At 47.3% G+C, this 57,671-nt stretch carries 40 protein-coding genes, 9 tRNA genes, 3 rRNA genes, 1 riboswitch and 1 other annotated feature (2 of these 54 only partly in view); of the genes, 37 read left to right on the top strand and 15 right to left on the bottom strand.

Going from position 1 to position 57,671, the window contains the following annotated elements; translation table 11 throughout:
• On the bottom strand, positions 1-1,253 hold the 5' portion of the coding sequence (locus tag KZE55_RS07255) for an IS4 family transposase (RefSeq protein WP_222257956.1). Its footprint begins 97 nt before the window's first position; 1,253 of the gene's 1,350 nt are visible here — the first part of the coding sequence; the start codon lies at positions 1,251-1,253; the stop codon falls past the left edge of the window.
• Between the two features lie 881 nt (positions 1,254-2,134).
• Here KZE55_RS07255 and KZE55_RS07250 point away from each other — a divergent pair.
• Both KZE55_RS07250 and KZE55_RS07245 read left to right on the top strand, forming a co-directional pair.
• Complete coding sequence (locus KZE55_RS07250; protein WP_261313219.1) at positions 2,135-5,614, top strand: M23 family metallopeptidase; 3,480 nt, start codon at positions 2,135-2,137, stop codon at positions 5,612-5,614.
• A gap of 112 nt (positions 5,615-5,726) precedes the next feature.
• The gene (locus KZE55_RS07245; protein ID WP_222257955.1) at positions 5,727-8,171 is read left to right on the top strand and encodes an SEC10/PgrA surface exclusion domain-containing protein; all 2,445 of its coding nucleotides are present in this window, start codon (positions 5,727-5,729) and stop codon (positions 8,169-8,171) included.
• Between the two features lie 66 nt (positions 8,172-8,237).
• On the opposite strand, the gene KZE55_RS07240 is transcribed toward KZE55_RS07245, so the two are convergent.
• Positions 8,238-8,786, bottom strand: coding sequence for a hypothetical protein (locus KZE55_RS07240; RefSeq protein ID WP_222257954.1), 549 nt, complete (start codon positions 8,784-8,786; stop codon positions 8,238-8,240).
• Between the two features lie 302 nt (positions 8,787-9,088).
• Between KZE55_RS07240 and KZE55_RS07235 the strand changes: the two genes are divergently transcribed.
• Entirely contained in the window at positions 9,089-10,204 is a 1,116-nt protein-coding gene (locus KZE55_RS07235; RefSeq protein ID WP_047768053.1) for an AI-2E family transporter, read from the top strand.
• 51 nt (positions 10,205-10,255) lie between these two features.
• Here the strand turns inward: KZE55_RS07235 and KZE55_RS07230 are convergent, their stop codons facing one another.
• Positions 10,256-10,969, bottom strand: coding sequence for a MucBP domain-containing protein (locus KZE55_RS07230; protein ID WP_222257953.1), 714 nt, complete (start codon positions 10,967-10,969; stop codon positions 10,256-10,258).
• A 138-nt stretch (positions 10,970-11,107) separates the two neighbouring features.
• On the opposite strand from KZE55_RS07230, the gene KZE55_RS07225 reads away from it, so the two are divergent.
• Positions 11,108-11,707, top strand: coding sequence for an ECF transporter S component (locus KZE55_RS07225; RefSeq protein ID WP_222257952.1), 600 nt, complete (start codon positions 11,108-11,110; stop codon positions 11,705-11,707).
• A gap of 52 nt (positions 11,708-11,759) precedes the next feature.
• Here KZE55_RS07225 and KZE55_RS07220 read toward each other — a convergent pair whose 3' ends face one another.
• Entirely contained in the window at positions 11,760-13,979 is a 2,220-nt protein-coding gene (locus KZE55_RS07220) for an ATP-dependent Clp protease ATP-binding subunit (RefSeq protein WP_222257951.1), read from the bottom strand.
• Between the two features lie 226 nt (positions 13,980-14,205).
• Here KZE55_RS07220 and KZE55_RS07215 point away from each other — a divergent pair, with 226 nt between their 5' ends.
• From KZE55_RS07215 to ltrA, 21 genes are all read left to right on the top strand, one after another.
• Complete coding sequence (locus KZE55_RS07215) at positions 14,206-14,391, top strand: hypothetical protein (RefSeq protein ID WP_047768046.1); 186 nt, start codon at positions 14,206-14,208, stop codon at positions 14,389-14,391.
• A gap of 120 nt (positions 14,392-14,511) precedes the next feature.
• The gene (locus KZE55_RS07210) at positions 14,512-14,778 is read left to right on the top strand and encodes a phosphocarrier protein HPr (RefSeq protein WP_047768045.1); all 267 of its coding nucleotides are present in this window, start codon (positions 14,512-14,514) and stop codon (positions 14,776-14,778) included.
• Positions 14,778-16,511 (top strand): phosphoenolpyruvate--protein phosphotransferase, encoded by a 1,734-nt coding sequence (ptsP, locus tag KZE55_RS07205; RefSeq protein WP_222257950.1) that lies wholly within the window; start codon positions 14,778-14,780, stop codon positions 16,509-16,511. Before KZE55_RS07210 ends, ptsP begins: the two co-directional genes overlap by 1 nt.
• Positions 16,512-16,717: 206 nt before the next feature.
• The gene (locus KZE55_RS07200) at positions 16,718-17,932 is read left to right on the top strand and encodes a glycosyltransferase family 4 protein (RefSeq protein ID WP_191980294.1); all 1,215 of its coding nucleotides are present in this window, start codon (positions 16,718-16,720) and stop codon (positions 17,930-17,932) included.
• 2 nt (positions 17,933-17,934) lie between these two features.
• Complete coding sequence (locus KZE55_RS07195) at positions 17,935-18,969, top strand: glycosyltransferase family 4 protein (RefSeq protein WP_222257949.1); 1,035 nt, start codon at positions 17,935-17,937, stop codon at positions 18,967-18,969.
• Positions 18,962-19,990 (top strand): lysylphosphatidylglycerol synthase transmembrane domain-containing protein, encoded by a 1,029-nt coding sequence (locus KZE55_RS07190; RefSeq protein ID WP_222257948.1) that lies wholly within the window; start codon positions 18,962-18,964, stop codon positions 19,988-19,990. Before KZE55_RS07195 ends, KZE55_RS07190 begins: the two co-directional genes overlap by 8 nt.
• A gap of 149 nt (positions 19,991-20,139) precedes the next feature.
• Complete coding sequence (locus KZE55_RS10300) at positions 20,140-20,283, top strand: YkuJ family protein (protein ID WP_261313218.1); 144 nt, start codon at positions 20,140-20,142, stop codon at positions 20,281-20,283.
• 387 nt (positions 20,284-20,670) lie between these two features.
• Positions 20,671-22,246, top strand: a 16S ribosomal RNA gene (locus KZE55_RS07180).
• A 207-nt stretch (positions 22,247-22,453) separates the two neighbouring features.
• Positions 22,454-25,377 (top strand): 23S ribosomal RNA (locus KZE55_RS07175).
• 81 nt (positions 25,378-25,458) lie between these two features.
• A 5S ribosomal RNA gene (gene rrf / locus KZE55_RS07170) occupies positions 25,459-25,575 on the top strand.
• Together the 16S, 23S and 5S rRNA genes with 9 tRNA genes alongside form the textbook arrangement of a ribosomal RNA operon.
• 6 nt (positions 25,576-25,581) lie before the next feature.
• Positions 25,582-25,673, top strand: a tRNA-Ser gene (locus KZE55_RS07165).
• A 7-nt stretch (positions 25,674-25,680) separates the two neighbouring features.
• A tRNA-Glu gene (locus tag KZE55_RS07160) sits at positions 25,681-25,752 on the top strand.
• A 5-nt stretch (positions 25,753-25,757) separates the two neighbouring features.
• A tRNA-Val gene (locus KZE55_RS07155) sits at positions 25,758-25,830 on the top strand.
• 37 nt (positions 25,831-25,867) lie between these two features.
• Positions 25,868-25,940, top strand: a tRNA-Phe gene (locus KZE55_RS07150).
• A 6-nt stretch (positions 25,941-25,946) separates the two neighbouring features.
• Positions 25,947-26,029, top strand: a tRNA-Tyr gene (locus tag KZE55_RS07145).
• A gap of 6 nt (positions 26,030-26,035) precedes the next feature.
• Positions 26,036-26,106: transfer RNA gene (locus KZE55_RS07140), tRNA-Trp, on the top strand.
• 17 nt (positions 26,107-26,123) lie between these two features.
• Positions 26,124-26,198, top strand: a tRNA-His gene (locus KZE55_RS07135).
• A gap of 44 nt (positions 26,199-26,242) precedes the next feature.
• Positions 26,243-26,313 (top strand) — tRNA-Cys (locus KZE55_RS07130).
• Between the two features lie 14 nt (positions 26,314-26,327).
• Positions 26,328-26,412: transfer RNA gene (locus KZE55_RS07125), tRNA-Leu, on the top strand.
• A gap of 296 nt (positions 26,413-26,708) precedes the next feature.
• Entirely contained in the window at positions 26,709-28,319 is a 1,611-nt protein-coding gene (locus KZE55_RS07120) for an IS1182 family transposase (RefSeq protein ID WP_222257689.1), read from the top strand.
• A gap of 519 nt (positions 28,320-28,838) precedes the next feature.
• Positions 28,839-30,221, top strand: a complete 1,383-nt coding sequence (gene ltrA, locus KZE55_RS07115; protein ID WP_222257731.1) for a group II intron reverse transcriptase/maturase — start codon at positions 28,839-28,841, stop codon at positions 30,219-30,221.
• A 75-nt stretch (positions 30,222-30,296) separates the two neighbouring features.
• Here ltrA and tnpC read toward each other — a convergent pair whose 3' ends face one another.
• From tnpC to KZE55_RS07100, 3 genes are all read right to left on the bottom strand, one after another.
• Positions 30,297-31,844: an IS66 family transposase gene (tnpC, locus tag KZE55_RS07110; protein WP_222257947.1), complete on the bottom strand. Its 1,548-nt coding sequence runs from the start codon at positions 31,842-31,844 to the stop codon at positions 30,297-30,299.
• A gap of 71 nt (positions 31,845-31,915) precedes the next feature.
• Entirely contained in the window at positions 31,916-32,272 is a 357-nt protein-coding gene (tnpB, locus tag KZE55_RS07105) for an IS66 family insertion sequence element accessory protein TnpB (protein ID WP_222257946.1), read from the bottom strand.
• Positions 32,262-32,450 carry a hypothetical protein gene (locus KZE55_RS07100; RefSeq protein WP_047770499.1) on the bottom strand — a complete coding sequence of 63 codons (189 nt, stop codon included), beginning with the start codon at positions 32,448-32,450 and terminating at the stop codon, positions 32,262-32,264. Before KZE55_RS07100 ends, tnpB begins: the two co-directional genes overlap by 11 nt.
• 670 nt (positions 32,451-33,120) lie before the next feature.
• Here KZE55_RS07100 and nrdD point away from each other — a divergent pair.
• The 5 genes from nrdD (at position 33,121) to apf (ending at position 42,968) form a co-directional block, all read left to right on the top strand.
• Positions 33,121-35,358 (top strand): anaerobic ribonucleoside-triphosphate reductase, encoded by a 2,238-nt coding sequence (gene nrdD / locus KZE55_RS07095; RefSeq protein WP_222257945.1) that lies wholly within the window; start codon positions 33,121-33,123, stop codon positions 35,356-35,358.
• A gap of 12 nt (positions 35,359-35,370) precedes the next feature.
• Complete coding sequence (gene nrdG / locus KZE55_RS07090) at positions 35,371-35,958, top strand: anaerobic ribonucleoside-triphosphate reductase activating protein (protein WP_047769687.1); 588 nt, start codon at positions 35,371-35,373, stop codon at positions 35,956-35,958.
• Positions 35,959-35,972: 14 nt separating this feature from the next.
• Positions 35,973-36,863: a SufD family Fe-S cluster assembly protein gene (locus KZE55_RS07085; protein ID WP_222257944.1), complete on the top strand. Its 891-nt coding sequence runs from the start codon at positions 35,973-35,975 to the stop codon at positions 36,861-36,863.
• Between the two features lie 167 nt (positions 36,864-37,030).
• Entirely contained in the window at positions 37,031-41,806 is a 4,776-nt protein-coding gene (locus KZE55_RS10295) for a glycoside hydrolase family 70 protein (protein WP_261313217.1), read from the top strand.
• Between the two features lie 349 nt (positions 41,807-42,155).
• Positions 42,156-42,968 carry an aggregation-promoting factor gene (gene apf, locus KZE55_RS07070; RefSeq protein WP_222257943.1) on the top strand — a complete coding sequence of 271 codons (813 nt, stop codon included), beginning with the start codon at positions 42,156-42,158 and terminating at the stop codon, positions 42,966-42,968.
• A 116-nt stretch (positions 42,969-43,084) separates the two neighbouring features.
• Here apf and KZE55_RS07065 read toward each other — a convergent pair whose 3' ends face one another.
• Complete coding sequence (locus KZE55_RS07065; RefSeq protein WP_222257942.1) at positions 43,085-44,779, bottom strand: phosphoenolpyruvate carboxykinase (ATP); 1,695 nt, start codon at positions 44,777-44,779, stop codon at positions 43,085-43,087.
• A gap of 125 nt (positions 44,780-44,904) precedes the next feature.
• Between KZE55_RS07065 and KZE55_RS07060 the strand changes: the two genes are divergently transcribed.
• On the top strand, positions 44,905-45,414 hold the full coding sequence (locus KZE55_RS07060) for an acyl-CoA thioesterase (RefSeq protein WP_047767065.1): 510 nt from the start codon (positions 44,905-44,907) through the stop codon (positions 45,412-45,414).
• A gap of 53 nt (positions 45,415-45,467) precedes the next feature.
• Here KZE55_RS07060 and KZE55_RS07055 read toward each other — a convergent pair whose 3' ends face one another.
• Positions 45,468-46,316 carry an aldo/keto reductase gene (locus KZE55_RS07055; protein ID WP_222257941.1) on the bottom strand — a complete coding sequence of 283 codons (849 nt, stop codon included), beginning with the start codon at positions 46,314-46,316 and terminating at the stop codon, positions 45,468-45,470.
• Positions 46,317-46,330: 14 nt separating this feature from the next.
• The gene (locus KZE55_RS07050; RefSeq protein ID WP_222257940.1) at positions 46,331-46,894 is read right to left on the bottom strand and encodes a L,D-transpeptidase; all 564 of its coding nucleotides are present in this window, start codon (positions 46,892-46,894) and stop codon (positions 46,331-46,333) included.
• A gap of 280 nt (positions 46,895-47,174) precedes the next feature.
• Between KZE55_RS07050 and KZE55_RS07045 the strand changes: the two genes are divergently transcribed.
• Positions 47,175-47,606, top strand: coding sequence for an Hsp20/alpha crystallin family protein (locus KZE55_RS07045; RefSeq protein WP_047767071.1), 432 nt, complete (start codon positions 47,175-47,177; stop codon positions 47,604-47,606).
• A gap of 99 nt (positions 47,607-47,705) precedes the next feature.
• Here KZE55_RS07045 and KZE55_RS07040 read toward each other — a convergent pair whose 3' ends face one another.
• The 4 genes from KZE55_RS07040 to KZE55_RS07025 all read right to left on the bottom strand — a co-directional run bounded on the left by KZE55_RS07040 (position 47,706) and on the right by KZE55_RS07025 (position 50,865).
• Complete coding sequence (locus KZE55_RS07040; protein ID WP_222257689.1) at positions 47,706-49,316, bottom strand: IS1182 family transposase; 1,611 nt, start codon at positions 49,314-49,316, stop codon at positions 47,706-47,708.
• Between the two features lie 314 nt (positions 49,317-49,630).
• Complete coding sequence (locus KZE55_RS07035) at positions 49,631-50,155, bottom strand: HdeD family acid-resistance protein (RefSeq protein WP_222257939.1); 525 nt, start codon at positions 50,153-50,155, stop codon at positions 49,631-49,633.
• Between the two features lie 87 nt (positions 50,156-50,242).
• Positions 50,243-50,413, bottom strand: coding sequence for a hypothetical protein (locus KZE55_RS07030; protein ID WP_169746074.1), 171 nt, complete (start codon positions 50,411-50,413; stop codon positions 50,243-50,245).
• Positions 50,414-50,436: 23 nt separating this feature from the next.
• Positions 50,437-50,865, bottom strand: coding sequence for a VanZ family protein (locus tag KZE55_RS07025; protein WP_156410650.1), 429 nt, complete (start codon positions 50,863-50,865; stop codon positions 50,437-50,439).
• 244 nt (positions 50,866-51,109) lie between these two features.
• On the opposite strand from KZE55_RS07025, the gene KZE55_RS07020 reads away from it, so the two are divergent.
• On the top strand, positions 51,110-52,459 hold the full coding sequence (locus KZE55_RS07020; protein ID WP_222257938.1) for an amino acid permease: 1,350 nt from the start codon (positions 51,110-51,112) through the stop codon (positions 52,457-52,459).
• Between the two features lie 24 nt (positions 52,460-52,483).
• Here KZE55_RS07020 and KZE55_RS07015 read toward each other — a convergent pair whose 3' ends face one another.
• Complete coding sequence (locus KZE55_RS07015) at positions 52,484-52,939, bottom strand: Fur family transcriptional regulator (RefSeq protein WP_222257937.1); 456 nt, start codon at positions 52,937-52,939, stop codon at positions 52,484-52,486.
• Between the two features lie 129 nt (positions 52,940-53,068).
• Between KZE55_RS07015 and KZE55_RS07010 the strand changes: the two genes are divergently transcribed.
• From KZE55_RS07010 to leuS, 4 genes are all read left to right on the top strand, one after another.
• Positions 53,069-54,505: an MFS transporter gene (locus KZE55_RS07010; RefSeq protein WP_222257936.1), complete on the top strand. Its 1,437-nt coding sequence runs from the start codon at positions 53,069-53,071 to the stop codon at positions 54,503-54,505.
• A gap of 84 nt (positions 54,506-54,589) precedes the next feature.
• Entirely contained in the window at positions 54,590-55,126 is a 537-nt protein-coding gene (locus KZE55_RS07005) for a DNA-3-methyladenine glycosylase I (RefSeq protein ID WP_222259961.1), read from the top strand.
• Between the two features lie 49 nt (positions 55,127-55,175).
• A riboswitch (SMK box riboswitch) is annotated at positions 55,176-55,290 on the top strand.
• Positions 55,288-56,475: a methionine adenosyltransferase gene (gene metK / locus KZE55_RS07000; RefSeq protein WP_222257935.1), complete on the top strand. Its 1,188-nt coding sequence runs from the start codon at positions 55,288-55,290 to the stop codon at positions 56,473-56,475. It overlaps the preceding riboswitch by 3 nt.
• Positions 56,476-56,521: 46 nt before the next feature.
• Positions 56,522-56,732: a binding site (T-box leader), on the top strand.
• Between the two features lie 74 nt (positions 56,733-56,806).
• On the top strand, positions 56,807-57,671 hold the 5' end (the start) of the coding sequence (gene leuS / locus KZE55_RS06995) for a leucine--tRNA ligase (protein ID WP_222257934.1). Its footprint extends 1,556 nt past the window's final position; the window shows 865 of its 2,421 coding nt (coding positions 1-865); its start codon is at positions 56,807-56,809; the stop codon falls past the right edge of the window.

The raw sequence follows: 57,671 nt of genomic DNA, 5'->3' as shown, positions 1-57,671 counted from the left end.
GCTCGACCCAGTTCATGAAATAAGTAGACCAATGCGTCCATAAAACGAATATCTGGCAGTGCTTGATTCATAATGTAAAAGAGTCCACCAATTGTGCGATCATCAGTATTAAGTCGTTCTTGCCAAGCCAATAAGTCATAAGTAATCATGGTGACGGCAATATAACCACATTGACCGTCGTAACTTTGAATTTGTGATCGATTAAGAGCTAAATACTGCTTAGCAGCTTTGAAATAGGTCTCAATTTGCCAGCGGCGTCCGTACAATTGAATGATTTCTTCTGGCCGCATAGCTAAGTTAGTGGTCGCTAAAACTAGGTAGTCCTGACGGTGCCCCTTTTTGGATACAAAAACCACTTTTAGCGGAAACTGATGGCCATGATATTGGGCTTGAATGACACTGCTGTAAAGATAGTGATGCCGACAATTCATTTTAGAAGCTGCTAAACGTTGATAAAGACCCTTAATGCTATAGTGACGACCACGATATCGATAATAGACTTTTGCGCTGCGTTTGAGCATACCCACACCAAAAAGCTGAAGCTGAGCGAGTTGCCAAAACATCTTCGGCGAACTGTACCAAGAATCAAAAAGGACGTATTTAGCTGACACGCCTAGTGTTTGCGCTTGTCTAATCAATTCTAGAGCCACTTGGTTCATTGGGCGTTGAGCTTGAGCCCTTCTTTGACCGGCAATTTGACGTTGGTCAGTAATCTGCGCTAAGCATCCAATCAGATTAGCAGGCTGGTGAGTTGACATTAAAGCAAAATTAATAGGCAAAAAAGTATTACCATCACTCCAACCGAGAGTTAAGCCACGGTAACCATTTACATACTCGTGCTTATCGTGGTCATAGGTCTTGGCTAATAATTCAGTCTTTTGGGACCAACGACGTGCTAACAGAGTATCATCAAGCACTAATGCCAAACGACGTCGACCATCAATAAACGGGGTTAAGATGCGAATTAATTGAATCGCTACTAAACAGACTAATTTCTGCCAGTTAATACGGCCATCATTCAAAACATTCCGTGCCGTTCTTGGGGTAAAATGGCAATCTGGATGAGCACGATTGATCGAAAGACGCTCAAAATGAGCTGTCATTAACCAAGCTACGATCATTTTCAATGAACATAATGAGTGACGCTTAAAATTCACCCTGTGAGTTAGCTTAGCTAGACCAATTAGGCTTAAGAAGTGAGAAATAATGTTTTGAGAATCGTTTTCAGTACTGAAATGGTTTATAATTTGCATAGCGCAAGACTCTTTTCTACTTTGATTTTGACACTTAAAGTATAGCGTAAGAGTTCTTGCGTTTTTTATTTTTTTCGTCCAAAAGCCCTGAACCACAATGATTTCATTGCAATTCAGGGCTTTCAAGTTTCAGATCTTTTATATTAAACAAGTCAAAAAGGATAGACTATTAAAGCCGTATGTAATTACTTCATTTTTGACTTTAATAATATGGGGAACCTATTCAATCCTTTTTGATATCTTTAACATTACACATTCTGAAGGCCTTTCAAAACTATTTGTCTTTCCGAAAGAAGGATTATTTACTCCTGATACCATTTACTCGAAAAGATGTCTATTATCTTTTATTGTTTATGTTATTTTCATTGCTCTACTGCTTTTTAACTATAGTTATAAGATGAAACTAGATAATTACTTTATCTTATTAGCATCTTTCTTTGGGGCATTGTTATCACGAGTGGCGTTAGGCTTTTCCGCTACTAATTATGTTTCTGCAACACGAACCTTCTCTGTGATGGCAACTGTATTGGTTATTATGGTTCTATTCATGTTACGAAAAATAGTTGAAAGTCGGAAGTATAAGTATATAAATATGCTGATAATCAGCATGGCAGTAATCAATGTATTTGTAATGTATTGGCAAATAACAAATGGTAATTTAAGACTTGTCCCATTATGGATTAGTATTTTGGGTAGTTAGTGTATATTTGTAGAGGGCAGAATTAAAATGTAGGAGAACGCCGGTTTACAATTGGCAGTTTCCCTACATTTTTTACCTATTGTTATAGGCCATATAAATAAACTAAAAAAAACAAATTCATTTATTACCCGAATGGTATAATAAGAAACCGAGAATCTATATATTTGAGGGAGAATCCATAATGGAACAGTATTTGCATTTGAACCGTGCAAAGCGTCTTGCAATGGCGGGCTTGACCCTGACCGTTTGCGGGACCGTATTGGCACTGTACCAGCAGGCTGCGCACGCCGATGCCACTCAGCCAACTTCAACCGCTGACCAGGCAACCGCCGTCTCAGCTGCTCACCAAACGACGGCAACAGCTAACCAGGCCCCAGCTTCGGCCACCACGCAACAGGCCTTCGCCGCCCAGGAAAACAACGTTACTCCTGTTCAGACGACCAACGCCGACCGCGGCAACTACGCCAGCCTTGATTCAGCTACCATCAGCAATGGCCAGCTCAACATCAGTGGCTGGAACGCCAACGGCAGCGCCCAGAACCATACTTACCACACGATCATCGTTCTTGATCACACCACTAACCACGAGCTGGGTCGCCAAACCGTTCAACCAGTCCAGCGTCCCGACGTTGCCCAGACCTATCCGAACGTGGCTGGTGCCGGCAACTCTGGTTGGTCCGCATCCTTTAAGATCAATTCTGCTGACTGGGTCAACCACTCGCTTCAAATTGTCAGCCGCTACAGTGGGGACCAGGCCGCTAACGATGGCGCTGATTACTGGTACGCACCAATTACCTTTGACCAAAACAACGAAGGGCACCTAGACGGCTGGTCCTTTGCCAACGGCCACTTCCAGGCCAGTGGTTGGAACGCTACCAACGCCAGTTACCAGGACCAAAGCCACTGGATCATCATCTACGACCAAACCCAGCACACCGAACTTTACCGGCAAAAGGTAAATACCACTGCCCGTCCCGACGTTGCCCGGGCCTACGGTAATATTTACAACTCCGCCAACTCTGGCTGGTCCTTTGACCACGACTTTGGCAACGATAGCCGCTGGCTCAACGACCAGCTGCAGGTTATTTCCCGCTACAGCTCCGATGACAAGGGTGGGGAAGGGAACCACGTCGACTTCTGGTTTACACCGGTTCAAGCGGACCACACCAACCGCGCCAACCTAGATTCGGCATCAATCGCCAACGGTAAGTTGAACCTTGCCGGCTGGCACGCCACCTCTGGTGAAGAGGGCCGTCCATACCACACCATCATTGTCTTGGATGACCAGGGGCACGAAATCGCCCGGCAACAGGTCACCAACATTGCCCGTCCTGATGTTGCCCTGTCCTTTGAGAACCTGTACGACGCCACCAACTCCGGCTGGTCCCTTTCCATGCCGTTAAAGGCGGGCATGGTTGAGGGCCAGATCCGGGTCATTTCCCGTTACAGCGCCACCAAGGACGCCAACGAGAACTACACCGACTACTGGTTCGCACCAATTAGCTTCAACGCCAACATGGCCGGTATTACCAGCATCAAGAACGAGAACGGTCAGCTCACCATCAACGGTTACCACGCGGCCGATGCGGCTTATGGTGAGACCAACCACTACATCATCCTCTTTGACACGACGGCCATCCGTCAAGTGGCCGCGGCAAAGACGCAGTCGGCAGCCACTCCCGCAATTGCCCGGGGATTGGCTGCATACAACGCCGCCGACTCTGGTTTTACCGCCACTCTGCCGGTAAGTAATAATATCGTCAGCGGCCACCAGTACGCCATTGTCCTTCGTTACTCGACTAGTGCCAACGGTAATGGTGGGGACGGTCGCTACACTGACAAGTGGTTGCCACTGACGACCTCTAACCAGGGGAGCCTGGACTCCTTTAACATCAGCAATGGTCACCTGTCCGTTACCGGCTGGAACGCCAACGACTTTGCGGTGGCGGCGCCTTACCACTTCCTGATTGTATTTGATAATACAACCCGGACCCAAGTGGCCGCCCAGCGGGTTACTAGTTCGGTCAGCCGTGACGACGTTGCCAAGGTCTACCCCCAGGTTGTTACCGCCGACGAATCCGGCTTCCAAGCCGATTTGGGTCAGGTTAACCTGACCCCTGGTCACTCCTACTCGATTGTCAGCCGCTACTCGAACTCCGCCCAGGGGAATGGTGGCAGTGGTGCTTGCCAAGACATGTGGCTTGGCCCGGTAACTCTGAACCAGTCCGCCTCCGCAGTCGATTCCATCAGTCAGAACGGTAATACCCTCCACGTGACCGGCTGGCTGGCCAGTGACCAACGGCTGAGCCAACCAAACGGCTTTGTCATCGCCCTGTACAACGGGAAAGAGGTCGGTCGGAGCAGGATCAACTTTGCCAGTCGTAATGATGTGGCGGCTAAGTATCCACAGATTTACCAGAGTGCTAATAGTGGCTTTGCCGTTGATATCCCCGTCCCCGCCAACCAACTGACGAACGGTCAATTGAGCTTCATCCTCCGGCTGGCCGCTTCCGCCGATGGCAATAGCAACTACACGGACATCCGGACCCGCGATTATGCAACCAACGCCGGGGCCGCAACCGTCAGCTACAACAGCAGTGCCAACACCATCAGCATCAATGGTTGGCACGCCGCCATGGCTACGGCCAACCGTCCTTACCAGTACCTGATCGTCATTGGGGCCGATGGGCACGAATTCTACCGCCGGGCCCTGAACAACACCAATTCAAACCAGTCATCAGGTGCGGGCGCCAGCCAGGCCCCGTGGATCGGTAATGCCGGCCAGTCTGGCTTCGCCGCCACGCTCCCGGTTAGCGCGGCCATGAACCACTGGGGAATCAAAGTTATCCACCGCTACACCGACGATGCCGCCGGTAACGGTAACGCCGTTGATTTCGTTTCCCCAATGGTCAGTATCAACTCCGGTTTCCAGCACCTCAACGGCGGGACGGTCTACTACGACCCTGACCGGGGACAGGTGGCAACCGGCTGGCGGACGATCAACAACAACCGCTACTACTTCTCCGATGGTTACGAAAACCAACCGAACCCCGATGACCTCTGGGTTTACAACGACCAGCTTCACGGTCAGATGTACACCGGGATCAACTATGTCGATGGTCACTGCTACGACTTCGGCACTAACGGGATTGCCCGGGCCCTGCCACAAAACGATGGCTGGTCCTGGCCATTCCCTGCCGATGGGGAAGGTTACTTTGCCTCAGGTCAGGCCTTTGGTTACTCCTCCTACCCACGGAAGAATGGCTTCCACGACGGCCTGGACTTCGGGGCCTATGACCATCCTGGCTCCGCAGTTCACGCCGTTCACGGTGGAAAGGTCTTAGACGTCAACACCTGCCGTGACGACAAGGGACAGATCATGTGGTGGTACGCCATCGTCTACGATGGTCGCTACCTCTACGTCTACCAAGAGGCCTTCAGCAACCGGAACCAGATCACCGTTAACCGGAACCAGATCATCTATCCGGGACAGGTCATCGGTTACCGGAACACTGACCACCTTCACCTCGGCATCAACACCAGTCCCAACTACGGTGTTGACCTGGCCCACTCCTTCCAGCCAAGTTGGACCGACCCGAACCAGGCCACGGGTAGTGGAACCTGGCTCAACCCGCAGACGGTCATCCGCAACCGGGGTTAAGTTACGAAATATTGCTAACAGATTAAAGGACCATGACATTTGTGCGTGTCACGGTCCTTTTTTGCGGATTGGGGTTAAAATATAGTTTATGAAAATGAGGAGGAATTAATGCATGAAAGCAAGTATTGCGCATGTTACAGCACTGGCAGCGATCACAACCGTTGCCGGTTTGGTGATTGCCGGACAAAACGTCAAGGCCGATACCACGACCGCCACGATGACGCCGGCGACTACGCAGACAAGTACGGCCACCACGCCGAATTATGTTCAGCTCTATTCAGATAACTTAAGTCAGGTCCAGGCGACCCAGAACATTAACATCCCCGCTGGCTACACCCTGGATGCCGTCCGCAACGTCAATAGTTCCGCCGCCGCTCAGGCCCTGGGAAAGCAGGCCCAGCAGGGATTGTACAGCAACGACTACCAGTCGGATTCCACCGCGGCCCAGGAGAAGGTCGACGTTAACAACCTGACGTCCGACCAGGTTGCCGAGATGAACCAGTATGGCCTCAGTCTGGTGAACAAGGTCCGGTCAGAGTTTGGTCAAGAACCGTTCGTCCAAAACGAGGGGACCATCAATGAGACCCGTAACGTTGCCCTCCAGTACCAGGCCAAGAACGAGTCCCTGCTCAACGGGGGCTGGCACGACTTTGCCATTCTAAACGGTCGGTCGGAAAACATTGCGGCCCAGCAGATCTACATTGATAACGTTTCGGGCTTACGGGCCCGACCGTTTGCGGAGGCCAAAGGGCGCGATTTTGTGGACAATAGCGCCGTGCCGCTCTTTACCATCACAACCATGGATGATCTCCGGGCGTCAATCTTCTACGGGGTGATGGGGATGCTCTTTAACGACGCGGCCGATAATTTCGGTCATGCCCAAAACTTCCTGACCGTCAACCAGCCGGTGACGGCCATGGCCCTGTACCCATCACTGACCTATGGTACCGGGACCGGGCGGTATGCCAACGGGATAACTTTCAAGTTCCAGCTGGAAAACATCGACATGCACTACGTTTGGACATCCGGGACCGATTTCAACGCCAATAACTACAGCAATGCCGGCACGGTGGTCGGGAACTGGGACCAAAACGACAACGGCAATTACGCCTACATTGATGGGGCTCATCTGACAACGGATGGGGCGATTATTGCGACGGGTTGGCACGCTACCAACGCCAGTCAGGGGCGGGCCTACCACTACATTATCGCCCTCGACCAGAATGGCCACGAGCTCGGCCGGACCCTGGTTAATCCGGTCACCCGAGAAGACGTGCGGGCCGCCCACAACGTCTATAACGCTGTCCACTCAGGATTCTCAGTCAAGATTGACTTAGGCAATGCCTTAGCCAACACGACTGCGGTTCAGCTGATCAGTCGTTACAGTAGTGACGCCGCGGGAAACGCGGGCTATGTGGACTACTGGTTTGCCCCGGTTGCCGTGGACCAGGCTAACCGGGCCTGCCTCGACCAGGCGAAGGTCACTGATGGTCAGCTGCACCTGACCGGTTGGCACGCCACCAACAAGGCCGCCAACCGCCCTTACCACTACATCATCGTCCTCAACAACGGCCGGGAGGTGGCCCGGCAGCTCGTCACTGATGGAGTCAACCGAGCCGACGTCGCCAATGTTTACCCGGACGTTGACCGGGCCGCCAAGTCGGGCTTTGACGTCCGCTTCGCCGTTGATAAGCTGAACTTTAACCAGCGTATCCAGGTCCTCAGCCGTTATACAGATGACCCGGCGGGAAACAGCAATGCGGTGGACTACTACTTTGCACCACTGACGGAAGGTAACTACGCTAACCTTGGCCACCTGGATAACTTCAGCATTAGTGGCGTCAAGCTCAATATCGCCGGTTGGCATGCCAACGCGGTCTCCCAATTTGAGCAGCACCGCTTCATTATTCTCTACGACAGCACAGCTAACCGCCAGGTGGCCTCCTTTAACGTCGATAACGTTGCCCGGCCCGATGTCCAACGGGTTTACCCGGGAATTACCGGTACTGGTCAGTCCGGCTTCAACCTGAGTCTGGACCTGAAGGACGCCCAGATCGTTCCCGGCCACCAGTACGTGGTTATCAGTCGCTACTCGAGTTCGGCCACGGGAAATGGCAACGGGAACGGTAGCCAGTACACTGACTACTGGTACCCGTCAAAGGTGCTAGAGAACGGCAATGAAGCGGGGAACCTAGATAAATGGACTGTCCAACCGGCTGGCGCTGGTCAGTACACGGTGACGGCGGCTGGCTGGCACGCCACGCGGATGGTCAACCCGGTTCATACCCTGATCTTGTTCGACAACACCCTGGGCAGGGAGGTTAGCCGCCACACCTTGACTTATCAACAAACGGGGCTGGAACGGCTGGATGTTGCTAGGGCGGTTGGTAACCAGTATCCGGCTGCCGGTCAGTCTGGCTTTAATGTCCAGTGGACGGTCATCGGTCTCCGCCCTGGTGATGACTACACGTTGATTAGCCGCTACTCACTGACGAGTAATGCTAACCAGGACTACGTCGACTATGACTTTCCAATTGGTAAAATGAATATTCAATAGCGCACAAAAGCGGGCTCCTACGAAAATAGGAACCCGCTTTTGTGGAATGCTATTATTTAGTTTTAATTAATGGTGACTAACAACAGCATTGTTTGGTAATTGACCAGACCAGTCTTGGTACTGAACCTGGCTGCTGCCCTTGGTGGTGTAACGGTCCATCCCGTCACTGTCAACGTGGTGGGTAACACCCTTGGCATCGGTCCAGGTTGCAACATCACCTAAGCCCAGTTGGATTGGTTGGTTTTGTTTAACATTAGTAGCAGGTGTTTCAGCGGTCTTTGCTGGAGCAACTGTCGATGCCGCCGTATTGTTGGTGGCAACTTGACCGTTGTGGTTAGCGGTCGTCATGCTAGAGCTTACTGCAACTTGGCTGTTGCTGGTGACAATTAAAGAAGTGCTATTAGCAGAAGTCGAGTTCTTTTCAGCAGCGTACTTAACATCCGTCTTGGCAGAAGTCTTGTTGGCCTTTTTGTGGCTGCTTTGCTTAACCACTTGCTCACTGCTTGCTTCGTGGGTCTTATGCGTACTAGTTGCACTATTGGCAGCGCAACCACCCAGACCTAAAGCAAGTAAGACAACTAACGAACCATTTAATACTTTCTTGTTTAACTTCATAATAAAAGCACCCCTTCCACAATGTTGATTAGCAATGTTCGTATCTCTTTCGATATAAATATTGTAACATACTTGAAACATTTATGTAACCTTTTAGTCAATAAAATGTCACTTTATCTTAATCTTACCGCTTACTAGACCGGTGCTAAATGTGGTGCTGGTGGGCTTGACGTGGTGAAAGGGGGGCAGAAATAAAAAAGTTACCAAAAATATTACGAACTGAAATCGGGGATGGGTGCCTATCTTTTTACGGCAAAAAGCTATATGATGTTGGGGTACTTAATTAGAAATGAGGGAACATTGTGGATAAAAAGTTTAATCGTTGGCTCTTTTGGCCGTTAACGCTCCTGGTAATTGCGACCTTAATCTTTGTCTGTACCAAAATTCAGTTTATCTTCCGGCCGTTCTTTACATTTATCTCGGTTGTCTTTGTACCACTGATCCTGTCGGGCTTCCTATATTACATGTTGAACCCAATCTTAAAACTAATCATGAAGGTCAAACTAGGCCGCTTTAAAATGAATAAGGGAATCGCCAGCCTGCTACTGGTGGTCGTCCTCATCCTTATTATTGCAGGAGGCCTGGCAGTCCTGATTCCTCCGGTCGTTAAGGAAATCACCACCCTGGTGACCCACTTGCCACAGACGGTGAGTGGGGTGCAAAAGCTCCTTAACGACACGGTCCAGCACTCCTTTTTGAAGAATGTCGACCTGTCATCTTACTACCGGCAATTTGACCACCAGCTTGCTAAGTACGCCCAGATCATCTTGAAAGGGCTGAGCAGTCGGGTTGGCGACATCGTTGGTGCCGTTACCAACATCACGATTGTGACCATTACGGTCCCGGTAATGCTTTTCTACATGCTCAAAGATGGTGACAAGCTGGCCCCGAGCATTCAGAAGTGGCTCTCACCGCACCATGCTAAGGAAGTCGATGAGCTGCTGAGCAAGATGAACAACACCTTGTCTTCCTACATTGCCGGTCAGGTAATTGAATGTTTGTTCGTGGCCGTCTTTACCTCCATCGGTTACATGATTATCAAACAGCCCCTAGCTCTGGTCCTGGGAATCGTTGCCGGCCTCTGCAATATTATTCCCTACATCGGACCTTACATTGGAATTGCTCCGGCCCTGTTCGTTTCCCTGACCATGGCCCCTAAGAAGTTGATTCTGGTGATCATTGTCGTGATTATCGTCCAGCAGATTGACGGGAACGTAATTTATCCAAACATTATCGGGAAGTCCCTCAAGATTCACCCGTTGACCATCATCTTGTTGTTGTTGGCGGCTGGTCACATCGCGGGGGTGGCGGGGATGATTCTCTGTATCCCGGCCTACGCGGTGGTGAAGACCGTCTGCGAGTACTTCTTTGACATCTACCGAATTGAGCACCCGGTCACGGAAGAAAAGAAGGAGTAAAAAAAGAACTTTAGCGTTCGGCGTATAATCCCGAATTGCTAAAGTCCTTTTTTATTCGTCTTGTCCATCCACAATGACGTAGTTGCCGGTGATGAACCTGTTCTTACCAATTTGGTACCAGGTGATTTCACCGTTATCGTTGAGCTGCCCGGTAATCTGGATGCGTTTGCCATCTTTAATTGTGTCAATCTTTTTTCCGTATGGTGCATCGAAAACATCGGCTGCTTTGCCAGGGAGGTAGTCAATGGTTCCCTGCACATCCTTGAGGGGCATGATGGTCAGATTATCAGCAATGGGGGAAGGAATTTTCTCATCCGTGAAGGGGTCGTTGACGACCCGCATGTTCTCGTACTTGACCCATTGGCCAGCGCCCAACTCGTACCAGGTGTCACCACTCTCGGCATCAACCCGGTGGAAGGCCTTAACAACGATTCCTGCCGGAACAGGGTCGTTGATTGGCATCCCGTTGACCGTATCATAGACTTTGGTGGTTTGGTCGATTTGGAGGTAGATGTTAATGTCCTCGACGTTTTGCCAGCTTTGTTTCCGGTAGTAAAGCTTGACGTCACGGCGCTGCATGTCAAAAGTTCCGTTAGCTTGTCCTTCCATCTTTATGAAGCGGTAGTGGGGGAACTCTTTCTTATCGATGTGGTACTTGCAGCCCTGAATCCCGCGCAAAAGTTGGGGGGCCATGATATTTTCTCCACTATCAATATCAATGTAGTAAACCCAAACTGGGTTTCCAGTCTTAAAATGTCCTAGCATGTTTCCACCCCATTATCAGAATCTATTAATCATATTATACCGCATTTTGCAGGACCCGCCGCGCCTTTGGTATATATCTGGTTATTCCTTTAGCAAACTGTTAAAATTAGGGCATTCAATAGATAGGTAGGGTGAAAAATGAGACACTGGCAGATTCACCGGACCACACTCCGGGCGATTTTCATTGCAATTATTCTAATCCAAGACTTTGTGCCATTCTTTGGTAATATTCCCCTGGGCCCGCTTAGTATCACGACCATGCACGTGACCGTGATCATCGTGGCAATTGTTATGGGGCCCGTCGATGGAGCCATTATCGGCGGTACCTGGGGGCTCCTTACCTGGGTCCGCGCCTTCGTGGCCCCGTCTAGTCCGCTGGCGCCCCTCGTCTTTGTGAACCCCCTGGTATCGGTTCTGCCGCGGATCATGATTGGCCTGGTGGCGGGTGCCGTTTACCGGGGCATTAGTTACTGGCCCAAGTTAAATAAGGTTGCAATGGTTGCTGCCGGAATTGTGGGGAGTCTGACCAACACTGTTTTGGTCTTGGGGATGGTGGCCGTTTTTTACCGGACGCCAGCAGTTGCCCATGCTTACGGGGTTAACGTTGCCCACCTCCTGCCAACGTTGGAGGTAATCATGGCGACCAATGGGGTGGCGGAACTGGTTCTCGCAGCATTTGCGGTCCCACTGATTGCCTACCCGGTCCTGGAGGTCCGTCGGCGTTTGGCTTTATATTGAGACATAAAAAAGCTGGAGAGAATTTCTTCTCTCCAGCTTTTTCGGATATCTATTACTTATCTTCTTCTATTTCTGGAGCAGGGGCAGCGGTGTCATCTGCCGCCACAACGGTAATGTTACCGTCATCGTCTAACTTGGCAGCCAGCTTGTGGGCATCGTTGTGGTCGAGAACGTAATCGGCAATCCGGTCCTCAATCTGCTCTTGGATTACCCGGCGTAGTGGACGGGCACCCATCTTTGGATCATAGCCCAGGTCGACCAGCTTTTCAGCGACGTCCTTTGGCACATCAATGTGGAGCTTCCGGTCAGCCAACATTGTGTTAACGTCGGTGATCATCAGGTTGACGATCTTCATCAGGTCGTCCTTAGTCAGGGCGTTGAACTGAACGATGTCGTCGAACCGGTTCAGAAATTCGGGCTTGAAGTAGTTGGTCAGCTTGTCGATGATTGAGTGGGTCGAGCCAGATGCCTCGGCACCAAAACCAACACTAGCAACGGCATCCCCGGTCCCGGCGTTCGAGGTCATGATGATGATCGTGTCCTTGAAGCTGACGGTCCGTCCTTGCGAATCGGTCAGGCGACCATCATCAAGGATCTGCAGGAACATGTGCATAACGTCCGGGTGGGCCTTTTCAACTTCATCCAACAGGATCAGGCTGTAAGGGTGACGCCGAACTTGTTCGGTCAGTTGACCAGCTTCTTCGTAACCAACGTAACCAGGAGCGGCCCCAATCAGCTTGGAAGTGGAAGTCTTGTCCATGTATTCGGACATGTCGAACCGAATCATGGCATCCTTGGAACCAAAGAGCTGCTTGGCCAGTTGCTTGGCGGTTTCGGTCTTCCCGACCCCGGTAGGGCCAACGAATAGGAAGGAACCAATTGGCCGGCCGGACTTGTTCAGGCCAATCCGGTTCCGGCGAATGGCCCGGGCGATCTTGTCCACGGCTTGGTTTTGACCAATAACGTGGGCCTCAAGCTTCTTATCTAAGTCGCGGAGCTGGTTTTCTTCTTGTTGCTGAAGGTCACCAACGGGGATGTTGGTCTTTTCTTCAACAATCTTTTGCATGTCCTTATCGGTAACCGTTGCTGATTCTTCAGTGTGATTTTCTTCGGCATCCTTCTTGGCCTTTTCCAGGCGGGTAACCTGGTCACGGTAGAAGGCAGCCTTTTCGTAGTCCTGATTGTCAACCGCCTGTTGCTTGTGAGCCTCGGCAGTATGGATCTCGTTTTCAATCATGTTAGGATCGGCCGTCTTTAAGGTCAGGTTCTTCCGCGAACCGGCCTCGTCCATCAGGTCAATCGCCTTGTCCGGCAGGAAGCGGTCTTGGATGTAGCGGTCAGAAAGCTTGGCTGCTGCCACAATTGCCGCGTTAGTGTACTTGACGTGGTGGTAGTCCTGGTAGCGACCCTTGATTCCGTTCAAGATCTGGATAGTTTCTTCAACAGTTGGTTCGTCAACTTGGACTGGTTGGAACCGTCGGGCGAGGGCGGCATCCTTTTCAATCTTCCGGTATTCGTTTAAGGTCGTGGCCCCAATCAGCTGGAAGTCACCACGAGCGAGGGCCGGTTTCAAGACGTTTCCGGCGTCCATGCCACCCTCAGCATTTCCGGCGCCCATGATTTCGTGGATTTCGTCGATGAAGAGGATAATGTTCTTGTTCTTTTGAACTTCCTTCATTAATTGTTGCATCCGTTGTTCGAATTGGCCCCGGATTCCGGTCCCTTGAACAAGGGATACAACATCCAAGCGGATAATTTCCTTGTTAGCCAGCTTCTCTGGCACTTGACCAGAAACAATGGATTGGGCGAGCCCTTCAACAACAGCCGTCTTACCAACCCCGGCTTCACCAATCAGAACTGGGTTGTTCTTTGTCCGCCGGTTCAAAATTTCAATGACCCGGTTGATTTCCTTATCCCGGCCGATCACTGGGTCAATCTTGCCTTGGCGGGCCAGGTCGGTCATGTTAATGCCGTATTGGCCGAGGATTCCCTTGCCATTACGGCCGCCACCCCGGCGTTGGTTTTGGGTATTGGCATTTTGACCATTAGCGCTCGCGGCTTGGCCTTGCATGTTGTTCATTGCGTTCATAAAGTCTTCGAGGTTTCCAAAACCGAAGTTATTCATTCCGTTACCCCCGTTCATCATATTTGCTTGTAAGTTTTGTAATTTTTGATAGCATTCTTGGCAGAGGTCAACTTGAATCCGCTGACCGTTAAAACTCATTTGTAAGTGGATCGTCGCTGGATTCCGATGACAATTTTGACAAAGCATCTATTATTAGTACCTCCCTGAAAAATATGGTCAAAGTATGTTTGACCTTTCTTGACCATTGATTACATTATACTTACTTTTTATCGCTGTGCAAGAAATATGACTGCCCTTTAGAAAAAGTAAGGATTGATCACGTTTCATTTTAGCACTCTTTGTAATTGTTTGCTAAAATTAGGGACCGGGTGTGTATAATAGGAATAGAAATCATATTTGGAGGTGGGAACGCTTGGCAGAACGTGATTTTAAGCAGGAGCTTGACGAACTGCGCGCCGGCAAAATTGACCAGTTTGAGATTGGCCCTGATAACTTTCAGGAGTTCCAACGAATCTATCATGCCTACCCGTACCGGACCCAGATTACGGGGCAGGCCCACATTGGTGGCAAGATAATTTACCGGATGATTAAACGGTAAGATGCCCTTTGACCACCTTGTATTTACCGCTTACAATTGCTAAAATATATCTATCGAGGTGTATCAGTGCTAAAATAAGCACTGGTAAAAGTAAATCTGCTCGAAGGAGACTGATTAAAAATGGAAAAACGCGATTTTACAATTACTGCTGAAACTGGTATTCATGCACGTCCAGCAACCATCCTGGTTCAAGCTGCTTCAAAGTTTGCTTCTGATGTAACATTGTCATATGAAGGCAAGAGCGTTAACTTGAAGTCCATCATGGGTGTTATGTCTCTTGGTGTTGGTCAAAATGCTAAGGTTACGATCACGGCTAGTGGTGACGATGAAAAGGATGCTTTAGATGCCGTTGCTGAAACCATGAAGAAGGAAGGATTGACTGACTAATGTCTTTGCTGCTTAATGGGTTAGCAGCCAGCAGTGGGATTGCGATTGCGCCTGCTTACCTATTAGTGGGGTCAGAACTTCCGGTTCAAAAACAGCATATTAGTGATAAGAATCATGAGGTCGCCAGGCTTCATGATTCTTTTGCGTTAAGCCGCCAAGAACTGCATGCAATCCGTGACCAGGCCCACCGGCGCCTTGGTCAGCGGGCGGCAACGGTTGTTGATACACAACTGGCAATGCTGGACGACCCCGTTTTATTTGATTCAATTGAACAACACATCGTCAGCGAGCAGATTACGGCGGAGTGGGCGGTCCAAAAGGTGGCGGATCACTACATGGCCATCTTTGAACGCCTAAATGATAATGACTACCTTCAGGCGCGGGGGATGGCAATGCGTGACCTAGCCAAGCGCCTGTTGAGCCACCTCCTTGGCGTTAAACTCCCGAATCCCAAGCAACTCGACCACCGGGCAATTATCGTGGCTAATAACATCACCCCAACGGATACGGCCCAGTTTGACCGGCGCTACGTCGCGGGCCTGGTCACGGATACCGGGGGGCGGACCTCCCATTTCACAATCATGAGTAAGACCCTTTCCCTGCCGGTGGTTGTCGGAACGAAGAAGGCCACGGCGGCGATTAAGGATGGAGACCTCCTGGTGGTTGACGGTATTCACGGCAAGGTGGTCGTTAATCCGTCGGAAGGCGAGCTTGAAAAGTACCGCCTCCTTGCCGGCAGGTTTGCCCGAGAGCAAGAGGCCTGGGGTGCGTTGCGGAACCAGGAAACCATCAGCCAGGATGGTCGTCACTTTGAGGTTGCGGCCAACGTTGGTACGCTTGCGGACATCCAAGATGCTCAGAACAATGGGGCCGAGGGAATTGGCCTTTTGCGGACTGAGTTTTTGTATATGAACCAGACTAAGCTGCCGGGTGAGGACCAGCAGTTTAGTGCCTACAAGCAGTTCGTAGCCGCGATGAACCAGCACCGGGTGGTTACCCGGACCTTGGATGTGGGCGGTGATAAGCGCTTGGAGATGGTACCTCTCCCGCACGAGGCCAACCCTTACCTGGGTTTTCGGGCCATTCGGATTGGCTTGGCTAAGCCGGAGATCCTGCGTCCCCAATTGCGGGCGATGCTCCGGGCGTCGGTCTATGGACGGTTAGCCATCATGTTCCCAATGGTGGCCACGATTGAGGAATTCCGCCAGGCGCGGCAGATCTTAGATGAGGAGAAGGCATCCTTGGAAAAATCCGGGGTGCCGGTTGCCGACAACATCGAGGTGGGGATGATGCTGGAAATTCCGTCGGTGGCAATGATGGCCGACCTCTTCGCCCAGGACGTTGATTTCTTTAGCATCGGCAGCAATGACCTGATTCAGTACCTCTTTGCGGCTGACCGGGGGAATGCCAGAGTCGCCTACCTCTACCAGGAACTCCACCCGGCTGTGCTGCGGACCGTCAAGCGGGTGATTGACGCAGCCCATGCGGAAGGTAAGTGGGTCGGCATGTGCGGTGAGATGGCCGGTAACCCCTTAGCTACACCATTGCTGATGGGGATGGGCCTGGATGAGTTCTCGATGAACAGTGGTCAGATTCTTCACATCCGGTCCTTGATTAAGCAGATGAACACTCGTCAGCTCCAACCGCTCGTTCACCGGTCTTTAAATGCCCAGACCGCTAGTGCGGTAACCGCCATGGTGAAGAAGTTCTTAAAAGAAAATAACTTAGAGTAGGGATTTTATAGGATGGCACCGGTCGTAGTGAGCGGCCGGTGCCTTTTAATTTGCCGCTATTTAAGAAAAAATTAATCTCGTAAACGCGGCCTTGTCGATAGCACGGAATCATCTTACAATAGGAGAAATGTGTCTTTTGCTAAAGAGGGGGCTCTTTAGTATAATAATTAACATTATGCGAAAACGAAAAGATAGGAGCAGTTAGCGTGAATATTGGTCTTTTTACAGATACATATTTTCCTCAGGTTAGTGGAGTAGCAACTTCCATTAAGACCCTCCGCGATGAGCTGACTGCTCAGGGGCATCACGTGTATATCTTTACGACGACTGATCCCCAGGCAAAGAAGGACGATGTTGAAAACGGCATCTATCGCTTTGCTAGTATCCCCTTTGTCTCCTTCACGGACCGGCGAATTGCTATCCGGGGTGGTATCCGGGCGGTTCACTTGGCCCGGCGGTTTCACCTCGACGTTGTTCATAACCAGACCGAGTTTGCGCTGGGGATGATTGGTAAGTTGGTGGCTCATGAGCTGGACATTCCTTGCCTACACACCTACCACACGATGTACCAAGATTATCTTCATTACATAGCCAACGGTCACATTGTCAAGCCGAAAAATGTGGCAACCTATGCACGTCTTTACATGCATAATATCGACGGGGTGATTGCCCCGAGTAAACGGGTTCTGGATACTCTGCGGTCGTATGACGTCACAGCACCCATCCGGATTATTCCGACGGGAATCAACCTGCGGGTGTACCAGCACCAGGACTCGCCAGCAGCGGTTCACGCCCTCCGTGCTAAGTATGGCTACGAAGATGACACGCCGGTCCTCCTTTCCTTGAGTCGGCTGGCTTACGAGAAAAACATTCATACCTTAATTGATGCCATGCCCGATATCTTAGCCCAAAATCCGGCTGCCCAGCTTTTGATTGTTGGTGACGGGCCCGCCCGGAAAACATTGGAACGGCAGGTTCGCCAGATGGACTTGGGATCCCATGTTCAGTTTGCGGGAGAAATCAAGAATGATGATGTCCACCATTATTATCAAATGGCGGATGTCTTTGTGTCTGCATCAGATTCCGAGTCTCAGGGACTAACTTACGATGAGGCCCTGGCTTCGGGCTTGCCAATCGTTGTCATGCGCAGCGTCTATACGGACGAACTGATTGATGATCCGGCAATTGGGGTGAGCTTCCAAAAGCGAGAAGACCTGGTCAAGGGGGTCATTCACTACCTGAATAACCCTGGGACCGAGGAGTCCCACCGGAAGCGCCAGGTAAAGCTGCACGCTATTTCGGCGGAAGTTTTTGCCAAGCGGGTCGTTGAATACTACCGCGATTGTCAAAGGACGCTGGCTGAAAGAGAAGTTGCCAAGGCACGGCACCACCGTCGCCTATTTCATCGTTCGAGGAGTTAGTGATGATTAAAATTACGATGTTTTCATCAGCGGACAAGGTTGCCGGTCAAGGGGTGGGCAGTGCCTACCTGGAACTGATCAACCTGCTGAAGACGCACTTTGAAGATGAATTTGACATTGAAATAAACCACTATTGCAAGAGTGACATTAGCCACTACCACACGATTGACTTGCCCTTTTATTTTTCGACCTTTTCGAAGAAGCGGGGGCAAAAGGTTGGTTACGTGCATTTCTTGCCGGAGACTCTGGAAGGTAGTTTGAAAATCCCACAACCATTTCGTGGGATTTTTTATCGTTATGTAATTGCCTTTTATAAGCGGATGGATCACCTGGTGGTCGTTAACCCGTCCTTTATTGATAAGCTAGTGGCCTACGGGATTCCCCGTGAGCAGATCACCTATATTCCCAACTTTGTGGATAGCGCTCGTTTTCACCCGGTGGATGTTAAACAACACTTCGCCCTGCGTAAGAAGTACGGCCTACCTGCAGATAAGTTCGTTGTCCTGGGAAGCGGCCAGGTTCAGGAACGCAAGGGGGTTCCCGACTTCATCCAGCTTGCTAAGCAAAATCCGGACGTTCAGTTTGTTTGGGCCGGGGGCTTTTCATTTGGCCCCTTGACAGACGGCTACCATGAGCTGAAGAAGGTGGTAGAAAACCCGCCGGCAAATCTTAAGTTTACGGGGATTGTCAGCCGTGACGAGATTGCAGAGTTAAACAATGCGGCCGACTTGTTCCTGCTGCCGTCGTTTAACGAGCTCTTTCCGATGTCCGTTCTGGAAGCCTTTAGTTGCGGGACGGCGGTCATGCTGCGGGATCTTGACCTCTACCGCAGTATTATTGATGGTGACTACGAGCCTGCTAAGGATATCCTGGAGATGCAAGAGAAATTGACCCTACTGCGGAATGATCCGGCCCGCCTGGCCCATTGGCAAAAGCGGGCACGGGAAGCGGCCGCTCATTACTCAGAAGACCACCTGGCTAGGATTTGGGAGAAATTTTATTGCGAACAAGCTGCAAAGGGGGATGACCATGAGTAGAAAAAATTGGCTCGTCCTTATCTTGATGCTCCTGATTGGTGGGGGGATCATTGCATATTCATTGCGCACGGTTAACCTCCACCTACTGGTCCGTGACTTCTTTACCCTAAATTGGTGGTGGATGCTGGTAGCATTACTGTGTATCTGCCTCTACCTGGGATTGGAAGGGGTGGTCGTTAAGATTTTTATGAATAACCGCCACCCGGACTTTACCTGGAAAGATGCAATGCGTCTGCCACCGATTGAGCAACTTTTTAACGGAATTACCCCGTTTTCGACCGGTGGACAACCGGCGCAGTTAGTGGGGATGCTCCAGTGTGGGGTCGATGGGGGACTGGCAAGTTCGGTTCTCTTGATGAAGTTCGTCGTCTTCCAGGCGATGATTGTCATCAACTTCTTAATCAGTCTGGTGATTGGTTTTCACTTTATTGCCGAAAAGCTCCACGCCCTTTCCCTGCTCGTCCTGTTTGGCTTTTTAGTTCACCTGGCCGTGATTGTTGGGCTATTACTGGTGATGTATTGGTATAGCTTTACTAAAAAAGCCCTTAATTTGATTATTAAACCGGTGGAGCTCTTTATAAAGCCGGAACGGTACGAAAAGTTACGGGTGAACCTGAACGCAAAGGTTGATACTTTCTACCAGGAAAGTTTACGGATTAAGAGTGAGTACGGTAAAATGTGGCGGGTATGTATCGTTACTCTGTGCCAACTGTTTTTCTACTATGCAATCCCGTATTTCATAATGCTGGCCCTCGGGGTGCACCATATTAATTTTGTGATGGTCATTAGCCTACACGTGTTGATCTTTATGATTATCTCCCTCTTTCCAATTCCTGGTGGAGCTGGGGGAGCAGAGTACTCGTTTTCGGTACTTTTTGCCAGCTTCATCGGCTCGGGAAGCAAGTTAGTTCTTGCGATGATTTTGTGGCGGTTATTAACCTATTACTTCGGAATGTTTGCCGGAATGGTTGCATTACTAGTTAAATCAGATAAAATTAAACATGATATTCAAGATGAGTAGTGGGGTCATTACTCATCTTTTGTTTTGGAGGTGAACAGGAGACAGTGGAGCATTCACAGCTAGTGCAGATTATTCGGCGTTTAGATGCAATGAAGCATGACCAGACAGCGAAAAGGCAGAAGCGGACCTTTGAGTAATTTGGAATTCCGGTGTGTGAGGTCACCTATGTTCAGGGAAGTGATGAGTACGTGTTTGTCCGGTTTCGCCCCTACGAACGGTTCCGTTTTGACAATATTGACCTTGTAGCAATTGAGGTTTATGACTGCTTATATGATTTGCAGCACACATTTTGATTTTTTATTAAAAAAGTGTTGACGAATTGCTTGGACCTTGGTATATTATTACTTGCTGTTGCGAAGTTGTTATTTTCTTAACAAATTATTTTCAAAACAGTTGTTGACAGAGATTTGGTTCTTTGTTATCATATAAAAGTTGTCTCACGAGAGACTGATTGATTAACTGATTTAATCGCTTGATTGAAAAAGTTATTGACTGGTTACTGATGAGATGATATAATTTAAAAGCTGTTTAATGCAGCTTGGTAGACCTTTGAAAACTGAACAAAGTTTCGACGAATCAAATGTGTAGGGTCTTTAATCACTTCGGTGATTGGAGCAAAAACATTTGCGAAGTCAATTCGCTTAATTAATTTGAATTAGAGCTATTCAAGTTCTTATATTTTATATGAGAGTTTGATCCTGGCTCAGGATGAACGCCGGCGGTGTGCCTAATACATGCAAGTCGAGCGCACTGGCCCAACTGATATGACGTGCTTGCACTGATTTGACGATGGATTACCAGTGAGCGGCGGACGGGTGAGTAACACGTGGGCAACCTGCCCTAAAGCGGGGGATAACATTTGGAAACAGGTGCTAATACCGCATAACTACGAAAACCACATGGTTTTCGTATCAAAGATGGTTTCGGCTATCACTTTAGGATGGACCCGCGGTGCATTAGCTAGTTGGTAGGGTAACGGCCTACCAAGGCAATGATGCATAGCCGAGTTGAGAGACTGATCGGCCACAATGGAACTGAGACACGGTCCATACTCCTACGGGAGGCAGCAGTAGGGAATCTTCCACAATGGGCGCAAGCCTGATGGAGCAACACCGCGTGAGTGAAGAAGGGTTTCGGCTCGTAAAACTCTGTTGTTGAAGAAGAACGTGCATGAGAGTAACTGTTCATGCAGTGACGGTATTCAACCAGAAAGTCACGGCTAACTACGTGCCAGCAGCCGCGGTAATACGTAGGTGGCAAGCGTTATCCGGATTTATTGGGCGTAAAGCGAGCGCAGGCGGTTGCTTAGGTCTGATGTGAAAGCCTTCGGCTTAACCGAAGAAGTGCATCGGAAACCGGGCGACTTGAGTGCAGAAGAGGACAGTGGAACTCCATGTGTAGCGGTGGAATGCGTAGATATATGGAAGAACACCAGTGGCGAAGGCGGCTGTCTGGTCTGCAACTGACGCTGAGGCTCGAAAGCATGGGTAGCGAACAGGATTAGATACCCTGGTAGTCCATGCCGTAAACGATGAGTGCTAGGTGTTGGAGGGTTTCCGCCCTTCAGTGCCGCAGCTAACGCATTAAGCACTCCGCCTGGGGAGTACGACCGCAAGGTTGAAACTCAAAGGAATTGACGGGGGCCCGCACAAGCGGTGGAGCATGTGGTTTAATTCGAAGCTACGCGAAGAACCTTACCAGGTCTTGACATCTTGCGCTAACCTAAGAGATTAGGCGTTCCCTTCGGGGACGCAATGACAGGTGGTGCATGGTCGTCGTCAGCTCGTGTCGTGAGATGTTGGGTTAAGTCCCGCAACGAGCGCAACCCTTGTTACTAGTTGCCAGCATTCAGTTGGGCACTCTAGTGAGACTGCCGGTGACAAACCGGAGGAAGGTGGGGACGACGTCAGATCATCATGCCCCTTATGACCTGGGCTACACACGTGCTACAATGGCCGGTACAACGAGCAGCTAACCCGCGAGGGTGTGCAAATCTCTTAAAGCCGGTCTCAGTTCGGACTGCAGTCTGCAACTCGACTGCACGAAGTCGGAATCGCTAGTAATCGCGGATCAGCATGCCGCGGTGAATACGTTCCCGGGCCTTGTACACACCGCCCGTCACACCATGGAAGTTTGCAATGCCCAAAGTCAGTGGCCTAACCATTTTGGAGGGAGCTGCCTAAGGCAGGGCAGATGACTGGGGTGAAGTCGTAACAAGGTAGCCGTAGGAGAACCTGCGGCTGGATCACCTCCTTTCTAAGGAATAAAACGGAACCTACACATTAGTTGAAACTTTGTTTAGTTTTGAGGGGTTTACCCTCAGAGCTTGTACTTTGAAAACTAAATAATATCTAATTTCTTTATTAATCAAAACAATAAACCGAGAACACCGCGTTATTTGAGTTTTATTAACGAAATAATCGCTAACTCAATTAATCAAGGTGATCACGAAGTGATCATCAAGGTTAAGTTATGAAGGGCGCATGGTGAATGCCTTGGTACTAGGAGCCGATGAAGGACGGGATAAACACCGATATGCTTCGGGGAGTGGTAAGTACACTTTGATCCGGAGATTTCCGAATGGGGAAACCCAACCAACTTAGTCGTTGGTTATCTGACTAGTGAATTCATAGCTAGCAGAGGGAAGACGCAGTGAACTGAAACATCTCAGTAGCTGCAGGAAGAGAAAGAAAAATCGATTCCCTGAGTAGCGGCGAGCGAAAGGGGAAGAGCCCAAACCAGTGAGCTTGCTTACTGGGGTTGTAGGACTGAACAATGGAGTTACCAAAATGCGACGTAGTCGCAACAGCTGGGAAGCTGTGCCAGAGAGGGTGATAGCCCCGTAGACGAAACGTCACATTCTCCGTTCAGGATCCTGAGTACGGCGGGACACGTGAAACCCCGTCGGAAGCTGCGAGAACCATCTCGCAAGGCTAAATACTACCTAGTGACCGATAGTGAACCAGTACCGTGAGGGAAAGGTGAAAAGCACCCCGGAAGGGGAGTGAAATAGTTCCTGAAACCATGTGCCTACAAGCAGTCGGAGCCCGTTAATGGGTGACGGCGTGCCTCTTGCAGAATGAACCGGCGAGTTATGATTGCATGCAAGGTTAAGGTAGGAAAACCGGAGCCGTAGCGAAAGCGAGTCTTAAATGGGCGTATGAAGTATGTAGTTATAGACCCGAAACCAGGTGACCTACCCATGTCCAGGTTGAAGGTGCGGTAAAGCGCACTGGAGGGCCGAACCCGTGTCAGTTGAAAATGGCTGGGATGAGGTGTGGGTAGCGGTGAAATTCCAAACGAACTTGGAGATAGCTGGTTCTCTCCGAAATCTCTTTAGGGGGAGCCTTGAGGAAAAGAATCGTGGAGGTAGAGCTACTGTTTGGACAAGGGGCCCGTCATGGGTTACCAACTTCAGATAAACTCCGAATGCCATCGATTTATCCTCAGGAGTCAGACGATGAGTGATAAGATCCACCGTCGAAAGGGGAACAGCCCAGATCACCAGTTAAGGTCCCTAAATATATGCTAAGTGGAAAAGGATGTGGAGTTGCATAGACAACTAGGATGTTGGCTCAGAAGCAGCCACCATTTAAAGAGTGCGTAATAGCTCACTAGTCGAGTGATCCTGCGCCGAAAATGTACCGGGGCTAAGCATATTACCGAAACTGTGGATGTGCACTACGTGCACGTGGTAGGAGAGCGTTCTAAGGGCGGCGAAGTCAGACCGTGAGGACTGGTGGAGCGCTTAGAAGTGAGAATGCCGGTATGAGTAGCGAAAGACAGGTGAGAATCCTGTCCACCGAATGACTAAGGTTTCCTGGGGAAGGCTCGTCCTCCCAGGGTAAGTCGGGACCTAAGCTGAGGCCGAGAGGCGTAGGCGATGGATAACAGGTTGAGATTCCTGTACCAGTTGAATGCGTTTGAATGATGGAGGGACGCAGGAGGCTAAGCGAACCGCATGATTGGAAGAGTGCGGCCAAGCAACGAGTCAGTAACTGAGTCAAATGCTTAGTTGCGGGTTGACGAGTTGTGATGGGGAGTGAAATTATAGTAACGAAGTCGCTGATGTCACACTGCCGAGAAAAACTTCTAGTGAGTATTCAACTGCCCGTACCGCAAACCGACACAGGTAGTCGAGGAGAGAATCCTAAGGTGAGCGAGAGAACTCTCGTTAAGGAACTCGGCAAAATGACCCCGTAACTTCGGAAGAAGGGGTGCTGGCCGCAAGGCCAGCCGCAGTGAAAAGGCCCAGGCGACTGTTTATCAAAAACACAGGTTTCTGCAAAATCGTAAGATGAAGTATAGGGGCTGACGCCTGCCCGGTGCTGGAAGGTTAAAAGGATGGGTTAGCGTAAGCGAAGCTCAGAATTGAAGCCCCAGTAAACGGCGGCCGTAACTATAACGGTCCTAAGGTAGCGAAATTCCTTGTCGGGTAAGTTCCGACCCGCACGAAAGGCGTAACGATCTGGGCACTGTCTCAACGAGAGACTCGGTGAAATTGAAATCCCTGTGAAGATGCAGGGTACCCGCGACAGGACGGAAAGACCCCATGGAGCTTTACTGTAGCTTGATATTGAGTGTTTGTACTGCTTGTACAGGATAGGTAGGAGCCATAGAAAGCGGAACGCTAGTTTCGCTGGAGGCGCTGGTGGGATACTACCCTTGCATTATGACCACTCTAACCCGCAGCACTGAACGTGCTGGGAGACAGTGTCAGGTGGGCAGTTTGACTGGGGCGGTCGCCTCCCAAAAGGTAACGGAGGCGCCCAAAGGTTCGCTCAGAATGGTTGGAAATCATTCGCAGAGTGTAAAGGCACAAGCGAGCTTGACTGCGAGACAGACAGGTCGAGCAGGGACGAAAGTCGGGCTTAGTGATCCGGTGGTTCCGTATGGAAGGGCCATCGCTCAACGGATAAAAGCTACCCTGGGGATAACAGGCTTATCTCCCCCAAGAGTCCACATCGACGGGGAGGTTTGGCACCTCGATGTCGGCTCATCGCATCCTGGGGCTGTAGTCGGTCCCAAGGGTTGGGCTGTTCGCCCATTAAAGCGGTACGCGAGCTGGGTTCAGAACGTCGTGAGACAGTTCGGTCCCTATCCGTCGCGGGCGTAGGAAATTTGAGAGGAGCTGTCCTTAGTACGAGAGGACCGGGATGGACATACCGCTGGTGTACCAGTTGTTCCGCCAGGAGCACGGCTGGGTAGCTATGTATGGACGAGATAAACGCTGAAAGCATCTAAGTGTGAAACTCGCCTCGAGATGAGATTTCCCATTCCCTTCGGGGAAGTAAGACCCCACAAAGATGATGTGGTAGATAGGATGGAAGTGGAAGTGCAGTGATGCATGGAGCGGACCATTACTAATCGGTCGAGGACTTAACCAAGGAAGAGCGGTTAGGTTTGTTGGTGAGGTTAGATATTGTTTAGTTTTGAGAGCGCAAGCTCTCGTCTCAGAAGAGACGAAGTGTGGTGATGATGGCTTGAAGGATACACCTGTTCCCATGCCGAACACAGAAGTTAAGCTTCAACACGCCGAAAGTAGTTGGGGGATCGCTCCCTGCGAGGATAGGACGCTGCCACGCATCCATGGAGAGTTGTCCGAGTTGGCCGAAGGAGCAGCATTGGAAATGCTGTATACGGGTTAAAGCCTGTATCAAGGGTTCGAATCCCTTACTCTCCGTTGAGATGACCCGTTAGTCAAGTGGTTAAGACACCAGCCTTTCACGCTGGTATCGTGGGTTCAAATCCCGCACGGGTCACTTTTGGAGGATTAGCTCAGTTGGGAGAGCGTCTGCCTTACAAGCAGAGGGTCACAGGTTCGAGCCCTGTATCTTCCATTGGCAACTAAATAGTTGTTACACCCATACACAGGATGGCTCGGTAGCTCAGTTGGTAGAGCAACGGATTGAAGCTCCGTGTGTCGGCGGTTCGATTCCGTCCCGCGCCACTTTATGGAGGAGTAGCGAAGTCTGGCTAAACGCGATGGACCGTAAATCCATTCCTTCGGGTTCGGTGGTTCGAATCCACTCTCCTCCATTTTATAGGGATATAGTTAAATGGTATAACTACGGTCTCCAAAACCGTCATTGTGGGTTCGATTCCTACTATCCCTGCTTAACTGAATATTTTGGCGGTATTGGTGAAGTTTGGTTAACACACCGGTTTGTGGGTCCGGCACGCGTGGGTTCGAATCCCACATACCGCCCTTATGGGTTGAACATGTTTAATCCTGTTCAACTTTAACTATTTGGTGGTATAGCCAAGTGGTAAGGCAGAGGTCTGCAAAACCTTTATCATCGGTTCAAATCCGATTACCACCTTTTAGTTAGCTGATGCCTCTGTGGCGGAATTGGCAGACGCGCTGGACTCAAAATCCAGTTCCCGTTGAGGGAGTGTGGGTTCGACCCCCACCGGAGGCATTTGTTTATCGATATTCAGCTAAACTATAAAGCACGACAATGTTTGTTTGAAAGAGCATTGCCGTGCTTTTAGTTTTGAATGGTAAATCATTTGCAAATCTAAAACATTATTACGTAAGCAGTCAATAACGATACGTATTGAAAACGAATGAAAGAGGCTGGGAAAAAACTCCTAGTCCAAAGCAAAAACCGGATGATGAATTTTTTGAACAATTCATCATCCGGTTTTTATGTACACAGGAAATCGTTCCTGATATGATGTAATTACCACAAAACAACCCAAAGGAGCGATTTTCATGTATCAAAATTATACCATAGGACAAACCGAATTCGTACTAAGCTATAACTATGATTTACCACAAAATCATATTGCGCGGCTAATTAGTGATTTTGTCGACTCGATTCCACAAAATGTGCTATTAGAAGATTCAGGAGCGGCTACCGGCCGCCCTTCATCGCATCCAGCAATTATGCTTAAGATTCTCTTGTTTGCCTACGCACGTCAAACTTATTCTGGAAGAAAGATTGAAATGATGTTGGATGAGAACCTGCCAATGCGTTGGTTAGCTCATGATTATGCTTATAGCTACCATACCATTAATAACTTTCGACGCAGTCAGCACGCTAGTAAGCTAATTAAACATGCCTTTGTTTACTTTACCATGGCTTTGAAAGATCACGGACTAATTCAAAATGATGCAGTTTTTATCGATGGGACCAAGGTAGAAGCCGATGCCAATAAATATTCATTTACTTGGCGACGGGCAGTTGAAAAGTATCACGCTAAGTTAAGAGAAAAGACGAGTAAGCTTTATGAGGAACTAGTAGAAAAACAAGTGGTGCAAGAAATGGCACCCGAGCTGGTTACTTCTGCCGAAGGCATGGAAGTAATGGAACAAGAACTTGCGGAGAAAATCACTAAGTTAGATGAAGAGATTAAGCAAGAACCAAAAATCATCAAAGGTGGTTCAGTTAGAAAACGGCGCCGTCGTTTTCTAAAAAAACTTCGCCATCAATTAAGCAACGACCTAATTCCGCGTGCCAAAAAGTATGAACGTGCCGAAGATATCTTCCAAGGTCGTAATAGCTATTCCAAGACTGATCATGATGCGACTTTTATGTGTATGAAGGAAGATCCGATGATGAATCGGGAGTTAAAGCCCGGCTATAACCTGCAAATCGCTACACATAAGCAATTTGTCCTTGATTACGGGCTCTTTTCAAATCCAACTGACACCAGGACCTTAGTGCCATTCCTTACCCAGTTTCATGCTTTAGATTTCTTTAAGCATATCGTTGCCGATGCCGGTTATGGTAGTGAGTACAATTACACAATGATTCTTGATCAGTTTGAAAAGCAGCCTGTTATTCCATACACAACTTATCAAAAGGAACAGAAACATAAATTTAAAAACGATCCAACTAAATCACAAAATTGGCAGTATAATGCCGAAGATGATTACTACATCGATCATTTAGGAGTTCGCTTTAGCTTTTATCGGTATAGTAGGCGAACCGATAAATATGGTTTCGAACGTGATTTCAAACTCTATCGAGCGGATAAGCACCAACTGTCAGAACAATTGGATGAGTTGGCAAAAACACCAAGTGGTCGGCAACGCTATATGCAGGTTAACCCAACGTGGAATTATTACAAGGCTAAAGTAAAAGCAACCCTCTCAAGTGACGAAGGCAAGGCAATTTATCGTCGACGAAAGTTCGACGTTGAGCCAGTCTTTGGTCACATGAAGAGGGATTTTGGCATACGCCGAACTCATCTACGCGGACAACGGGCTGTGGAAAATGACATTGGGCTAGCCTTGATGGCATTAAATCTAACGAAATTTGGTCAATCAATTAGTCGATTGGCGACTAATTTTATAAATAATTTAAAATCCGGACTATGATTTTTGAATCGATCAAAAATTATAGTCCGGATTTTACTGTTAGAGAACCAAGAATTAATAGTTAATTCCCAGCCTCTTCTTCTAGTGCGCCCGGCATGGGTATTAGCTAGGTGGTGAAAGTCCACTATGGGCCGTAGTAGTCGGAACCATGAGCCGAGGACAAGGGTGTCCGCTGTGAGGTGGAATCTGAAGGAAGTCTAAGGCAAAGTGCTGCACCGATGAACAAGAAGTAGCTATAAGGCTGAGAGTAACTGGATAAGGTTGCTAGACAAACTAAAGTCCAATACTACTCGAAGTTGCTTTCAGTAAAGCTAACGGTGACATGGTACGAAAGTTAATATTCTTACCCGGGGAGATCTGACCTACACGTTTCCGACAAGAGGAATGAATGAAATTCCACAGAAGCAAGCATAGCAGTGATGTTGTGTTGAGTAAGCCAGAAGTCAGCCGAGGTCATAGTAGTCTAATTAATTAGATGAAGGACCGAACGATAATAACTTATATCGGAGGTGTAATCAGGTGCGACAATCGCAGAAAACAGAACCACAAGCTGACCGCTTGTCGAGGATAGGTTTGGAAAACCGAAAGTACACAAGGGCGCGTAGTACCGATTATGGTGAAGGTAAAGGTATGAGTGTCACTATCCAAGACCAAGTCTTGGACCGCAATAACCTGAACCAGGCTTATTTGCGAGTTAAGAGAAATAAAGGAGCAGCGGGCATTGATGATATGACTGTCGATGGCCTCCTGCAATATCTTAGAGAAAATAAAACGGAGTTAATCACCAACCTACGTGAAGGCAATTATAAGCCAGTACCGGTTAAACGAGTGGAAATTCCCAAGCCCAACGGTGGAGTGAGAAAACTAGGGATACCAACGGTAGTGGACCGCATGGTCCAACAAGCAGTTGCCCAAGTGCTCACGCCAATCTTTGAGCGTATTTTCTCGGATAATAGTTTTGGCTTTCGCCCTCATCGTGGAGCCCAAGACGCAATCGCAAAGGTAGTTAAACTATATAATCAGGGATATCGAAGAGTAGTCGACTTAGACCTGAAGGCCTATTTCGATAACGTCAACCATGATTTGATGATTAAGTACCTCCAACAATATATTAATGACCCATGGACACTAAGACTTATCCGCAAGTTTTTGACTAGCGGGGTCTTAGATCATGGGCTTTTCGCTAGGAGTGACAAAGGAACGCCGCAAGGTGGACCATTATCACCATTACTGGCGAATATTTACCTAAATGAGTTGGATAAAGAGTTGACCAGACGTGGCCATCACTTTGTACGCTATGCGGATGATTGTAATATTTATGTTAAAAGTCAACGGGCGGGAGAACGAGTAATGCGCAGTATTACCCATTTTCTCGAAAAGCAATTGAAGGTTAAAGTTAATCCAGATAAAACTAAAGTTGGTAGTCCCCTAAGATTGAAGTTTCTTGGCTTTTCACTAGGTGTAGACCGTAACGGTGCCTATGCCCGACCGGCCAAGCAATCACAAAAGCGAGTTAAGCAAGCACTAAAGCTGTTAACAAAGCGCAATCGGGGAGTATCCATTGAGCAAATGTTTGAGGAAATTCATCGCAAAATGCGGGGTTGGCTTCAATATTACTCAATTGGGAAACTGACTGGCTTTATTCAACGACTTGACCAGTGGTTAAGGGCGCGAATAAGGCAATATATCTGGAAGCAATGGAAGAAATTCAAAACTAAGATTACTAACTTACAAAGGCTCGGATTGTCTTATCGTGATGCATATGTCTTCGCTAGTACCCGTAAGGGCTACTGGCGAACCGCACACAGTAAGACTTTGAGTTATTCTCTAACAAATAGAAAACTGGAGCACCTTGGACTAATAAATATGTCCAAGACGCTCCAGTCAATTCAAAGTGATTAAGTTGTCGAACCGCCGTATACGGAACCGTACGTACGGTGGTGTGAGAGGTCGGTAATTGAACTAATCAATTACCTCCTACTCGATTTCATGACATACCTGCTGTACTTCTTCTGCCCATGGTAAAAGAGCCTCAATGTCGCTACTTTTCTGGTTGGGTAGTCGATCAAACAGGTACTTAAAATATTTATATATATTTAGTTTATTTACTTTTGCTGTTGCCACTAGCGTGTAGTAAATCGCATTGGCCTCAGCTCCGCGTTTACTTTTCGCAAACAAACAGTTTTTACGAATCAGTGTTGTAAGCCGGATTTCTCCTTCCAATGAGTTATTACTCAGCGGTATTTGCCCATCTTCGAAGATTCGATATACTCTTGTCCGAAGTTTCAAAGCATTCTTGATAGCTGCACAAAGTCGGCCTTGCGGTGAAATAATACTATTCAAGTAACGGTAAAATTTATCAAGTAACGGCTTCACATGAATAATCCTTTGCTGTCGTTTCTCTTCCTTAGTTTGATATATTAATCCGTTTTCCTTATGGAAAACAGTCCCGAGGAGCTTTACCGCATGAAGAGCTTTCGAATGCTTTAATTGCTTCTTGCTTAGTAATTTAGTGATTCGAATGAATTCTCGCCGGATATGAACTAAACAAGAGCCAAAGTGGGCGTGGGGATATAAATGATTGCTATAACCTCCATACCCATCACACATGATAAAGCCTGGATAGTTTTGTCCAATAATATCACCGATTACTTTTCCTGAGCGGGTATTGCGATAATGATAGATTACCATATGATGATGGCTAAACTCAGTCGTAGTTCTTGTTGCCCAAAAATAACTGGTAGTCTTAGCTTCATCAATGACCTTAAATGGCGTTTCATCCATTTGAATTACGTTTTCACCTTGCATTAATTGGGTTAGCCGGTCATACAGTGGCCTCAAGTATGTTTGACTAACTGTAATGATATTAGTTGCGAGTTGACGACCACTAACTGGCAAACCAACGGCTTGCCAGAGCTTTACTTGTCGATGAAAGGGTAGGGCTAAGGAAAATTTATACTCAGCTACTTTAGCCAAAATACTGCTGGAAATATAACTATGAGGCAATAATGATTGCGGCATTTGACTACTAATGATGATATCTTTACCGTCCTCATCACAGTCATTACACTTGTAGCTTTCTTGGTATAGGTTCGCACAGTACAATTCGGCCGGCTTTAGTCGGACTTCGCGGCTATATAGATGCTTACCAATCTTTTTCATCTGTTCATGGCACTTTGGACAATTCGTATTAGTTAAATGAATTGTCTCATCCACTTGAGGTAAACCATCCAAAAAAGCGGTCCGCTGCCCAGAAACTTTAGCTTTCCGGTGACGCACCACTTGTTTTTCTTTCTTTTCAATCACTTCCGTGATTGAAACATTAGAATCTTGCAGCTGATCTAGTTCATCATCGCTAAATAGTGATTGCTGACCATCAACTACGGACTCAATTATTTCAGTTTTTTTCCCAAACATTTGATTCTGTTGAAGCTTAATAATTGCCGTCAACTTGTTGACCTGTTCCTTTAGGGCTTTGATCTGTTGCTTAAGCTCGCGATTCTCTTCGACTAAACTTTTACTCATGATACGTCACCTCCCTTTAAATTATTCTTCGGTAATTATATCAAAGAACAACGATTTTAAACAGAGGTAATTTAATAAAAGGTACCTGGTTGCGCTGCTTTAATCTTACGAACCGGTAATGGGTTTAGTCCCTTTAATAGCCAATCTAATTGTTTGGCTGATAACTCTTTGACTTCGCTACTATATCTCGGCCAACTCAAATGGCCATTTTCAAAGCGTTTGTAAAGCAAGATAAAGCCCTCACCATCCCAAAGTAGTCCTTTAAATCGGTCATTGCGGGATCCACAGAACAGAAAAAGTGAATTGTTGTATAATTCCAACCCATAATTCTCAGCGATAACCATTGTTAGTCCATCGATTCCCTTACGCAAGTCAGTTTTTCCACAGACTAGGTAAACATGATCGGGATCATGCCAGTTAATGAGCATAGCGCACCACAACCTTTGAAATCTCAGCCGCAAGGCTGGGACTGGCACCCTTGAAAAATGTTAGCTGGACATTATCAACTTTCATTTTAACAGCTGGTCGCGGCGAAAATTTAGGCTTACTAACTGGTTCACTTTTAGTTTTGAAAACCGGTGTCACAATATCGTGTGTTTCCTCCATAAAAAATCCTCCTGTACTGAATTTTATATTTTCAGTATAGGAGGATCGGCTGACCATGCCTAGACGTGTCGTTATTGACTGCTTACATTATTACCAATCTGACGGGAATTTTTCGTGAAACGACCTAGTACAGGAAATTTGATACAAAGCAACAATCGGTAGCAAGTAACCAGTGCAGGTGCCTTTAAGTGTAAGTAAGCTAACCGATTTAATAAATAACGATTGAATCGAGAAAGAAAATCCAGTATCATTGGAAATTAGATGATACAATCTAGCATGTAAATATTGGGAAGAATAATCTAAGTGGTTTGGCTTAGATTATTTTCTTTTTTGAGCAGATTCTGTACTTATTTTCAATATCCTGGCGAACCCTTTTTCACTGATATTTGGAAATATGACAGCTTTTTCATACTTTCCTGGAGAATAAAAATCTATCTTTTGATAAAGGGGGCTCGCTTCTTAATTCGATTTCAAAAGATAAGAAAGTGGTCCTGGCCGCACCAGTAGTAGAGTTGCTTTTTTATCGCGCTCTGAAATTAACCGTTTTATTTTCATCCTGACCATAATTTTTACTTTACCACAACATATAGTGTGTCGGATGTCAATACTTTCTACTGGTTGTATTTTGCGATACTATAAAATTGTTAAATTTTGAAAGGGGAAAAATAAAATGAAGGTCCAAATTATTGATAAACAAGATTTAAATAATCTTGCAAAGCTGAAGGTTATTAAACGTGACGGGACCAAGACCTCCTTTTATGCATACAAAATCGATTTAGTATTAAATGCACTTAAAGCTGACGACAAGACCAAGCACATTGTCTATATGACGATTTTTGATGCATTGATTGATGAAGAAGAAGTTCCCGCCACAACCATTGCCAAACTATTTATTGAAGGGTTACAGAAAGCTGGACACACGGAATTGGCACAGCAATTTACTGACTACCGGAAGAAAGACGAAGAAGCCTTTGCCGAAGCGATTAACCCACAGCACAAGCTGGAACAACTCTTTGGGCGTAAGGACCAGGTTGTCCACGAAAATGCCAACAAGGATAGCCGGGTTTTTAATACCCAACGGGACCTCGAAGCCGGGGTTGTTAGCCGGGCCCTCGGGCTACGGATGCTACCGGGTATTGTTGCCAAGGCCCACCTCCGTGGTGACATTCACTGGCACGACCTTGACTACTCCCCGGTTACGCCGGAAACTAACTGTTGCTTGATTGACTTTGATGAAATGTTCAAGAATGGCTTCAAGATTGGGAACGCCTGGGTTTCCTCCCCCCGGTCCATCCAGACCGCCACGGCACAGATGTCCCAGATCATTGCCAACGTTGCCTCACTACAATACGGTGGCTGCTCTGCTAACCGAGTCGACCAACTGCTTGAACCGTATGCCAAGATTAACTACGAAAAGCATATGAAGGATGCTGACAAATGGATTGCTCCCGACAAGCGGGAAGCCTTTGCTAGGGAAAAGACCAAGAAGGATATCTACGACGCCATGCAGGCCCTTGAATACGAAATTAACACCCTTTACTCTAGCCAAGGTCAAACTCCATTTACTACCGTTAACTTCGGTCTGGGAACCAGCTGGATTTCACGGGAGATTCAAAAGGCTATCCTAAAGATTCGAATCAAGGGGCTGGGTAAAGAACACCGGACGGCAATTTTTCCTAAGCTAATCTTTACCCTGAAGCGGGGGCTCAACCTTAACCCTGGTGACCCGAACTACGACATCAAACAGTTAGCCCTGGAGTGCTCCACTAAGCGGATGTACCCCGATCTCTTGATGTATGACAAGATCAAAGAAATCACCGGGAGCTTTAAGACTCCAATGGGCTGCCGTTCATTCTTACAAGGGTGGACTGACCCGGAGACTGGTAAGGAAGTTAATTCCGGACGGATGAACCTCGGTGTGGTAACCGTCAACCTCCCCCGGATTGCCCTTGAAGCCCACGGTGACAAGCGGCTCTTTTGGGAAATCTTCAAGGAAAAGATGAATATCTGCAAGATTGCTCTCGACTACCGGATTAAGCGGACCAAGGAAGCTAAACCAGAAAATGCGCCACTTCTCTACATGTATGGCGCCTTTGGCAAGCGGCTGAAGCGGACCGACAGTGTTGACGAGGTCTTCAAGAATAGCCGGGCTACGGTTTCCCTGGGCTACATTGGCCTTTACGAAGTCTGCACGACCTTTTATGGCCCTAACTGGGAACACAACAAAGAAGCCCATGACTTCGCCGTTTCTATTACCAAGGCTATGCACGACCTTTGTGCTAAGTGGGAAGACGAGGAAGGCTATCACTTTAGCTTATACTCAACGCCTGCGGAATCCTTGACCGATACTTTCTGCCAGGACGATATTAAGAAGTTTGGCCGGGTCGAAGACGTCACCGACAAGGAATACTACACCAACAGTTTCCACTACGATGTCCGCAAGCACCCGACCCCGTTTGAGAAGTTGGAATTCGAAGAAGACTTCCCATACCAAGCAGCAGGGGGCTTCATCCACTACTGCGAATACCCGAACCTGCGGCAAAACCCTAAGGCCCTGGAAGCAGTTTGGGACTGGGCCTACGACCATGTCGGTTATCTGGGAACTAATACTTCCATTGACCAATGCTTCAAGTGTGGCTTCAAGGGTGAATTTGAAGCGACTGAACGGGGCTTTAAGTGCCCGCAATGTGGTAACTCCGACCCGGCAACCTGTGACGTTGTTAAGCGGACCTGTGGCTATTTGGGGAACCCTCAACAGCGGCCAATGGTTCACGGCCGGCACGAGGAAATCATTCACCGGGTTAAGCACATGAGCCCATCCATGATCAAGTCTGCCGCCCAGTTTGAGGCTTCACGGCAGGGCGACCGGCGCGAGGCTCATGCATCCATCAAGGGAAAGCAAATTTAAGGAAGAGACTTAATGGTAGAGAATAAGCAAACGCGACAACCAAATAATCCTAAACCAAAAGAATGGCTTGCTGCGGACCATTCCCTTCAATACGTGGCGGACTACAAGCCCTTTAACTTCGTCGATGGTGAAGGGGTGCGGTGCAGCATTTACGTTAGTGGCTGTCTTTTTAACTGTCCAGGCTGTTATAACAAGGCAGCGCAGAACTTCCACTATGGGCAGCCTTACACCCAGGAACTGGAAGACCAGATCATGGAGGACCTTTCCCATGACTATGTACAGGGACTGACCCTGCTGGGAGGTGAGCCCTTTTTAAATACCCAGGTCTGCCTGAAACTAGTCCATCGTCTGCGCAAAGAATTCGGTCATGACAAGGACATTTGGTCCTGGACTGGCTACACTTGGGAAGAGTTGCAAAAGGAGTCCGCTGATAAACTGGAGCTTCTTCACAACCTTGATATCCTGGTTGACGGCCGCTTCATCCTTGCCAAAAAGGACCTAACCCTCCAGTTCCGGGGGAGCTCTAACCAGCGGATTATTGACGTTCCAAAGTCACTTGATGCGGGACATGTTGTCATCTGGGACAAGCTTGTCCACTAAGGAGGCTGGTTTTCGTGACTAAATCAGTTGTCATGTGGGCCGGCGAACCGGCATGGTTAACTAAAAAGCGACAGCTAGCGCAAGTTATACAGGGTCGCTTGCCTAAGTTTAGTGGCCAGGAACGGTGGCTACCTTGGCAAATAAAAACAGGTGGTTACCAGGAAAACTGGTTGGTACATCAGGGCCGTGATTTTATGGCTGCTCCGCTAACTCAGGCTGTCGATAACTACTCGACCTTTCTTCAGGAAAACCTAATGGAAAAGGGGATTAGCTGGCATGATAACCAACTGTTTGCGGCCCACCTGGCGAACATCGACGGGGGTCAGTTTATTTACGTGCCAAGCAACCGGCAGGTCGTAGTTCCCATCACTTTTGCGCCCCGCGGGATGATGACTAACCCGCAGAACATTATTATTGTGGGGGCCAATAGTGAGGTTACCCTGGTGGAAAAGATGGTCGTTAAGAGTGCCCAACCATTGTTTGCGGATACCGAGATTCTTGTGGGGGCGAATGCCCGGGTGCATTTTAAGCAAAATAATCAATTGCGTGCACCAGTAATTTTCCAAGGGCTAAGTCTTTATCAGGCCCGCGGCGCAAGCGTTCGGACAGACCAGACGATGGAAAATGATGGTGACGTCACTATTAAGTTAAGTAATTTCTTGGATGGGGATGCAAGCCAGTGGACAGCAAGGGCAATGCTTAACCCTCACAAGTATGGACGATATCACTTTCTTCCACAGGTTGATGGCTTTGGAAAGGGAAGCCAGGCTAGTTTAACTACTTACCTTGACCAGGATGAAGGTGGGACCGTGCTAGCGGAACCGTTCAAACCAACTAGCGGTGAACCATTGATGACTAATGAACGTGTGATTACCCCACAAGATAGCGATTGGCCAGGCGTTTAAGCTCATCATTTTTAACATTATGAAGGATGTTTATCAATAATTATAATAATTATATAAAGCGCTGAGGGTGTCCCCCCCAGCATTTTTATTTGGCAGAAAATAAAAATGTAATCATTTTTGCGGTATAATTGTTTACGGTTTAATGCTAATTTTTTTGGAGGAATACTATGGAAATCAAGAAGCATTATAAATTGTATAAGGATGGTAAGCGGTGGGTAACAGCAACTATTGCTACGGTTGCTGCTTCCACCGCCCTGTTAATGGGTGGTGTTGTCCACGCGGACCAAGGAACAACCAACACTCAAACATTAACAAACGGTGTAAGTAACCAACTACCGACCGCTAATGGTCAACCAGAGTCAAAAGCTGTTGTCCCGACTGGTAATAATCTAGCTAATACACCAAGTCAAAACTATAATCACCAGGACAATGGTTCTTATGGAAACTTGGATTCAGCAAACTTTAATAATAATGAATTGCAAGTTTCTGGGTGGCAGGCAACTAATCAAGCGGTCAATAAAAACTACCGGTTTGTAATTGCCTATGATTACACGACTAATGCCGAACTTGGGCGGACACAGGTTACTGGCGTCGCGCGTCCAGATGTCAAGAATGTTCACAACGTTTATAATGCTGGTGATTCTGGCTTTAATACGTCGATTAAGGTTAACTTTGATAAAATGCAGAGTTATCAGGACGCTATCCGTATCATTAGTCGGTACAGCGGTCAGTCTGACGGTAATTCAGACTATGTCGACTGGGAATCTCAGCCAATTGTCTTTAATGACAGTAACCAGGGCTACCTAGATAACTTTGCTGTTAATAATGGTCAACTCCACGTTAGCGGTTGGAACGCTACTAACCAGGCTATCCAAAAGGGTTATCATTACATCATCTTATTTGACCAGACAACTGGGAAAGAAGTTACGCGACAACTTGTTAAGGCGGGACAGGACCGACCGGACGTGGCTAAGGTCCATCCGGAAATCGTAAATGCCAATAAGTCGGGCTTTGACGTCAATTTTGCAATGAATAGTTTAAATGTTTACCACCGTTACCAAATCATCAGCCGGTACAGCACCGGTGCTAACGGTGAGGGACAAAATACTGACTTGTGGTTTGCTGCTAAGTCGTTTGCACCAGTTAACCAAAGTAATCAGGGTCACCTTGACGAGATTAACTTTAGTAATGGTTCACTGGCCGCTACGGGCTGGCATGCGACTGACTTCTCCAATATTGAAGGTAACCATTTTCTAATCTTATATGATCAAACAGCTAACAAGCAGGTTAGTGTAGTTAAGGCAACCAGTGTCATCCGTCAAGACGTGGCTAGGGCTTACCCAACAGTTAAATCGGCAGCAAATGCAGGCTTTACAGGTGCCTTTAGCGCTGATGGGCTGCAAGCTGGCCACACTTATGCAGTTGTCAGTCGTTATTCAACCGACGCAAATGGTAACGGCAATAATGGCGCCCACACTGACTTCTGGTCAGCACCATTTACTTTGAGTCAAACGGCTTTCAGTGTCGACCAGGTTACAATGGCTAACGACGGCCTTCACGTTGCCGGTTGGATGGCCAGTGATAACCAGCTCCAACAGCGCAATGCTTATCTATTTATTATGAATAATGGCAAGGAGGTTGTCCGGCAAAAACTGACGCTGACTAAACGTCCGGATGTAGCAAAGGTTTATCCAACAATTTATAACAGTGGTAGAAGTGGTTTCGATGCCACCATTAAGCTAAGTGCTAACCAACTCAACCAGCTGAATGGTCAAATGCAAGTAATGCTTCGCTTTGTTAACAGCAACGATGGTAATCCTGATGGTAACGGTGCAACTGACCAATATAGTGGGGATTACGCAACTAATGCGGGATACTTTGACTATGTGAAAGTCAATGGCAAGCAGCTAGAATTTAGCGGTTGGCATGCCACTGACCAGAGTAGTACTCACCCTTACCAGTGGATTATTGTTCTGGAAAATGGTAGGGAAGTTTACCGGGCCCGGGTTGACCAGCACGGAATCATTGATCAAGAACGTCCCGACGTACAAAAGGTCTACCCAGCAATCGCTAATAGCCAGTTGGCTGGTTTCCAGGGCTATCTGACTCTCAATAACAACATTGCGAATGCTAAGGTTCAATTGGTCCATCGGTTCTCGTCAGATGGTGTCAATGGCGAAAGTGGCAGTCATATTGATTACTGGTCGGAAATTTTCCCAGTTACGGCTTCTTATCAGAAGGGTAACAATGGAGCAATGGTCACCATCCGTGGGGCAATTGAAAACGGCAAGTTTAATATTTATGATATGCGGACAAACAAGCTTATTAAGAGCCTCGACGCTGGTACTTGGGAGAACTTGGCCTATTCGATGGATGCCAACTCTATTAACAATATTGATGGCTACCTTAGCTACAGTGGTTGGTACCGACCAATTGGAACAAGCCAAGATGGTAAGACATGGTACAAGACCGGGGCTGGTGACTGGCGGCCAATCTTGATGTATGCATGGCCAAATAAGGATGTTCAGGCACAATTCATTAAGTACTTTGTCGGCCATGGTTACACTAATGAAGGTTATGGTTTGACACCAGCTAAGGTCGCGGATTTGTCTGCCGGTACTGATACCAAGATATTGAATGAGGACTCGCAAAACCTGCGTTATGTAATTGAACAAAGCATAGCGAAAAATAAGAGTACCAGCAAATTGGCAAATGACGTCAATGCCTTTATGCAGACTGTCCCATCATTATCTGCTGCATCAGAACTGTCGGTGACTAACAGTCCTTCTTATGTGCCAGACTTTATTGGGACTACTAGTAGTGATCAATTAATCTTTGTTAATAACAATTCTGCTGATCAGACAAAGGGAAACACGAGCTATGCAGACAGTAACTACCGCCTGATGAACCGGACCCTTAATAATCAACAGGGAAACCACAGCGTTAGCCCAGAAGTTGTTAGCCCAGAACTTTTGGTTGGTAATGATATCGACAACTCTAACCCCGTTGTCCAGGCGGAAAATCTTAACTGGGAGTACTTCTTACTCAACTATGGAAAATTGATGAACTATAACCCAGATGGAAACTTTGATGGTTTTCGGGTCGATGCTGCCGAAGGTGTGGACGCGGATGTCCTTGACCAGTTAGGACAACTGATGAATGACCTTTACCACACTAAGGGCAATCAGACTAACGCAAATAATCACTTGGTTTACAACGAGGGTTGGCGCAGCGTTGATCAGTCCTTAATGGATGGTAAGGGTAATCCAGCGCTATACATGGATGCATCGATGTTCTACACTCTTGAAAATGTTCTTGGACGGATATCCAATCGTGACGACATCACACACCTTGCCACTAACTCGGTTGTTCACCGGGCTAATGATGATGGTAGCAAGAGCCAGACACCAAACTGGTCATTCGTTACTAACCATGACATGCGAAAGAACCTTATTAACCAGATAATTATCAATGATCATCCTGGTGTGAAGAATATTATGACCACTGGTTACAAGGCTGAATATGCTAACCAGGCTTGGCAAGAATTTTACGTGGACCAGGCAAGAGCCTATAAACAATATGCCCAATACAATGTGCCTGCTCAATACGCAATTCTTTTAAGCAATAAGGACACTGTCCCACAGGTATATTACGGTGACTTATACAACGAAACAAAGCCATATATGGCTGAAAAATCGATGTACTATGATGCAATTACGACCCTGATGAAAGCTAGAAAAGAATTCGTCAGTGGTGGACAATCAATCGAAAGGTGCGGTCAAAATGCCGTTGCTAGTGTTCGCTATGGTAAAGGAGTTGCTGATGCTAACAGCATTGGGACTGATCCACTTAGTCGGACGACGGGGATGGCTGTCATTGTCGGCAACAACACTGATATGGCAAGCAATACCTACATTATTAATATGGGTAAAGAACACGCTAATCAGCAGTATCAAAACCTAATTGATACCACTGATGCGGGGTTAACTTATGATGGTACTGGCAGTCTTAACCCGAAGACGCTGACAACGGATGCTAATGGTAACCTGTATGTTAAGGTAAAGGGTTTTGCCAACCCATACGTTAGTGGTTACCTAAGTGTTTGGGTCCCTGTAGTAGCTGGACAGCAGGACGCATCGACTAGTTCTAGTACTGTCGCTTCACGGCCGGACAAGACTTTTGAATCTAACGCAGCATTAGATTCACATCTGATCTATGAGGACTTTAGTCTGTATCAACCTGAACCAACTAGTGTAAACGAACATGCCTACAATGTTATTGCTAAGAATGCACAATTATTTAACAGTCTTGGGATTACTGACTTCTGGATGGCACCAGCATATACGCCATTCTCAATGAGTCGTTACAATGAAGGCTACGGAACAAATGACCGTTACACCTTAGGAACGACTAAGAACCCAACTAAGTACGGTAGTGGTGAAGAATTGGCAAACGCAATTGCCGCACTGCACAAGGCCGGTTTGAAGGTTCAAGAAGACCTAGTAATGAACCAGATGATTGGTTTCAGTGGTCAAGAAGCTGTTACTGTAACACGGGCCAACGAATATGGTGAACAAATGAGTGTCGATGGTAAGACATTTGCTAACCAGATTTACTTTGCCTACACAATTGGTGGGGGCGAAGGTCAAAAGAAATATGGCGGCAAGTACCTGGCTGAGTTACAAGCCAAGTACCCCGACCTCTTTACTACCAAGGCATTATCAACCGGTGTAGCTCCAGATCCAACAACGCGGATTACGCAGTGGTCTGCAAAGTATCAAAACGGAACGTCCTTGGAAAACATCGGAATTGGGTTAGCAGTAAAACTGCCAAATGGCGATTACGCTTACCTGAATGGTGGTAATAACGATAAGTTTAAGACGACCCTTCCAGAACAGATGGGATCAATTGATTACTATGTTCAACAGGAATTAAAAAATTAGGCTTTCCTAAGCTGATTACGACAATGTTACACTGCAGACCCTAAAAGAGCGAAAAACTGCAATTTACAGGATTTCTTTCTGGTAAATTGCAGTTTTTTTGTCTGTTTTGTTACATTTTGTGGTTAGTAGAGACAACAGGATGAAAGCATGACTTGCTAAGGCCTATATGATTAATAATAAAAAAATCTATATAAATTGTTACGAATTATTACGCATAAAGGTAAAAATGATATTCGCTGGTAATTACTGTGTAACTTTCAGCAGGTATAGTATAGGTGTTGATTGATATGAATCAATCTGAAGTGATGAATAAGCAATAGAATTATGAAAAGGATGGGATTTAATCTTTATGAAGTTATCTAAGAACATCGCAAAAATTACTGCTGCTGTTGCTGGAGCTGTTGCATTGGGTACCATTGCTACTGCTACGACTGCAAATGCTGATTCAATTTACACGGTGCAAAGTGGTGATACTTTATCAGTAATTTCCTACAAGTTCGGTCATGATTTAAGCTTTGTTGATACCTTAGCTTCAACCAACCACATTGCCAACAAGAACTTAATCTACGTTGGTCAAAAATTAGTTATCAAGGATAATGGTGAAGTCGCACCAGCAACGCAACATGAAGTGGCAACGTTGCCAAGTGCTACTCCGGAAAACCAAACCCAAGCAGTAACTAGCCAAGCTCAACAGTCAGCTGCTGCTAGCCAAACCCAAGCAGCAACTAGCCAAGCTCAACAGTCAGCTGCTGCTAGCCAAACCCAAGCAGCAACTAGCCAAGCTCAACAGTCAGCTGCTGCTAGCCAAACGCAAGCAACGACTAGTCAACCTGCAGCTGCCCAACAGGCTAGTGGTTACACCCAAGCTGCTAACGCGGCTGCAACTGGTTACACAGGTGCGGCAACTACCAACACTAGCTACACTTCAGGTGTAACTGGCAATGAAGCCAGTGCCAAGGCCTGGATTGCTGCTCGTGAATCCGGTGGTTCATACACCGCTACTAATGGTCAGTACATCGGTAAGTACCAGTTATCCGCTTCATACCTGAACGGTGACTACTCTGCCGCTAACCAAGAACGGGTTGCTGACCAATACGTTGCTAACCGCTATGGTTCCTGGACAGCTGCGCAAGCATTCTGGCAATCACACGGTTGGTACTAAAATTTAACCATATTTGTTAAAAAGCTGGAGATGTTTTCTCCGGCTTTTTTAATGACCTAAAAAGGGAACTGGCACAAAACGCACCAGTTCCCTTATTTTATAAATTTAATTGAAGACTAGTTATTCATCAAAACATCTAATAATTCCCGCGCAGACTCATGGAGGGCTTTCTTGGACTTGTCGTTTCCAAGGTGGGTGTAGACTTCACCGACGTAAACGTTGTTAGCAAAGAGCTTGTTAAAGACCTTGTCAATAATTGGTTTGGTCCGTTCCTCTTCTTGAACGGGGCCAAATGGGTTGGCAAAGAAGGTCGTGCTCATGCCGACTTCATCAGTTGTTCCAAGGGCCTTCCGCTTACCAGCAACGAAGACTTTCTTGGCTTCTTCCTCGTTTTCAAAGCGGTGGATGCCAACCTTTTCGTCATAGTTGTTAGCGTAAACCCACATGTCAATCGGGTGGTGCTTAATGACGTTTTCGTAGGTATCCGCGGGGATGATAACCCGGGCGTTGGACAGTTCAGGGTTGAGGTAGACACCCCGGTCCATGTTGTTGAAGGCGACCGCACTGGACAGGTCATCGAGGCGGACAAAGGCACCGGTTTCGGTCCCCTGGGCGTAGATTCTGCTGTCGTCACCAATAGTAAAACTACCCATGTCATCGAAGATCGTTTCCATATCGACAATCTTGTCATCAGCGATTTCCTGCATTGCTTCGATTGATTCGGACTTCCCGGCACCGGAGTCACCAAAGAAGACCACGTTCTTTTCCTTACCATTGGTGAACCGCACTCGCAGCATGGAGCCGTGAATTGGCAGGCGGCCGTTGTAAATCTGGTGGAGGTTATGCAATGTCAGGCACATCTTCTTCATGTAACCAAAGTAGGTGGTCTTGTCAGTGTATGGCACTTCCCCAACCCAGATGTGGTTCTTGGTATCGTGGTAGTAGTGCGAAACCATTCCCTCGGTTTCCTTCAAGCCGAAGAGCAGAATCAGGTCGGGCTTTTGACCCCGGACCTCGTCTGGCTGGGCTAGCTGGAAGAGGTTAGAGAGGGCAATCCCGTTGACTAGGTAGTCAACGTTGAAGTAGATGTAGGCCAAGCTTTCCCCAATCTTAGCCGGGTAGCAGTACCATTGGCCCTTTTGACCGTGGAACCGCTTGATGGGGTTCTCTTCAACAGCGGAGAAGACCCCTTCACGCTTGTTACTCTTAGTGTGCATCATCATTGGTGGACGGAGCATGACGGTATCGATAAAGTCAATATCGCGCAACTGGTCGTAACCTTCTGGGATTGGCCAATCATGTGTCTGAACAAGAATGGCCGCGTTTGAAGCGGCGTTAACTTGCCGGTAGGTTTGGTTGGCAAATCCCTGGAGCTTTTCTTCAACCACCCGGTAGGATTCACGAACCAGGTCGTTGAAGTGCCCGTCGATCATCTTAAATTCGTTACCGGCAATTTTGCTATTATTGTAATTAATTACTGTTACCCGGAGTAAGGACCGGTAAAAAGAATATAGTTCTTCAACGCTGGCCAGAATATCCTTTGGACCATACTTGTCAAAGGCACTGTCATCATCAATCAGGATTTTCTTTAATGTTTGAACATATTGTTCAGGCGTGGCATTATCAAATGCGTCATCGTCGTATTCCGGATTCTTAGAATCAAGGTACAACTTAACAACTTCCAATAATTCATCACTATTGACTAGTGAGTAGGTGTCTTTGTAATACGCATGACTCAGGTTTAGCAAAGCAACCCCGCGCTCCGTGTTGACATAGAGCGAAGGCGTCTTGATTTTTTCTTGCTTAGGCATTGATCTCAATCCTTTCTTATAGCCTTGTTATTATTATAGTGTATCTTTGAGCAAACGGTGAGTGAAATTTAAATTCTATCCAATTATGTTAGAATAATAAAAAAGTGTAAGGGGTTCCATTTATTATGCAAGCAAAATGTAATGACACACTCTCCATTTCCGTCCACCGGGTTCTCAATGATGACCTCAATGAACACGGCACCGTTTATGGGGGACGGATTTTGGAATTAATTGACGGGGAGGCCTCGATAGCTGCCATGCGGGTTGCGCGGACGGTTGTTGTCACGGCAAGCATGGACAACGTTCAATTTCTTCGGCCCTTCAAGCTCCAAGATTCAATGTGCATGGAGGCTTACGTCACTGGAGTTGGTCACCGCTCCATCGAGGTCTTCGTCAAGGTTATTGGTGAGCACTTGATGACCGGCGAACGCTTCTTGGGTTTCACCTGCTTCATCACTTACGTCATTGAAGACCCTCATAAAGCAGTTCCGGTGGCGGGGATGGTTCCAGAGACCGATGAGCAACGGACACTAATGGCCGGGTACGAAGGTCGTCGTCAAAAGCGACGGGCTAGTCGGCAGTCTGAGCAACAAATTGCTGGTGCCATCTCGCTCGATTTTCCCTGGCGAGGCTAAAAAATCGACACTAACGTTTGAATTCAAGCGCTGGTGTCGATTTTTTCGTTTTATTAGATGACAGCTAATGGCTGCTTACTAGTTGGTTTGGGAAAGGTGGCCGCTAGCTGCTTCAGTTCGTCACTGGTAAATTCAAGTGAACTGGCCTGGACATTTAACTGAGCGTGTTGTGCCGAACCGCTCTTTGGAATTGCCAGAACGCCTGGTTCCCGTAGCGTCCATGCCAGCATTACCTGGTAAATTGTGGCCTGGTGGTTAGCAGCAATCTCTTGCAGGACTTTATTGGTAGCTAGTTTGCCTGAGATAGAATCACCCTGGGCAAGGGGGGAGTAAGCAATTAAAGGGAGACGTTGGGTCCGCATCACGGGAAGAAGGTCAAACTCAATCCCGCGTTCATCAAGGTTATACAGGTCTTGATTGGCAACGCAGTGGTCCCCATTGGGCAGTGCCCATAGCTCCTGGAGGTCACTGACATCAAAGTTGGAGACCCCCCAGGACCTAATCTTACCCTTCTTAACCATTTCCTCCATAGTAGTGACTGTTTCTAATAGGGGTACCGTTCCCCGCCAGTGAAGGAGGTAGAGGTCAAAGTAATCGGTTCCCACGTTTTGTAGGCTCCGGTCGAGACTCCGTTCTAAAAGGCGGGCACTAGCGTTTTGGGGGAGGACTTTATCAATCAGAAAAAGATTTCCCCGGTCAAAGGGGGCGATGGCGTCCTTGACAAGTCGCTCTGCACGGCCATTGCCATACATTTCAGCGGTATCTACCACCCGGGCCCCGGCATTGATGCCAGCTTGGATGGCGGCAATTTCGTCTTGCCGTTGGCTAGGGTGATCACCGACGTTCCAGGTGCCGATACCCACGGCAGGGAGGGTGATCCCGTTAATTGTTACCTCTTTCATTAGGAAACCTCCTCTTAGTTATCCTGGACAACAACCTTGGTTCCTTCCGGCACGTTCATCATCCACTTGGAGTCTGGAACGGACAGGCGGACACAGCCGTGAGAGGCGGTCATTTTACCCAACTTAGCCGCTTCGGACTTGATGTAGTGGCCGTCCTTATCCGTTGGGACACTGTGAAAGAGGTAGGAACCGTTGTCGTGCCAAGAAACGTAGTTATTTGCCCCACACTTAACCGATGGGTTGTAGAAGCTATTACCCCGTTCGGACTGGATAGCGAAGGTGCCAGTCGGCGTAATACTTACCCGTTTACCATCCTTGTTTTCGTACTTTCCGGCGCTGCAGTACATTGTGTATACCGCCTTATTGCCAGACATGATGTAGACCCGGTTTTTGTTGATGCTGACCTTAATCCAGGGATCCTTGAGTTTGTCGATATCCGGGTAAGGAATCGTCTCTGATGGCTTCCGGTAATCAATGGGTGTCCGCATGTGGGAATCGGCACTAGCGGTGACACTAGTTGTGATAAATGCAAATACACCAACCAGAGTGATTAATAGTAGTTTTTTCATAAGATTCATTGTCTTAAGCCTTCCTCAGTAATTAATAGGTACATTTTAGCACAATTATGTATGATAAAATATTCATATATTTAGAAGAATAGATAAAATTTCTGCTCGTCAATTAGTAAAATGTCAGGTGCCAGAACCCTTGGGCACGTTGCAATTAGCCGTTTAGTTAATATTGGTCAAATAAAAATTAGCACTCAACACAATTAACTGCTAATTTTTTCTTGACTATTGTTGACCAATGATTAATATAGAAAATGTAAACAAGGTATTAGAAAGGATGATTCAATATATGGCTAACGAAATTCAACGTCGTAACAACTTATTTGATAATCTGATGAATATGCGTGACTGGATGAATGATGACTTCTTCTCAGACTTAACACCAGTAGCTGATCACATGAAGACCGATGTGTCTGAAAATGATAAGGGCTACATGGTCAAGATTGATATGCCTGGCTTTGATAAGAAAGACATTCATATCAACTATGCTAACAACATTTTGTCCGTAACTGGTCACCGGGACACCTTTGCCGATGACAGCGACAAGGATGGTAATGTTCTCCACACCGAACGGCGGTATGGTCAGATGAGTCGGCAATACCGTTTGCCAGACGTTGACCGGGACGCAGTTAAGGCTCAATACACGAACGGTGTTTTGACCTTGAACCTGCCAAAGCTACAAGCTAGTGACGAGAACGACACCCGGATTGATATTGACTAATAAATAATTGCCTTTAAAAGTAAGAGGCTGGGAATTAACTATTAATTCTTGGTTCTCTAACAGTAAAATCCGGACTATAATTTTTGATCGATTCAAAAATCATAGTCCGGATTTTAAATTATTTATAAAATTAGTCGCCAATCGACTAATTGATTGACCAAATTTCGTTAGATTTAATGCCATCAAGGCTAGCCCAATGTCATTTTCCACAGCCCGTTGTCCGCGTAGATGAGTTCGGCGTATGCCAAAATCCCTCTTCATGTGACCAAAGACTGGCTCAACGTCGAACTTTCGTCGACGATAAATTGCCTTGCCTTCGTCACTTGAGAGGGTTGCTTTTACTTTAGCCTTGTAATAATTCCACGTTGGGTTAACCTGCATATAGCGTTGCCGACCACTTGGTGTTTTTGCCAACTCATCCAATTGTTCTGACAGTTGGTGCTTATCCGCTCGGTAGAGTTTGAAATCACGTTCGAAACCATATTTATCGGTTCGCCTACTATACCGATAAAAGCTAAAGCGAACTCCTAAATGATCGATGTAGTAATCATCTTCGGCATTATACTGCCAATTTTGTGATTTAGTTGGATCGTTTTTAAATTTATGTTTCTGTTCCTTTTGATAAGTTGTGTATGGAATAACAGGCTGCTTTTCAAACTGATCAAGAATCATTGTGTAATTGTACTCACTACCATAACCGGCATCGGCAACGATATGCTTAAAGAAATCTAAAGCATGAAACTGGGTAAGGAATGGCACTAAGGTCCTGGTGTCAGTTGGATTTGAAAAGAGCCCGTAATCAAGGACAAATTGCTTATGTGTAGCGATTTGCAGGTTATAGCCGGGCTTTAACTCCCGATTCATCATCGGATCTTCCTTCATACACATAAAAGTCGCATCATGATCAGTCTTGGAATAGCTATTACGACCTTGGAAGATATCTTCGGCACGTTCATACTTTTTGGCACGCGGAATTAGGTCGTTGCTTAATTGATGGCGAAGTTTTTTTAGAAAACGACGGCGCCGTTTTCTAACTGAACCACCTTTGATGATTTTTGGTTCTTGCTTAATCTCTTCATCTAACTTAGTGATTTTCTCCGCAAGTTCTTGTTCCATTACTTCCATGCCTTCGGCAGAAGTAACCAGCTCGGGTGCCATTTCTTGCACCACTTGTTTTTCTACTAGTTCCTCATAAAGCTTACTCGTCTTTTCTCTTAACTTAGCGTGATACTTTTCAACTGCCCGTCGCCAAGTAAATGAATATTTATTGGCATCGGCTTCTACCTTGGTCCCATCGATAAAAACTGCATCATTTTGAATTAGTCCGTGATCTTTCAAAGCCATGGTAAAGTAAACAAAGGCATGTTTAATTAGCTTACTAGCGTGCTGACTGCGTCGAAAGTTATTAATGGTATGGTAGCTATAAGCATAATCATGAGCTAACCAACGCATTGGCAGGTTCTCATCCAACATCATTTCAATCTTTCTTCCAGAATAAGTTTGACGTGCGTAGGCAAACAAGAGAATCTTAAGCATAATTGCTGGATGCGATGAAGGGCGGCCGGTAGCCGCTCCTGAATCTTCTAATAGCACATTTTGTGGAATCGAGTCGACAAAATCACTAATTAGCCGCGCAATATGATTTTGTGGTAAATCATAGTTATAGCTTAGTACGAATTCGGTTTGTCCTATGGTATAATTTTGATACATGAAAATCGCTCCTTTGGGTTGTTTTGTGGTAATTACATCATATCAGGAACGATTTCCTGTGTACATAAAAACCGGATGATGAATTGTTCAAAAAATTCATCATCCGGTTTTTGCTTTGGACTAGGAGTTTTTTCCCAGCCTCTTATTTTTAAATACACTACATAAGTAATCGCGGGAGAACCAAGAGGTTAGCTTCGCGTCGAAGCGTGTTCCTGGTGTCTAGTGCCGCAAAGCAAGTCCATTGATTACGACAACCGCTGGCCCTAACGCGCCAACGATTGTCCTATACTAGCCATACCCTTTCCCGGCTTAGTTTAGAATGCTTGAATAATATGCATGATGCCAAAGACCAGCAGCATTGTTGAAACCAGCCAAACAATGGTCAGTGCGGAAAGCATTGGACTGAACAGCAGGATTACTCCCAGGGCAACGCTAACGCTCCCGAGAATAATTAATAAGGTAGCGTACCCGCGATGGAATTCTTTGAAGAGACCTGCTGCCTTGATTTGTATGATGGCATCGATGATGAACCAAATCGCAAATAAAATTGCTAGGTAAAGAATTCCCCAGTTAGGATAGACGAGGACAATAACCCCTAGAATAATATCTAAAATAGCTGCGAATGCAATCCAAGCGGAGTGTTCGTTCAGAGTGACATCAATAAACTTACGGAACCACAATTCGTAGATTCCCCGATAAATAAAAGCAATCCCGACTAGAATGGACAGGAAGTGAAGGGTCTTGTCGGGATGCATGAAGGATGCAAAGCCCGCAATCACAAACAGGATTCCCAGAATTAGACTAAACCAGTCGAATCGTTTTTGATGTTCATTAAACATAAATCATTTTCCCCTTTCTAATTTAGCAATAGATTAAAATACACCATGATACGGGCTTGGCCGAGTCGTGGCGTATTTAGTATATTTTTAATTAAGGTGTTCGCGGATTCCGTGGGGGAAGTCCTTATCAATTTCCCGTAAAATCGGCAGCAGATAGTTGACATAGCGGTGGTAAGCCTCAATTGGTTCAACATCCTTGCTGTTAGCTTGCATTAAGGCAATTGCAATATCGTGTGCACGCTGTTCGTTTGAAATCATTAATGTCACCTCACAGTAATAGTTTACCAAACTTTGTCCTTACTGAGACTAAAATATTGAATCAAGCGGTGGACTTGTGTCCGGAATAAGAGGGTCATAACCAAGAAACCGATCAGGCCCCCGGCCGTGTTGGTAATCAAATCATCGACATCAGCTAGTCGACCCAGGTTGACTAGCAGGTCGAGGATGAACTGGTTCAGCTCAATGAAGAGACTGAACAGAAAAGAGAACAGGATGACCCCTGCTAATCTCTGCCGGTGGTTAATAAGGAATAGGTAGACGCCCCAGGGAACCGTCATAATGACGTTGAGGAAGAACTCGTGGCTGAGTCCCTGGAAGGGGATGATATTATAGGGAACACCCCAGAGATAGAAAAGACGCTTATGAGCAGAGGCAACGCTAAGAAGCGCGGGGGTCAAGCACAGGGCCATGACTGCCGTGATGTAGACCAAAAGGCTCAGTAGGATGATCCGCTGCCCCCATCCTGGGTAGCGAGGCCAGAAATGCTTAATAATGGCGCAACATATTAAAAAGTAGGTTAAAAAAGCTAGGTATTGGATATTAATTTTCTCCTTAGCGGGTTCAATTTACCAAAATAGGTATACAATAAGGGCTCGAGACTAATTGTCAGCCACCATTAATAGCTTAACCGCTAGGGGATGTGTTGACAATGGAAGGTTAAGGAGAATTGAAAAAATGGACGATAAACAGACGCAGATGAAGCGCAGCTTGAAGAGCCGCCACATCCAGCTAATGGCCCTCGGTGGAACGATTGGTACTGGCCTTTTCCTAGGCTCAGGAAAGGCAATTCGGGCAGCGGGACCGGCAATCTTACTTGCTTACTTAATTACGGGGATCGCCTGCTTCGCAATCATGCGAGCATTGGGTGAGCTCTTATTGTCAAATCTGCACTACCGGTCATTCATGGAGGCTATCCGTGATTACCTGGGTAAGCGGGTTAGCTTTATTGCCGGCTGGGCTTACTGGGCCTGCTGGTTAGCACTTGCGATGGCGGAGATTACGGCGATTGGACTCTATATTCAGATATGGCTCCCCCACGTTCCTCAGTGGATTCCCGGGGTAATCACCCTCCTGATCTTCTTGTGCCTGAACCTGATAACGGTCAACGTTTTTGGCGAAATCGAATTCTGGTTCGCAATGATTAAGATTGTGGCAATCATTGTTTTGATTGCGGTCGGGATTTTCATGGTCATAATCCAATTTAAGTCGGCCGGGGGGTACGTGACCTCCCCCAAGAATCTGGTGGCCTACAATGGCTTCTTTGCGACGGGGGCCAAGGGCTTCGTGATGTCATTTCAAATGGTTGTCTTTGCTTTTGTTGGCATCGAAATGGTGGGGGTCACCGCGGCGGAGGCGGAGAACCCCCGCAAAGTAATTCCGGAGGCAATCAACGGTATTTCTATCCGGGTATTGATTTTTTACCTTGGGGCACTGGCGGCCATCATGTGCATTTACCCGTGGAAGCAGCTTTCGCCTTCAAATAGTCCCTTTGTTCTGGTTTTCCAGGATGCTGGCTTGCGCGGAGCCGCGAGCGTGGTTAACTTTATTGTCATTACCGCGGCAGCTTCGGCATGTAACAGTTCTATTTATACGACGGGGCGGATGCTGGCGGAGCTGACTGCCAATTCCCACCATCCCCGTGTTCGGGCAATCAGCCGTCTCTCTAAGCACCAGGTTCCGGCCCGGGCAGTCGTTATTTCCTCGGCTGTGATTGGGGTGGCGGCGTTACTGAACTTCTTGATGCCGGGTGAGGTGTTCACCTTGATCTCGAGCATTGCCACGACAAGTTTCCTATTCATCTGGGCCGCCATTATTGGTGCCCACCTGCGCTTCATAAAGAATTGTGCGACGGCGCGCCCGTTTAAGTTGCCAGGCGCACCGTTCACGGATTACCTGGTCCTGGCCTTTCTGGCCTTTGTCTTAGTCGTCTTGTGCATGGATAGGCAGACCCTTACCGCCCTTATCTTTACCCTGGGCTGGTTTGTGGTCTTGTTTATCGCCTCTTTGACCCAGCAAAATGAATAATAAAAGGAGCCTTTTTGCTTAATATTAGCGGTTTAAATGTAATTTTCGTTGACACTCAGGGCACAGACCGTGAACCTCAATGTTATTGCCCGTTACCAGGTAGTGGGTCTTGCGCCGGGTCATGTCAGCCATTTCCCGGGTAATTTCAGAAAAATGTTCATCAAAGACATCAGTGATCTTACCACAATTGTCGCAGACAACATGGTAGTGGGGATGACCAAAGTAGTCATAGTGGGTACTACCGTCACCGTTCTTCAACTCGATTACCAAGTTGTAATCGACGAACAGCTTAAGTGTATTGTAGACGGTGGCCATACTTATGTTATCGACACTATCTTTGAGGTCTTGATAAATCATTTCGACACTCGGGTGAGTATGGTGGGTGATCAGGTATTCCAGGATGGTCTTTCGCTGGGGAGTTAGCCGCACCTTATGACTACGCAATAGGTCTAATGCCTGATCAAGTTCTGCCTCTGCCATGAACAACTCTCCTTTCATTTAATTTAAAATAGTTATAATCTAACAGTATTATATCATTTACAAGCTTAGATTCAAAATATATAATTAGTATTTAGTAAATAATAATAATTCTAAAAGAGGGGAAGAAAAATGGAAAGAGATGTTGACCAAAACGGACGCTCTTATAGCCGCTTTTGGTTTATTTTTACCTTACTGGTGGGGACATTCACGATGTCGATTAGTCAGTCATCGCTTTCGACGGCCTACCCGACATTGATGAATGCCTTTGGAATCTCAGCTAATACGGTCCAGTGGCTAACAACCGGCTTTATGCTGGTAATGTGTGTTAGCATGCCGATTAGTCCTTGGATGCTAAACAATCTGAATTTTAAAACAATGTTTATTGGTGCCCTGGCCCTGTTTGATATTGGATCATTGATGATTGTCCTCACGCCCGCAAGCTGGGGGACAAATGGCTTTTGGTTCATGATGGTCGGCCGGGCAATGGAGGCCTTTGCTGTTGGTGTCCTTTTCCCGTCCTACCAGTCGGTACTGCTGGAAATCACTCCGAAGGCTAACCGGGGGACTACTATGGGAATTGCCGGATTAGTCATGGGGTCTGCCTTGGCGTGTGGCCCTATTGTTTCCGGAATCGTTTTGAAATTTTTTGACTGGAAGAGTCTTTTCGGCCTCTTCATGATTATCATTACCCTGATTATTGTTCTCGCCGGTACGGGGCTGATTCGGGATGTTATGCCCCGGCACGAAACCAGTCTCGACTGGCTGTCGGTGTTTCTTTCAATTGGCCTGATCGGAGTAATGTACGTCGTTAACCTTGCTGCCAAGCACAACGTCAATTGGGGACTCAACGGTGTCATTATGATAATCAGTATTCTCGCCTTGGCCTGGTTCTGCTACCGGCAGTTACACCTAGATGAACCATTACTGGAACTGCGGGTCTTAAAGACCTTCAACTATGACTTGGCAGTTCTTTTAACATCGATTTCCTACATTGCCTTAATTGTTACAACCATTATTTTTCCCCTTTACTACCAGGGGGTTCTCAAGGTTAGTCCATTCGTTTCTGGAATGTCACTGGTTCCTGGGGCGGTGTTCTTGAGTATCCTTAATCCGTTGACGGGGAAATTAGCCGACAAGATTGGCTTTAAACCCACAATGCTAGTGGGGATGGTGATGATTATCTGCGGCTGGGTCGTTGGCCTGTTGATGCTGAACCGGTTAAACTTGTTAGCAATGATTCTCTGCGCAATGGTTATCGAAGGTGGAAACGCCTTTGTGATGATGCCTGCGGTTACTTTAGGGGCCAACGCCTTACCAAACAAGCTGGTTCCCCACGGTACGGCGGTAATTACTACCGTTCGGCAAGTCTTGGGGTCTGCTGGTGTTGCGGTTGCCACGATTGTTTTGACGGTCGCCAGCAGCCATGCACAAGGCGCGGGTAGTCAACCATTGACAGCGTCTCTTCACGGTTACCACCTGGTATTTATCATGATGGTTGTGATTGAGATCATTGGTCTGATCTTGGCATTAATGCTGAAGAATACCAAGAAAGCTGTTGCAGATTAATGGCGTTTGTCGTATTTAAATAATAGGAGGCCGTAGTCACGGGTTCGCGACTGCGGTTATTTTATTTATTAGGGGGTAATGACAATGAAAGTCAAGCGGCCAACATGGGCAGATACCAGTCCCGCGATGCAGGATTATTATGACCACTACTGGGGATTACCGGTTCATGACGAGCGTTTTTTGTTTGAGATGCTGAGTTTGGAACTCTTTCAGGCCGGGCTAACCTGGGCAACGATTTGGAAACGGCGGCTGGCCTTTGAAGAAGCCTTCAGTGATTTTCTAATTGAAAAGGTGGCCGCCTTTTCACCGGATGACGTTGACCGCTTACTTGCTAACAAGCGAATCATCCGTAACCGCCGGAAGATTGCAGCAACCATTAATAATGCCCAGGTTATCTATAAGATGCAGCGGGCTGGACAAGACTTTGATGACTATATCTGGTTCTTTGTTGACCACCATCCCCAGCGCCTGATCCTTAAGCCGGGTGAGCCCCTGGCCCCCTGGACCATGTCGTCTAAGAAGATGGCGGCCCAGATGAAGAAGGACGGGTTTAAATTTATGGGCCCGACAATTGTCTACTCATTTATGACGGCAGTCGGCCTCGTCAATGCGCGCCTTTAATTTTATTTTAATTGATTATTAATGTTGCTTTGTGATAGTATTGTCTTTGTTATGAAGCAAATTCCCGATAGGATTCACGAGTACCCCTTGTGAAGATGCCTTGTAACCGCAACTACAAAACTAATGTTAAGTTTCGACTAGAATATGGGGGAATTAATAAAATGACAGAAAAACACCTATTTACATCCGAATCCGTTTCCGAAGGGCACCCCGACAAGATTGCCGATCAAATCAGTGATGCCATTCTTGACGCCCTGCTGGAAAAGGATCCAGATGCACGGGCAGCTGTAGAAACTTCAGTAACGACCGGGTTAGTCCTGGTCTTTGGTGAAGTTTCTACTAAGGCCTACGTTAATATCCAAAAGGTGGTTCGCAATACGATTCGTAAGATTGGTTACACCGATGGAAAGTACGGTTTTGACGCTGATAACTGTGCCGTAATCACTTCCTTGGATGAACAGTCACCTGACATTGCACAAGGGGTTGATGACTCCCTGGAAACCCGTGAAGGGGATGCTGACCCACTTGATAAGATCGGTGCTGGTGACCAAGGATTGATGTTTGGTTACGCAACCGATGAAACGCCAGAATACATGCCACTACCGCTGATGCTTAGCCATAAGCTGATGCAGCGGATTGCTAAGTTGCGTAAGGCAGGGGAAATTTCCTACTTACGTCCAGATGCCAAGGCGGAAGTAACGGTTGAGTATGACGATAATGATAAGCCACTCCGGGTAGATACGGTGGTCTTGAGTACCCAACATGATCCGGAAGCAACCCTTGAACAAATTCGTCATGACGTGAAGGAACAAGTGATTAAGGCTGTTATTCCAGCAGATTTGCTTGACGATAAGACCAAGTACTTTATCAACCCAACCGGGCGCTTTGTCATTGGTGGTCCCCAAGGGGATGCCGGTTTGACCGGGCGGAAGATTATCGTTGATACTTACGGTGGTGCTGCTCACCACGGTGGTGGGGCCTTTTCCGGTAAGGACGCCACTAAGGTAGACCGGTCGGCTAGTTACGCCGCCCGTTACATTGCCAAGAACCTGGTAGCAGCAGGCTATGCCAAGAAGCTGGAAATTCAGGTTGCTTATGCCATTGGGGTGGCCGAACCGGTTTCCATTTCCATTGATACTTTTGGGACCGGGACCCGGACCGAAGCAGAACTGATTGCTGCCGTCCGGAAGGTATTTGACCTGCGCCCAGCCGGGATTATTAAGATGCTGGACCTCAAGCGGCCAATCTACGAAAAAACGGCGGCTTACGGTCACTTTGGCCGGACCGATGTTGACCTGCCTTGGGAACATCTGGACAAGGTTGACGAACTGAAAAAGATTTTAGGTTAATCTAGTGGGCCCCTTGCAAAATGGCAGGGAGGACGTTAGAATACAATTAATATTTTTGATCGTGATAGAAGTAGTAGTTAACGGTGCGACTCTTAGAGACCTGCTGGTGGTGGAAAGCAGGAGGGCACTGTTAGCGAACTCGTCTAGAAGATTGCTGCTGAATTGAGTAGGTAGTGACGTCTGCCGCGTTAAGGCCTTAAGTGCTATGGGTGACCATAGAAAACGGGTGGTACCGCGGATTGAATTTCGTCTCGTTGAAGCTAGGGCTTCGGCGGGGCTTTTTTATTGCGATCATTCTAGTAGCGGACAGAATTGTAAAGGAGCAGAATTTATGGCTTACGATCACACAGCAATTGAAAATAAGTGGCAAAAATTTTGGAAAAAGGACAAGACGTTTAAAGCGGAGATCAATAAGGACCAGAAGAAATACTACGCCCTGGACATGTTCCCATATCCGTCAGGTCAAGGGCTCCACGTTGGTCACCCCGAAGGTTACACGGCAACCGACGTAATGGCCCGGATGAAGCGGATGCAGGGGTATAACGTCTTGCACCCGATGGGTTGGGATGCCTTTGGCCTGCCTGCTGAACAGTACGCCCTGAAGACCGGGCACAATCCAAAGAGCTTTACTAATCAGAACATTAACCACTTCCGTAAGCAAATCCAGTCCTTAGGCTTTTCTTACGACTGGGACCGGGAAGTCAACACGACTGATCCCGAATACTATAAGTGGACCCAGTGGATTTTCGAACAGCTCTACAAGAAGGGCCTGGCATACGAAAACGAGATCATGGTTAACTGGGCACCCAACTTCATGGGCGGGACCGTGGTTGCCAACGAAGAAGTTGAAGACGGGAAGACAAAGCGGGGTGGCTACCCAGTATACCGGAAGCCAATGAAGCAGTGGGTACTGAAGATCACCGCCTACGCCGACCGTTTGATTGATGACCTCGACCTGGTTGACTGGCCGGAAAGTGTTAAGGAAATGCAGCGGAACTGGATTGGCCGCTCTGAAGGGGCTGCCGTCTTCTTCCCGGTTGCCGGTAACGAAGACACGAAGATTGAAGTCTTTACTACTCGGGCGGATACCCTCTTTGGTGCTTCCTACGTTGTCTTGGCACCGGAAAAAAAGCTGGTTGACCAACTGACAACGCCAGAACACAAGGACGAAGTTGCTAAGTACAAGGAAGAGACTT

This window comes from Limosilactobacillus panis (assembly GCF_019797825.1).
In the GTDB taxonomy this organism is placed as follows: domain Bacteria; phylum Bacillota; class Bacilli; order Lactobacillales; family Lactobacillaceae; genus Limosilactobacillus; species Limosilactobacillus panis_A.
This window is presented reverse-complemented; position numbering and strand designations above follow the sequence as displayed.

Coding starts and splice junctions, on each gene's coding strand:
- KZE55_RS07005 (WP_222259961.1), top strand. CDS start 54,590: ATGAAAGTCAAGCGGCCAACATGGGCAGATACCAGTCCCGCGATGCAG.
- metK (WP_222257935.1), top strand. CDS start 55,288: ATGACAGAAAAACACCTATTTACATCCGAATCCGTTTCCGAAGGGCAC.
- KZE55_RS07010 (WP_222257936.1), top strand. CDS start 53,069: ATGGAAAGAGATGTTGACCAAAACGGACGCTCTTATAGCCGCTTTTGG.
- nrdG (WP_047769687.1), top strand. CDS start 35,371: ATGGTAGAGAATAAGCAAACGCGACAACCAAATAATCCTAAACCAAAA.
- KZE55_RS10295 (WP_261313217.1), top strand. CDS start 37,031: ATGGAAATCAAGAAGCATTATAAATTGTATAAGGATGGTAAGCGGTGG.
- KZE55_RS07065 (WP_222257942.1), bottom strand. CDS start 44,779: ATGCCTAAGCAAGAAAAAATCAAGACGCCTTCGCTCTATGTCAACACG.
- ptsP (WP_222257950.1), top strand. CDS start 14,778: ATGTCTTTGCTGCTTAATGGGTTAGCAGCCAGCAGTGGGATTGCGATT.
- KZE55_RS07040 (WP_222257689.1), bottom strand. CDS start 49,316: ATGTATCAAAATTATACCATAGGACAAACCGAATTCGTACTAAGCTAT.
- KZE55_RS07195 (WP_222257949.1), top strand. CDS start 17,935: ATGATTAAAATTACGATGTTTTCATCAGCGGACAAGGTTGCCGGTCAA.
- tnpC (WP_222257947.1), bottom strand. CDS start 31,844: ATGAGTAAAAGTTTAGTCGAAGAGAATCGCGAGCTTAAGCAACAGATC.
- apf (WP_222257943.1), top strand. CDS start 42,156: ATGAAGTTATCTAAGAACATCGCAAAAATTACTGCTGCTGTTGCTGGA.
- KZE55_RS07120 (WP_222257689.1), top strand. CDS start 26,709: ATGTATCAAAATTATACCATAGGACAAACCGAATTCGTACTAAGCTAT.
- KZE55_RS07060 (WP_047767065.1), top strand. CDS start 44,905: ATGCAAGCAAAATGTAATGACACACTCTCCATTTCCGTCCACCGGGTT.
- KZE55_RS07020 (WP_222257938.1), top strand. CDS start 51,110: ATGGACGATAAACAGACGCAGATGAAGCGCAGCTTGAAGAGCCGCCAC.
- KZE55_RS07050 (WP_222257940.1), bottom strand. CDS start 46,894: ATGAATCTTATGAAAAAACTACTATTAATCACTCTGGTTGGTGTATTT.
- KZE55_RS07250 (WP_261313219.1), top strand. CDS start 2,135: ATGGAACAGTATTTGCATTTGAACCGTGCAAAGCGTCTTGCAATGGCG.
- KZE55_RS07055 (WP_222257941.1), bottom strand. CDS start 46,316: ATGAAAGAGGTAACAATTAACGGGATCACCCTCCCTGCCGTGGGTATC.
- KZE55_RS07220 (WP_222257951.1), bottom strand. CDS start 13,979: ATGCTTTGTCAAAATTGTCATCGGAATCCAGCGACGATCCACTTACAA.
- KZE55_RS07030 (WP_169746074.1), bottom strand. CDS start 50,413: ATGATTTCAAACGAACAGCGTGCACACGATATTGCAATTGCCTTAATG.
- tnpB (WP_222257946.1), bottom strand. CDS start 32,272: ATGCTCATTAACTGGCATGATCCCGATCATGTTTACCTAGTCTGTGGA.
- KZE55_RS07240 (WP_222257954.1), bottom strand. CDS start 8,786: ATGAAGTTAAACAAGAAAGTATTAAATGGTTCGTTAGTTGTCTTACTT.
- nrdD (WP_222257945.1), top strand. CDS start 33,121: ATGAAGGTCCAAATTATTGATAAACAAGATTTAAATAATCTTGCAAAG.
- KZE55_RS07015 (WP_222257937.1), bottom strand. CDS start 52,939: ATGGCAGAGGCAGAACTTGATCAGGCATTAGACCTATTGCGTAGTCAT.
- KZE55_RS07035 (WP_222257939.1), bottom strand. CDS start 50,155: ATGTTTAATGAACATCAAAAACGATTCGACTGGTTTAGTCTAATTCTG.
- KZE55_RS07245 (WP_222257955.1), top strand. CDS start 5,727: ATGAAAGCAAGTATTGCGCATGTTACAGCACTGGCAGCGATCACAACC.
- KZE55_RS07230 (WP_222257953.1), bottom strand. CDS start 10,969: ATGCTAGGACATTTTAAGACTGGAAACCCAGTTTGGGTTTACTACATT.
- KZE55_RS07100 (WP_047770499.1), bottom strand. CDS start 32,450: ATGGAGGAAACACACGATATTGTGACACCGGTTTTCAAAACTAAAAGT.
- KZE55_RS07190 (WP_222257948.1), top strand. CDS start 18,962: ATGAGTAGAAAAAATTGGCTCGTCCTTATCTTGATGCTCCTGATTGGT.
- KZE55_RS07045 (WP_047767071.1), top strand. CDS start 47,175: ATGGCTAACGAAATTCAACGTCGTAACAACTTATTTGATAATCTGATG.
- KZE55_RS07210 (WP_047768045.1), top strand. CDS start 14,512: ATGGAAAAACGCGATTTTACAATTACTGCTGAAACTGGTATTCATGCA.
- KZE55_RS07225 (WP_222257952.1), top strand. CDS start 11,108: ATGAGACACTGGCAGATTCACCGGACCACACTCCGGGCGATTTTCATT.